Source organism: Nostoc sp. ChiQUE02, assembly GCF_034531305.2.
Classification (GTDB): domain Bacteria; phylum Cyanobacteriota; class Cyanobacteriia; order Cyanobacteriales; family Nostocaceae; genus Nostoc.
In genome coordinates this window covers 57,672-113,564 of record NZ_JAVRBN020000025.1, presented here as the reverse complement: position 1 = coordinate 113,564, position 55,893 = coordinate 57,672, and the positions used below count along the sequence as shown (strand labels likewise).

Below are 55,893 nucleotides of genomic sequence, written 5' to 3'. Positions count from 1 at the left end.
ATGTCAGTCCGTGAATGGGCGTGATCACAACGCATCTAAGAATATTCAAACCGTTGGGGCATCAATGGTTGGGTTAGGCGACGTCAGACGGTGTGAAACTGCAATCGCTGTTTGAGCCTAGAATCCCCCGAATCAAATTCGGGGGAGTATGTCAAAATCTTCCGCCTCATGTAACCTTGGCTACATGTGAGTATTAATTCCTTCTCTTTGAGACGCTACACGAACACAAAACTACATAATTCGGTAAAATTGGGTAAAGCAATTTTTGCGCTTGTTAAACAAAGGCATCAGCAAACCCATGCAACTGAAACTCAGTGCATCTCGACTTCCCTTCGCCCCCCTCCTGTTAATTGCCCCCTTTTTCCTATGGGGGACGGCAATGGTAGCCATGAAAGGAGTGATACCCCACACTACACCGCTATTCATGGCGGGTGTGCGTCTGATACCAGCAGGGATGTTAATTCTGATTGCAGCAGCATTCATGGGTAAACCCCAGCCGAAGGGTTGGGCTGCATGGCTGTGGATTGCCTTATTTGCCTTAGTAGATGGGACGCTGTTTCAAGGCTTTTTGGCAGAGGGATTAGTCAGAACCAGTGCGGGGTTAGGCTCTGTGATGATTGACTCCCAACCTTTAGCTGTTGCCTTGCTGTCGTTGTGGCTATTCCAAGAACACATTGGTTTTTGGGGATGGCTGGGACTAGGCTTGGGAGTCACAGGCATTAGTTTAATTGGCTTACCTGATGAGTGGATTCTACATTTTCTCGACTCAGGCGCAAATATCACAATTGGTAACTGGCAAGATTTGTTTGCTAGTGGTGAGTGGTTGATGCTGTTAGCAGCGCTATCAATGGCAGTGGGAACAGTGTTGATTCGGTTTGTGTGCCGACATGCTGACCCTGTAAGCGCTACGGGATGGCACATGATTTTGGGCGGATTGCCACTATGGGGAATTTCATCAGTTGTTGAATCCCAGCAGTGGGAGAATCTGGGAGGATCTGATTTCATAGCCTTGGGTTATGCTACCGTATTTGGCAGTGCGATCGCCTACGGGTTATTTTTCTACTTTGCCTCTAGTGGCAGTCTTACCAGTCTTAGTTCCCTCACCTTCCTCACACCCGTCTTTGCCCTACTATTCGGTAATCTCTTCCTCTCAGAAGTCCTCAGTCCGTTGCAATGGATAGGAGTATTTCTCACTTTAATTAGCATCTATCTAATTAACCAACGTGATACTTTAGCAGCGCAAAACGACACAGTTACTGTCGGCGAAATAGCTAATATACAGCAACCAGTTTTAGAAGTATCTGCTAAAAAATTGAACGCCATAACCCTAGCAGTCAGAGAATCTGAACCAGAAATTTTACCCTAACTCGTTAAAGGTAAAAGGAGTGGAAGGCTCGATATATAAGCTTTTTTCCCCTTTAGCCTTTTCCCTTTCCCCCTTAACTGACAAGTATTGATACCCATACCCAATGACAAATGACAGTTAACATTTAGTCATCTAGAAGGTATTGTGGTATCGAAGACTTCAAAAGCACGTTCAGGCTGAAACTTGCAATATGAGGCTATGCCGTTCCTCAATTCTGATATTTACCTGTTTTTCTTGTGTGGGTTTTTACCCAATTCGCTCAAGCACAGCCACACCTAACCTAGCACCTGAAATTTTAGAACTTGCACAAGCTAGTTCGACAGTTACCGCTAGTCCGGCTGTTTTGAGATATGGTAGTCGAAAATCAGATGTGCAGAGATTACAAACCCAATTAAAGCTGTTGGGATATTACAGTGGCGTGGTAGATGGAGAGTACAATGCCAGTACAGAAATTGCTGTAGCTAAATTCCAGAAAGCAAAGGGTTTAAAAGTAGATGGCCTTGCTGGTCTGGCGACTAGGGAGAGACTGCAAGCAGCTTTAGTTAGCAAAAATCAGATTTTCACCTCTCCAATTGTCACCTCTTCTGCTCCAAGTTCCAAACCAACTACAACACCCAAGCCAACTGAGAGAGGTTTTGTCTGGTGGTTATTATTTGCCATCGGGGTTCTAGGAAGTATTGGTGCACTTGTTTACCTGCTGAGGTGGTTTCGTCAGGTCAAACAAGTTCAAAAGTCCGAAATACCTAATATTAAAAGTTTGAGTGAAGCTAACAAATATCCGATGACATCACCCTCACCAGAGACTGTAACTAATCCACAAACAGCTACGCCACCACTAGCCACACAATTGCTGCTATCAGAAAAAACTTCCCGTCTTGCTAAACTAAATATCGTTGACGAATTAATTCAAGACTTACGCAGTCCTGACCCAATGAAGCGGCGCAAGGCTATTTGGGATTTGGGTCAGCAGGGAGATTCGCGGGCAATTCAGCCTATGGTTGACCTGATGATTGATGCTGATTCTCAAGAAAGCAGTTTAATTTTGGCAGCTTTAGCAGAAATTGGCATCCGCACACTCAAACCGATGAACCGTGGTCTAGCAATTTCACTGCAAGATGAAAGTCCACAAGTGCGGCAAAATGCGATCCGTGACCTGACGCGCGTTTATGACATGATGGGTCAAATGAGTCAGATGTTGCGCCATGCGCTGGAAGACCCAGATGCCGAAGTGCAAGCAACAGCACGATATGCTTTAACTCAGATGAATCGAATGCGTGGCTTGCCGGAACAACAGAGTCTATCGGAAGATTCACACAACAATTCACCAGAATAGATCTGAAGTCATTAGATTTTAGATTTTAGACTTCGGCTACGCTCAGTCGAACGATTTTAGATTTTTCCTTAAATCCAAAATCTAAGTTGCGCTGGAAGTGTACCAAAGGTGCGACCTAAAATCAAAAATTGGCAAGTGTACCAAGTTGAAATCTGCTGTCAGCCTAAAAATATTTCAATTGGATTTGGATATCAGTGTCCGGGCCTGCCACCAAAAATGCTGCTTCGCTAAATTTGGCCGCTCTTGCAAGAATTTCTGGGTTCCTGGAAAAACCGAAGCCTTCCCTTGGTATACCAAAAACATTGCTATTGAGAGTGCCGTCATTATTTTGATCGTGGAAGACAGCAACGGCGTAACTACCTGCTTTCAAGTTCTCAAAGGTAATGGGTAAAGGAGTGTCAGTAATTTTGGTGCACTGCTTTTGTAAGACGCGATCGCGATCGCCAGGAAATCCTTCACTGCTAGCAAATATACTGGCACAGACTTGTCCCTCTTTATTCTTCAATCCATCAATTTCTACGGTGAGTTTGCCGTTAAAATTTGCTTTGGCACCAAATGACCATGCCAGATTTCCCAGAACTGCCAATAGCAGTACACTAACTCTCAATCCTCTAACCATAAATTTTTACAATGTAAAATAAGCTTTCACTTTGATTCAGATCGCGCAGACTCATCGTGACATTATTCGGTCAATACTCGCAAGCATCCTGCCATATTTCGTCTCTAGATTTGTCTAAGTAAGTCGGCGTCAACAAAGAGACAAGGGGGCAAAAGGAGGCATATAAGTAAGATATTTCGTGAAATGGTATTAGTTTTTCTGGTGGCGATCGCTAAATTAATAAAGCACCAATCAGGCGAAAAGTAGGAGGTGTATGTGCGAGAAAGATTTTGTATTAAAAATAACGCATATTTGTAAAACATATCCTGAGATAGCGGATTGATCGGGCTATTTAGAGAAGAGTTATTACTCAGGTTAAGTGTAAACTCACAGGCGATCGCTATCTTAATTGATCGGGTGCACTAGTTGATAGCGCAAAGGCAGAGACATTCAGCCTCCTTGTGGTTAGACATCGCCTAGCTCTGCAAGGCATCAATAAGTGAGGGAAACATCTATCAAAACTCCCATACAAGCTTGTAGCCTGAGTTCAACAGAACCATAAATGTAACAAGGCTAACAAACCTAATTTAAGTGGGAGATTTACGGCTTTTTAGTTAAAGAAACCGGGTTTAGAGTACCTGTAATATGGGAGACTTGGCAATATTCCCTATAAATCAAATTCAAGATGAGTAATACAATTTCGGACATTGCAGTCAAGACTATCAATGGTGAGGATAAACAATTAAACGACTATACCGGGAAGGTGCTCTTAATTGTGAATGTGGCTTCCTACTGCGGTTATACTTCTCAATACGAGGGGCTAGAAAAGTTGAACCAGAAGTATGGGAAAGCAGGGTTACATATTTTGGGGTTCCCTTGTAACGATTTTGGAGCACAGGAACCAGGAAGTAATGAAGAGATTGTGCAATTCTGCACGAGTAAATATAGTGTTACCTTTGAACTATTCGATAAAGTTCATGCCAAAGGCTCGCAGCAGCATCCACTTTATGAGCGACTTACCAAAGCTGTTGAGCCAACGGGAACTGTTGCTTGGAACTTTGAAAAATTTTTAGTTAATAAGCAAGGTGAAGTCGTAGCTCGATTTAATAGTAGTGTCCAGCCAAATTCACCAGAGATAATTGCCATAATTGAAAAAGAATTAGCAAAATAGTCATTAGTCATTAAGTTGTACTATTGATATTGATTTTTGGCTTTGGACTTGTAAATTTCTTTAAGTCCAGTGCCTTAATTGAGAATATTGTCTCAATGAGTAGTTTAATTTATTTGTGTCTAATTTGTCATGAACGTTGCAATCATTGGTTGTGGTTATGTTGGTTATAAAGTTGCTCAATATTGGCAGCAAAAAATGAATTTTGTTGTCAGTGTAACCACAACTTCCCCTGAGCGTGTCCCAGTACTACAATCAGTATCCCAAAGAGTTGTAGTAACCTGCGGTAATAACTTAGATAGTCTAAAATCAGTTTTGCACAATCAAGATGTTGTACTTTTGAGTGTTGGGGCAAGAAATGGAGAAGTTTATGAAGAAACTTATCTACAAACTGCCCAAACTTTAGTTTCATCCTTGCAGCAGATTCCGAGTGTGAAACAATTAATATACACAGGGAGTTATTCCGTGTATGGTGACAGAAATGGTGTATGGGTAGATGAAGAAACACCGCTTGCACCTGCTAATCTAAATGCACAGATTCTCCGAAAAACAGAGGATGTATTGCTATCAGCATCTAGCGAAAATCTTCGTGTTTGTATCTTCCGCTTAGGAGGCATTTATGGGACTGGCAGGGAACTGTTGAAAATATTTAGCAGATATTCTGGTACAACCCGTCCGGGCAATGGCGAAGATATCACAAATTGGATTCATCTAGATGATATTGTTGGTGCGATAGAATTTGCCCGTCACCGTCGTTTACAAGGGATTTACAATCTAGTTGATGATGCACATCTCACCAGTCGAGACTTGCTAGATAGCTTATTTGAAAAACATAATTTACCCAAAGTTCAATGGGATACATCCATCAAGAGTACTCGCCCATATAATGCTTGGGTGTCCAATGAAAAACTCAAAGAAGCTGGATACCAATTGATTCATCCACAGATGATTTTTTAGCAAGTATTAAAAACTAGGATCATGCAACCATCTGCTGTAGCTAACACAACCAATTTGACAGCATCTCCTAGCCAGTTTTACAGTTGGCAGAATTATCGCTGCGCCTATGAAGTTCATCAACCAAGTAATACAACCTCTGAGGGCGTTCCCTTACTTTTAATTCATCCTATTGGCGTCGGATTGTCGCGACGATTTTGGCAGCGATTTTGTCGTGAATGGGATAATACAGGTCAACGTAATTCAATTTACAACCCTGATTTACTAGGATGTGGTGAAAGTGATATACCTCATCTGGCTTATACTCCTACTGATTGGGCAGAACAGTTGCAGTACTTTTTACAAACAGTAGTGCAAAAGCCTGTCATTATAGTTGTACAAGGTGCTTTATTACCAGTTGCTATCCAATTAGTCCATAAGGAATCAAATTTAATTGCCGGACTGGTACTTTCTGGCCCTCCAGCATGGGCTTTGATGACAAATAAACCACCAGAATGGCAAGGAAAATTCCTTTGGAATGTGTTAGATTCGCCTTTTGGGAGTGCTTTTTATCGCTATGCACGCACCCCAAAATTTTTGCGTTCTTTTTCGATTCGTCAACTCTTTGCTTCTGAGAATGCTGTGGATGTAGAGTGGTTGAATACATTGCTTGCAGGTGCAGAAAATCCTGCTAGTCGCCATGCAGTGTTTTCTTTTTTAGCAGGGTTTTGGCGACAGGATTATACTAGTTTAATCGCCTCTATTCAGCAACCAACATTAGTGGTTGTGGGGGAAACTGCATCGAGTATTAGCCAAGACAATAGAAAAGAAACGCCAGATGAACGCTTGGCTCACTACCTCGCCTGTTTGCCTCAAGGTCGAGGTATAAAAATAAATGGGCGTAATGTTTTACCCTATGAATCAACTACTGAGTTTGTCGCAGCGATCGCTCCATTCATTAATGAAGTCTTTTAGCTGATTGATAGTTACATTGTACCAGTCTTGCCATGATAGGTTATGACTGGAATTGATTACTAAAGGCAAGCAAAATTATGTTCCCCAATCGCCGAGGAGAAAGAGTTCCCAATGTCACTTTCCATACTCGTGTGGACAACCAATGGGTAGATGTGACAACCAATCAATTGTTTGCTAACAAGACAGTGGTTGTCTTCTCCTTACCAGGTGCTTATACACCGACTTGTTCATCAACCCATCTCCCTGGTTATAACGAATTGGCTGGGGTTTTCAAAGAAAATGGAGTTGATGACATTATCTGTATTTCTGTCAATGATGCCTTTGTGATGAACGAATGGGCAAAGGATCAAGAGGCAGAAAATATCACACTCATTCCCGATGGGAATGGTGAATTTACTGAAGGCATGGGTATGCTGGTAGATAAATCAGACTTGGGGTTTGGGAAGCGATCGTGGCGCTATTCTATGCTGGTGAGAGATGGTGTAATTAACCAGATGTTTATTGAGCCAGATGAGCCAGGAGATCCCTTTAAAGTGTCCGATGCCGAAACAATGCTCAGATACATCAACCCCCAAGCAGTGAAACCCGAAGTAGTTTCCCTGTTTGCGAAAGTTGGTTGTCCCTTCTGTGCTCGTGCTAAGGCGATGCTCAAGGAACATGGCATTAACTACGAAGAAATTACCTTGGGTAAGGATATCACCACACGGTCGTTAAAAGCAGTTACGGGTGCGACAACAGTTCCCCAAGTCTTTATCGATGGTAAATTAATTGGTGGTTCTGAGGCACTAGAAGCCTACTTTGCTGCTAAATAGATTTTTAGTAGGGGCGCACAGCCATCAACTGTGTCAACTTCAGGTGAAAATCATCATATCTTTGACCGCAGCCTGATTTAGGAAAATTGAAAGCTACAGATCCCCGATTTTTTTGAGAAGTCGGGGATCTTGTTTATCGTCAGCAATTAACAAATCTTCAGGTGAATAGATGTATTTTTGCCCAGCTACTCACTACTTATCATATAAAATTGATTCGGATTGAATTTATATTAATTTAAAAGACAATATGTTCGCCAGAATCCGCCGAATTTTAAGTCAATTTTTTAGTAAATCAAGAACAATCAACAACGAACCACTGAATAAAGTGAGTTTGGTTGTGATTATTTTAATTGATATTTTTATTTTGATTAATGTTTTTACGGGACTGGATGATATTAGCAGATGGCATCTCAGTCCCACTGAGGCTTATCCATGTTATGCAGAGTGGCAAAATTACCGGACAAAAACCACTCAGGATAAAGACTATGAAATTGTTAGACTTTCATTGCTATATAACACCAACAATCAACTCAGTTTTCAGCGAAACTATCAACAAGCTGAAGCAGGACATCTAGGTAAGGTTTCTAAAACTTGCTTGCAATATGCTGACTACAAAGATAAGATTAACAATCCCGAAAAGCAGCAAATCATCAAAAATATTGATCAAAAACAAGCAAAAATCAGTAGGCTTGAACAAGCCAATAGCACTATTAAATCCCAATATGACTCAACGCTCTTAGAAAAAATTGCAGGTCAGGGTCGTGAACAATCAATTAATCAAGTCAGTGCGGAAAAAGCTAAACAGACATTAGAACAAAATAATCGCCAAATTTCTACCCTTAAACAAGAAAGTTCTACTCTTAAAAATGAACTGCTTGCCAAACCAGAAAGCATTAATTTTATAGCTTTTCTTAAAGATGATAATCAATTTAGGGAAGTTGACAAAGGCTATCAGCAGGCGTCATTTTGGTATCCAAGTATCCAACTTGCTTTTCAGTCCCTCTTTCTTCTACCGCTGATTCTCATTGCCTTATCAGTTCATAGATTTGCCCAAGGAAGAGGATATGGACTCATCTCACTAATTAGCTGGCATTTGCTAGTTATCTTTTTTATCCCACTAATTGTTAAAATATTTGAATTTCTTCAAATAGGTGCAATTTTTAAATTTCTCTTTGAGATCATTAGCGCCATTTTTGGTGGTCTCCTTTTCCTGATTAATTATTTTTATATCTTGCTGATTCCAATTATTGGTTTTGGAATTATCCAGTTTTTCCAAAAATTTGTCTTTAATGCTAAAGTCCAAGCAGCTAGCAGAGTTCAAAAATCACGCTGTGTCAATTGTGCTAAGAAAGTTCGACATAGTGATAGTTACTGTCCGCACTGCGGTTATTATCAATATATTGAATGTCAAAACTGTCATAATCTTACTTATAAACATTTGTCGTATTGTAAACATTGTGGAACTTCTCAAAATACCAGTAATTTGTAATTAGTGAAGTCGTTTATCAGTCTTTTTAACTGAGATATGGAAAAAGTGAAAAAAGCCAATAAAGAGAGTCAGTCGCCGCTTTCTTTTCTCAAAAACCTGTTGATTGCTCGTTGGCGATCGCTCTTACTCCTCTTAATTGGAGTATATTTACCTTTGCAGGTTTTTGAAATCCTCACAGTGAAGATATGGCAGAATCAAGCTGGCTTCCCGTGGGATGTCCCTATTCTGTTAGCAGTTCATTCTACAGCAAACCCACAGCTGGATGTTTTAGCAGTGACCCTAGCTATAATTGGGTTGCCTTGGATGGCGATACCGATTTTGGGTGCGATCGCACTAATATTACTACTTAAAAAACGCTGGCGATCGCTAGCTTATTTACTCACCGCCTCATTGGGAAGTGTGATCATCAACCGCACAGCAAAGCAATTAATGCATCGAGTGCGTCCACAATTGTGGCAGTCCATTGCACCTGAGTCTAGTTTTGCATTTCCCAGTGGTCATGCCATGACGAGTATAACTCTGGTAGCAATTTTGCTATTCTTAACTTGGGCTAGCTCCTGGCGCTGGTTGGTTCTCATATTCGGCAGCTTATATATAATCGCTATTGGGTGGTGTCGTCTCTATCTGGGGGTTCACTTTCCCAGTGATATTCTCGCAGGTTGGATGGTTGCATTAGGTTGGACAATTGGCGTCAGTCTAATTATCAAACCGTATATAACTACAGCCAAATCTGTAGATGGCGAACGCCCTAAGGATGAAACTACCCTACTCCCTGAAGAAAAAAAGTTGATAACTAAGGACTGAAGTCTAGTTTGATGTCTACAGCAAAATGCTTTGGGTTTCAGCAACTCAATTAGGCGATCGCTTAATTGAGCAACAATGCTATAATTGCATAGGGAATGCGCTAAAATTTCCCAATTACTTCACGGCATTTGAATTTAGAATAAATACTCAAATGTCTGAATAAATAGCTGGAGAGGTGTCCGAGCGGTTCATGGTGACGCACTCGAAATGCGTTTTGGGGAAACTCAACGGGGGTTCGAATCCCCCCCTCTCCGTTCAAAAAGATTACTGAAGAACTAGTACACTGAGGCGGCAATTTGCCTGCCTTTAACCAGTTGCTTGGTTAATAGAGATGGTAGCTGGATTTACATCGTGCTGTACTAGACAACCTGATAGTGTTTGGCTTGAGAAATGGGATCTATGATTATTTGCCAGTCAAATGGGATTATGCTTCCGTATTTACCTAGTCAGATATTTACCAAAGGACACTAAAATATACACCGATAGCACAGGTTTTTGGGATAAACTAATGCCATCGTGTGAGGAGTGAACGATGGTAAATCGCAGCTTGGGGCGAGTATTCTCATTTAGTTTTATTAGTATCTGTTTATATCTAGGTATTAGTCTAGGAGTCATTGTCCGGCTTGGGCAATCACAGCGATTAAACGCTGCTACTACACCTACCGAGCCTGTGCTATTTCCATTAGCTATCCCTGAACTTACGCCATCAACAACAGAACAACAAACCTTTCCAGACACTATTACCATCAAAGCCGTTGGAGATATTATTCCTGGCACTAATTTCCCTAACCATAGATTACCCCGGTTTCGAGATCAATTATTACCAAAGTCAGTGAGAACTCACTTGCAAGGATCTGATATCTTATTTGGTAATTTTGAAAGTAGCCTAACTAATTATCCGTATACCACCAAAGATATTAGTCGAGGACAAGTTTTTGCCTTCCGCTCTCCACCAGCATACGCCCAGCTATTTGCTGAGGCTGGTTTTAATGTGTTCAATATGGCGAATAACCATGCAATGGACTTCGGCCCGGTAGGGTTCAAAGATACAAAGAAAAATCTTGAGGCTGTGGGCATTGCAACATTAGGTCATAAAAATCAAATTCTTTATTTGGAAGCTAATAATATCCCAGTGGCAATGGTTGGGTTTTCTCCTTATGAAATGTATAATTCCATTCATAATTTAGGAGCAGCTAAAGCACTTGTAGCAGAAGCCAAAAATAAAGCCAACATTGTAGTAGTATCGATGCACGCTGGAGCCGAAGGAACAGGAGCACTACACGTTAAGAATCAGACAGAGTTTTTTTATGGAGAAAACCGAGGTAATTCGATCAAGTTTGCTCGAAATATGATTGATGCGGGAGCAGACTTAGTACTAGGACATGGGCCTCACGTTCCGAGAGCGATGGAAATTTATAAAGGAAAAATTATTGCCTATTCTTTAGGAAACTTTTTGGGATATCGGACTTTATCTACAAATGCCCAAACAGGTGACTCAATGATTTTAGAAGTCAAACTCAATTCAGAGGGAGATTTGGTATCAAGTAAAATTATCCCTGTTCGGATGGATCGGCAAGGGATTCCTCATATTGATCAGAGTTTTCAGACTGTAAGACTTATGCGTTATTTGAATAATCATGCTTTTCCCAAGAATCCGATGAAGATTAATAAAAAGGGAGAAGTTGTTGTACAGAATAGGCTTGATCCTTCCTAACCCTCCTTAAAAAGCAGGGAATTAGAGCTAGCCTTTTTAAGAAGAGCCAGCGCCCTGCTTCGCCAAAATCCAAAATCCATAATCTAAAATTGACTAATTATTGTCATCTTGTAGCTTTTCCTCAAACTTCTGAACATTCTGGGGTTGACTATTAGTCGGTGAATTTTGCTTTTCCAGTGTTGGTACTACTACAGCAGAAGGATCTGATTGTTTGGATTCCGTTAGTGGCGCTGCTGGTATAACTACAGGGTTTGACGGATTCACAGGTTGAGGGGAAGCAGAGTTTTGACTAGAAGGGGGTAAGTTATTTTGTGGTAATGGTGCGGGGGAAGCATTACGAGATGAGCGGATGGCCCGTAGTTTCTCCACTAGCGAGGGTGTGGGTGAAACGCTAGGTGAAGGTGTGGATTGTCCGGAATTGCCGCGTTGCAATTCTCCTGTAGGGCTGCTGCTGGAAGATTCTTCTTGGGAAGAACGACGATTGCGTCGGCGCTGCTTGGAATTAGAAACAGGTGGTGATTCAGTTCTTGAGGTGCTGTTAGTTTCTTCACCTCCGGGTGAAGATGTACTATCGAAGTTAGGTACTTTCGTGCCTGTTTCTTGAGTTGGCTGTTCAAAAAGCGGCTTTGCAGTTGGCTGTTGCTGAGATTTGGGTAAAATGCTCGTGATCCCAAAACCTGCTGTAGCAGCAACTAGGGCTACACCTATACCAATAAATACCTTAGATGACCCCAGCTTTTTACCCAGTAAAGTTTCCTTATCGATGCCTGGGTTGGGCTGCGCCAACGCAGATGGTCTATGACTACGATTTTGGGCAGTTTTCCCAATTAAAGTCGCTGCCTGTTGGTCAGATAAATTGACAGTTGGCACTGCATAAGTAGGTAAAACTTGCGGTGTTACATTCATTCCATTTCCAGGTAGCAATTGCAGCCACTCAGCAACTGTCGCTGGCCGAAAACGAGACTCCACCGCCATCCCGCGCATTACTGCCTGGTTGACAGCAGCGCTCAAGTGTGGTTGCAATTCGCGGGGGGAAGGCATTTGCTCGCGATCGCGCAATAATGCTGGCATAGGAACTTGGGCTGTCAACAGCGCATACAAGGTTGCTGCTAAACCATAAACATCCGTGGCGGGTGTACGTGGCGCTTGCGTCATATACTGCTCAATGGGAGAATAACCCTCAGAAACCAGACCTGTATGAGTCTGCCTCACACCGCCATTAAATTCCCTGGCAATACCAAAATCAATCAATACTACTTCCTGCGTTCCAAGGCGAAGGATGATATTATCTGGTTTGACATCGCGGTGTAACAAACCGTTGTTGTGTACTACCTGCAACGCTGCCCCAATTTGCCGGATGTAATGAATTGCTGTGGCTTCAGGCAAAGTTATCCCTGGTAATACAAATGCGTCTCCCAAGGTTTCGCCAGGAATATATTCCATCACCATGTAAGGCAGTCCAGCTTCCACAAAAAAGTCACTGACTCGGACTATATTTGGGTGGATACACGTAGCTAATCGTCTGGCTTCATCTTGGAATTGGCGCTCGAATTTGGCAAAATCAGGATGTTGTCGCAGTCGTTCATTGATGGTTTTCATCACCACTTCCTGACCCAAGTAGTGATGTGTAGCTTTAAACGTAATGCCAAAGCCACCCCGCCCTATTTCTTGAATTAGGGTATATTTACCATCCTGCAAAATTGTGCCTGCTAACATAAAGAGTTCTGAGTCCTGAGTGAGCAGATAAGTAGCGAGTCCTGAGTCTTGAGGGATTTCCCAAAAATTTTCCCATATTTTTATAGGGCAGGATTCTTGCCTGTCTATTTTACGGGATGATTTAGTTGTTGGAATTCCTTAAGTGAGAAAAACCTCCCCACGATCGCAACAGTTTTATCTTTCTCAGATGATAACGCGGGAGTACGGCAAGCCTAAACCGGAAGACAGGCTAAGGCTGTTTTTTAGGTTTTATAAAAGTCATTTTCAGAAAGCTATATATTAACTTACCGTTCGCGCAATCGAGCATGAGTTTGATGAAATAAGGGATAGTATCCAAGCAGGCGATAGTTTTCACTACCCCATGTGCCAGGAAGAGACTTGTGTATGATGTAACAATTTGAGGGTAGGCGTGAAAAATGGCACATTTACCTCAAACAATAATCTCAGAGCGAATAGATGATGTTCTGCTACTAATCGTTATCTTCAAAAGTATCTTTTCTATTAGCGAAGAGGATGTCTATTGCTTAATTTTGGATTTTAGATGTCTCTAAAATCCAAAATCCAAAATTCTTAAAGTTGCCGCACTAATGGCTGACCATCTTTGACTTCACCAATTAAAACTAAATCGACACAGTTAACAAAAATGCCATTTTCCAGGACGCCGGGAATGTTATTCAATGTCTTTTCTAGGTTGGCTGGATCTTCAATAGAGTCAAATCTGACATCTAAGACAAAGTTTCCTTGATCGGTAATTACTGGCCCAGCTTTTTTTACACCCATGCGGAGTTCTGGTTTGCCACCGAGTTTTTTGATGGCATTGGTAACAGGAGTAATTGCCATTGGAATCACTTCTACTGGTACAGCGAAACTAGAACCTAAGCGGTCTACTAACTTGCCACTGTCTACCACGACGATGAATTGTTCTGCTAGGTAGTCAACGACTTTTTCGCGGGTATGTGCTGCACCACCGCCTTTAATCAAATTCTTCTGCGGATCGACTTCATCTGCCCCATCAATGGCAATATCGATGTGGTCAATAGCGTCCAAGGTGGCGAGAGGGACACCATACTGCTTCGCCAGCACTTCTGACTGAAACGAGGTAGGTATACCAATGATATCTTTGAGTTCACCAGACTTGAGGCGATCGCCCAAAAACTGAATCGTATATGCTGTAGTTGACCCCGTACCCAACCCCACAATGGAACCCGACTTTACCAGGGCTGCGGCGGCTTTGCCAACTTCTTGCTTCATCAACTTTACGGGATCTGCTGCTGCTGTCATTCCCAAAACTCCTGAAAAACTGACTATAGTCCATAGTAGTGGGCAGATAACGCCAAAAGATGAAAGCTAAAAAACAAGTTTTTGCTGATTTCTACTTCCTTGATTATGAAAACCAGCTAACACCCTACGTAGCTACGCAACATTGCCCAGCCTAAATTCGTCAATCGCTGAGTTACAGGTTATTAGCAACACCAAATTTTGCGTTAACCTCAGTAACGTAGTTTTTTCAATTCATTTAGCAGCTAAAAGTGGTTATCATGATGCGTCAGCTTTCAATTACTCTATCTTTAATGGCACTATTACAAAGCTTGCCAGCAATTGCTCAAGTGCCAGAAACTACTTCTGGAATACCATCTGATTCCATTCAACAGGTAACTGCTGTCAAATGGATGACAAACTTTCCCGATGGCAAGTTTTATCCAGAAAGGTTAGTGAGTCGAGCAGAATTAGCGTCGATTATGGTAAAAGCATTTCGGCTCGATAAAAGAGAAGCTGTTAACAAAGAAAATTTAGCGATTCCAGATGTTCCTCGGTCTTATTGGGCATTTAATGATATACAGACAGTCTTAAAAACTGACATCATGAAAGGCTATCGGGGCAATGAATTCTTCCCTAACCAAAAGGTGACAAGGGCAGAAGCTCTTGCTATTTTCGCCCAGGCTTATGGTGTATTTCAGTTTCCCGATGCTGCTGTGAATGAAATTCTGGCTTCACATCCAGATGAAAAGTCTATCCCAGCTTGGGCTAGAAAAGCGATCGCTACAGTAGCTACTGAGGGATTTTTGAACACAGATGCTCAAGGCAATATTTCTCCATTAAAACCCGTGACCCGTGGGGATATGGCTTATGTATTGAGTAAATATTTGCAACGACAACAGCGACAACCTGAAACACCAGAAGTTCCAGTTATTCCAAATAGCCCCCAATCACCTTAATTAGACTTTATCCAGGCAAGGTGCTGAAAATCACCTTTGCTCCGAACCTCTATACTTATCTCGAATCTGGCGAAGATATAAGGAATTAGACTGTGTTGGTTGCTGCAACACATTATTCCCATAATTAAATTGTGGTGGTTGCGTCGGTTGCTGCAACCCATAATTCCCATAAGTAGATTGTGGTAGGTAATTCGGCTGCTGCAAGCCATAATTGCCATATCCCGCAGGGTTTGTGGGTGTGACAACGCCTTGACTTGGACTCTGGCTAGAGTAGGGTGCAATATTACTTGGTGCGGCAGAGGTACCAGGGGGCGTCACTGGTGCTAAATTAGGCACTACCTGACCGTTATTTAAATTATTGTAGGGATTTTGCGGTAAGTTTGTACCTGTTGACGTATAACCTGTACCAGTCCCATTATTAGGCAATACCTGACCGTTATTTAAATTATTATAGGGATTTTGTGGTGAGTTCGTACCCGTTGAGGTGTAGCCTGTCCCAGCATTGAATCCACTACTTGGTAGAGAATTCTGACTCTGTAAGCTGTTGATGGGTGGCATTAGCGTTGTTCCTGGCTCAGAGACTCCACCCAAGGCATTTGTCTGAGTTGCAGTACCATTGAAGCTAGACAATTTCTGGTTTGTCGATTGGTTAAGCGCTGCTTGCAAAGGGGTGATAGAGAGAGAATTTTGATTCTTCTTGGTTTGATTAGTCAATCCAGTACCCAGGCTAGAGGATGTTTGTTCCCCCTCCGTTGGTTCAGACGCCGCAGTTAAGGTTTTAAGACCAAGAAACGGGTTATTACTATCAACCGTCCCAGTACGCAATAAATTTTCTGTTTGGATAACAAAGGGATTTTTTACGGCTGAGGAGGTGTCGCCATTAACGCCTAAACCAGGAGTTAATTTGGTATCACTAGCAGACTTTTGTTTGTTAATTACATCCTCTAATAAGCCTTTGCTATTTTTTGCCTCAGTCTTTTCCTTAGGGGTATTAGCCGTTAATGAGAGAGTTGCTTCATCAAAGTCATTATACAAAACAGGCAGGTTATCAATATCCGCTGCAATGGCTCTATTTTCTGCTGACAGGGAGGAATCCGCAGGCTTTGGTGAAGCGATTTGGTTTTTTTGCTTATAAACGAAAAAATCTGGGTTTGACCAGTATTCCCAGGTTACTAGCCCTACTACAGATAAAAAAATTGCAGTTCCCCAAAAACCAGGTCGCCCTAGATTCCGTAATCTGGCTCTGAGATAGCGTAAGTAGGCGGGAGGATAATGACGATTCGGCATAGGATTGTTAATTGAAATTTACTATAAATTTGTAAAATTTAACGAAGAAGCATTGCTGTTTAATGCTTTTGCTTGCCTCAGAAGAAAATATCTCAACTGAAGTTCGATTGTGATTTCATCCTAACTTCTCAAGAAATTATTAGTCATTAGTAATAGACATCTGGTAGTCAAAAATTTACTTTTTCCTCTCTTGTCAAAATTTTACACTAAACGGTTTAGTTTGAAAGAGTGAGAGCTTCGCCAGTTCTTTACCTATTATCAGTCTCAAACACCTGTAAAATGTGCAAGTATTGGTCGGCAAACTTTAATTACGGGTAATTTTAGAACATCTATGACGAAATAAAACAACTATAGGACTCTGGTTTGATTTTTGAAAATATGCTGAGACGTTTAAGCAGCCGCAAAATCTCCTCAGTGGCGATGTTTGTGCTTGTTATATGCTTTACTCTGGTAAGTGTGCGTTCATTTGGGCAATCAATTATGACATCAGCACCCCAACTGCTCACCGATCCATTTTTGCAACTGCCAACGGAAACCTCAGTGCGAGTAGTTTGGTTTACTGAGTTTGCTGGTGTTAATCATACAGTAACCTACGGTGAAAATCTCAAACTAACTGCTAAGGCTAAGGCAAATATTACCAAACTCAGCCGCACGCGTGAAGACCAAGAGTCAAGAGTTGCAAACCAAACCAAAGACGGCGAAGTTTATCAAAAACCCGTCCAGCGTGATATTTGGCGACATGAGGCTGAGGTAACTGGGTTAACTCCTGATGTGCGGGTAAATTATCGCGTCACGAGTGTACGAGAAGACGGCGAGAGTGTTGAGAGTGATGTTTTTACCCTCGCAGCTACTCCGAAAGCAGATACACCATTAAAAATTTTACTCACCTCTGACCATCAATTAAAGCCGATGACAGCAGCAAATCTGCAAAAGGTGGTAGAAACAATTGGACGAGTCGATGGAGTATGGTTTGCTGGTGATTTGGTGAATGTTAGCGATCGCGCCTCAGAATGGTTTGATGATAATAGGGGTGGTGCGTTGTTTCCCGGTTTACAAGGTCGTGCTAAATATGACATGACGCACGACGGTGTTAAGACAACCTACACTGGTGGACAAATAATTCAACATGCACCCATGTTTACTTGTATTGGCAATCATGAGGTAATGGGGCGATTTGCCAGAAGGGGAAGTTTAGATGATGAATTTGATGATACAATTCCCCGTGCCGTTGCTCAAAAAATCTATCGAGACAAATCTTTAATAGATAATTCTTTTAATACTAATACCTACGAAGAGATTTTCTCTTTACCAAAAAGTAAAGAGGGTGGAAAAAGGTATTATGCAGTCAGTTTTGGTGATGTGCGTTTGGTGGTACTTTACGCTACGAATATGTGGCGGACTCCTAGCTTAGATAGAAAGCGTAGGGGTAGATATCAAGAAGCCGAAAAGGATTTAAATAATCCGGAAAATTGGGGTTATGGACAGCTGATTTATGAGCCAATTGCTAAAGGCAGCAAGCAGTACAATTGGCTGGAGTCAGAACTTAACAGCCCTGAGTTTCAACAAGCAAAATACAAAGTTGTAATGTTTCATCATCCGCCCCATACTCTGGGTGATAATATAGTTCCTGCTTATACAGAACCAGTACAGATAATTGAACGGGATAATAATATCAAAGCAGTGCGTTATGAGTACCCCAAAGACGCAGATTATATCATCCGCGATGTTGTCCCTTTACTAGAAGCAGCTAATGTGCAATTGGTATTCTATGGGCATTCTCATTTGTGGAATCGCTTTGTTAGTTCCAGTGGAATGCACTTTCTAGAAACATCTAATGTGGGCAATACTTATGGTGCTGCTTGGGGTGACAGAAAGCGAGAAGTGCCAATTGGATATCAAGAGGATTATGTTAAGCTTGGCGATCCCAATGGGTTAGAACCGATAGTGCCAACAATTTCACCCTTGCTGGGTGAAGATGGAAAGCCGATGCCTTATATTGCGAGTAATGATATTACGGTTTTTAGTATCTTTGATACGGGGACGGGGACGATAAGTAGTTATCGTTTTGATACTCGCAAGCCTGATTCGGAAGTATTAAAGTTTGACGAATTTAAGTTGAAATAGTTGAAATAGCCAGGGCGAATGGAATTCGCGGCTACACAAACAAAGTCCGCCTCCGCGGACTAAGAAAAAATTGAGGGTTTGAACCCACGGAGGTGGGTTTTGCCTGTTTAGGTGCGGTTTCTAACTGCCGATTTCACTTAAGTTCACAGGAGTAGATTATAGACTGCTAATCGCTTCGGTAACTCGCCCAGAAACAAAGGGCAAAATAGCCTGACTCATAGCCTGTGCTTTGCCTTCAGTAAATACCACTAAGAGGTAAGGGCGCTGTTCTGGTAACTCAATATACGCGGCATCATGGCGAACTTGACTTGTCCAGCCTGCTTTTGACCAAATTTGAGCATTTTCAGGAAGTCCACCACCTAAGAAACCTGTTACCTGATTTTCTTCGGTGTCAGATGGCAAATCGTTGAGAGTCCGTTTGAGCAAAGCCATCATTGCTTGCGATCGCCCACTTGAAACCGCCACCCCACCTACAATACTATGCAGTAACCGAGCGATCGCATTTGTAGTCAACATATTGCGATTTTCCAGTAACTCTCCCACAAACGCCCGTTCCCGTCCATAAGGGCCATCACCCCAAGTTTTTTGACAGACGTTTATCGTCTCCATTTCTTCCCAACCCAAAGATTGGTAATAGCGGTTAACAATATTACGTTGATATTTCCAGGTTTCAAAGGGCCCGGTTGGTAATTCTGGTCCTGAGGTAGTACCAGTCAAAATATCCACAACCAAGCTGGTAGCATCGTTACTAGAATCAACAATCATATCCCGCAAGGCGCGTTCCAACTCCTTGGAGGTTTGACTCATGCCTTTTTCTAGCCATTCATTTACCGCCACCAGGTAAAATAGCTTGACTACACTGGCGGGATAAATCCGCTCAACACCACGATAAGTGAAACCACGAACTGGGTGATCCCAAAAAGCGTTGGGAGTCAGCGCCCCACCAGTATTTACTAGCACTGGGGGATCGTAAACAACCCAAGTCAGGGCAATTTGATTACGGGCTAAGGTCGGAAATGCTGCCCAAGTTGCATCTAAAATGCCTAACCCAAGATTTTCGAGTTGTTCGTCTTTATTAAAAAAAATCATTCTCTAATAATGTCCTTTAATCTAAAATCCAAAATCCAAAATCCAAAATCAGGGGAGTATCAGTGTTTAGCTGACCTGAATTTATATGATTCTCCTGAATGTACGCGTTTGGCAACTCAAGCCGCATCTGGGCGACATTTGTGGGTAACATCAAATCATCAAAATTCAGCGGTTGAGGTGTATTTATGTGAAGATGACTATCCAGGATGGGTATCTCTTTCAGATTTTGATTCATTACAATCTGCTACTGTACATTATCAGGCTGCAACATTTTCTGAATCTAAGATTCAAAAACTGCTAGTAGAGGTCATCGCCTTTACCCAAAAAGCAATGCAACAATCCAATTATTATCTTTGGGGTGGTACGGTTGGGCCAAATTATGACTGTTCTGGGTTGATGCAGGCGGCGTTTGCTTCAGTGGGTATTTGGTTACCTAGAGATGCCTATCAACAGGAAGGATTTACTCAACCAATTACTATTGCAGAATTAGCAGCCGGGGATCTGGTATTTTTTGGAACTAGCCAAAAAGCAACCCATGTCGGACTTTATTTGGCGGATGGTTATTACATTCATAGTTCTGGGAAAGATCAGGGACGGGATGGTATTGGGATTGATATTCTCTCGGAACAGGGAGATGCGGTTAGTCAGTCGTACTATCAACAGCTACGGGGTGCTGGTAGAGTTATCAAGAGTTACGAACCACAGAGACGCTGAGGGCGCACAGAAGTATGAGGAGTGGGTTGATCGATCAAGGGTTGAGTGAAGAGAATGGGGCGATTGCAGCTATTGTCCCAGATGTTTCAGTGGTGCTGCCAATACACGATGAGGTGGAAAGTTTGCCGCTTTTACTAGAAGCGATCGCATCTACTTTATCCTCTAGTCAGATAAATTATGAAATCATTTGTGTGGATGATGGTTCTACAGATGGTTCTGGGGAATTTCTCAAGAAGGAGGCGCAAATTCGCACTAATTTAAAGGCGGTAATTTTGCGTCGCAACTACGGACAAACTGCGGCGATGGCTGCTGGATTTTATTATGCAGTCGGTAAAGCGATCGTTACTTTAGATGCTGATCTCCAGAATGACCCGGCTGATATCCCCATGTTATTAGCAAAGCTGGATGAGGGTTACGATTTGGTGAGCGGTTGGCGGCAAAAACGCCAAGATGGTGCCGTAAATCGGTTACTCCCTTCCAAAATTGCCAATTGGCTAATTCGGCGTACCACTAGCGTGAATATTCATGATTATGGCTGTTCGCTGAAAGCCTATCGTGCAGAACTGCTGGCAGATATGAACCTCTACGGAGAATTACACCGATTTTTACCAGCGTTGGCGTACATCGAAGGAGCTAGAATTACTGAAGTACCAGTGCGTCATCACGCCCGTCGCTTTGGTCGCAGTAAATATGGAATTTGGCGGACATTCCGGGTGTTGATGGATTTGTTAACTATTCTGTTTATGAAAAAATTCCTCACCCGCCCGATGCACGTTTTTGGGCTGTTGGGCTTGATTTCAATGGTTTCGGGAACGGGGATCGGAATTTACTTGACTTTCGTCAAATTGGCTTTAGGTGAGATGATTGGCAATCGCCCTTTGCTGATTTTGGCAGTACTCCTGTTAGTAACTGGAGTACAGTTGTTTTGCTTCGGCCTTTTGGCAGAATTGCTCATGCGTACATATCATGAATCCCAAGGGCGGCCTATCTATCGCGTGCGAGAGGTGGTAACAAAAAAGGTTAACTAAGGTAACAATAGTAATGATTAGTCATTAGTCATTGGTCATTGGTCATTAGTAAATAGTTAAGAGGAAATATTGGTTGACTCTAGACAAATGACAAAGGACAAGTGACAAAGGACAAATGACAAAAAACTCATTAAATTGCATCTATCTTGAAAGCATTTAATACCTTTGACGCCGAACTGCGGCGCAACCTGCTGATTTTATTTACGGCAGGTTTATTATTCTGGTCGAGCATATCTTCGCTCTTACCAACCCTACCGCTTTACATCGATGATGTGGGCGCAAGTAAGCAAGAAATTGGGATTGTGATGGGCAGTTTTGCCATTGGGTTATTGCTATCTCGCCCGATGCTGGGACGATTAGCCGATGAACGTGGTCGAAAAATTGTCTTGTTGATTGGTACGATAGTAGCGGCGATCGCACCCTTTGGTTACTTGGCAACCCAATCAATTGGGCTGTTGATCCTGGTGCGGATTTTTCACGGGATCAGCGTTGCTGCTTTTACCACTGGTTACAGTGCCTTAATCGCAGATTTAGCTCCCGCCCAAACTCGTGGTGAAATCATTGGTTATATGACCCTAGCAACTCCCCTTGGTTTAGCAATTGGCCCTGCCTTGGGAGGGTATTTAGAAGCTACCAGTGGTTACGGGATATTATTTCTGTTATCTGCTGAATTGGGTTTTTTCGCCCTGTTGGGGATTGTACAAGTCACTAATCCGCCAGTGCATACACAGGAGCAAACGGAGGGAGAAGATCGTAACTTTTGGCAAATTTTGGCCAGTCCACGGGTGAGAGTTCCAACTATAGTTATGTTGCTGGTTGGTTTGTCCGTTGGTGCTGTACATACCTTTGTGTCGTTATTCCTCAAATCCACTCAGGTGGACTTAAATGGCGGACTGTTTTTTACAGCTGCGGCAATTTCTAGTTTTACTATCAGGGTGTTTGCTGGTAAGGCAAGCGATCGCTTTGGTCGTGGTTTATTTATTACCTTTGGTATTTTTTGCTATGTTTTAGCGTTAATACTGCTGTGGAAGGCTGACAGTGTGATCGTTTTCTTACTGGCTGCGATCGCTGAAGGTGCTGGTGGTGGTACACTGATCTCGATGATGATCACAATGATGGCAGACCGCTCACTGCCGCAAGAACGAGGGCAAATTTTTGCTATATGTGTAGCTGGACTTGATCTAGGAATTGCGATCGCTGCTCCTCTTCTGGGTACAATAGCCGAACAGGTAGGTTACCGCGATATGTTTGGTTACGGTGCTGCGATCACTTCTGTTGCACTTGTCATCTTCCTCACCCAGTCGAGCAAAGACCTATCCAACTCCCTGCGCTTTGCACTAGGTCGTGCTCCAGATGCTTATGCCTTAAACAATTTAAAAGTTAGGAGTGAAGAAATCTAATTCTCCACTCCTAACTTTTAACTCTTAGCCTTTTAAAAACGGGCGAGGAGGGATTCGAACCCCCGACACCGTGGTCCGTAGCCACGTGCTCTAGTCCACTGAGCTACACGCCCTCACCGACAATCTATATTAACACGTTCTCACTAAATGACGCAAGATAATTTATCATCTAATTTTGCCAGCTTAACCCATCTAGATCGCCAAGGGCAGGCACAGATGGTGGATGTGTCTAGCAAAGCACCGACTATCCGCCAAGCAGTAGCCGCGGCCAATGTGCGGATGCTGCCAGCCACCTTCGCCGCCATTCAAGCCGGAAATGTCCCAAAAGGGGATGTGTTGGCAACTGCAAGATTGGCTGGGATTATGGCAGCCAAGCAAACAGCCACTTTAATTCCTCTGTGTCATCCGTTGCCTTTGCAAAAAATCGCAGTCGAGATTATACCCGACCCGCAACTACCTGGTTATCAAATTCAAGCCACAGTCAAAACCAAAGCTGAAACTGGTGTAGAGATGGAAGCCTTAACTGCCGTTTCTGTGGCTGCCCTGACTTTATACGATATGGCAAAAGCTTTAGAAAAGTCGATTCAAATTGAATCAATTCGTTTAATAAGTAAGAGTGGCGGGAAATCAGGAGATTATTCCCCGCCAGAGTAATAAGCTACTCTATCCCACCTATAGCTTTGTTGAGATCGGTTGGGCTTTCAAACTCTTCATCTTCTGGCAGTTTCTCTAACAGAGATATAATCTCTTGATCTGCTCCTTGCTTTCTAGCGTGCTGAATCAAATCTTGCTTATTCGCAGGATAGTCAACACCTTTCAAGTGTTTTTGTATTTCAACTGGATTTGCCTTAGCCATTTTTATCCACCTCTAAAGGTTCTTTCCATCTTCACAAGTGGATATATTTGCTCCCTCTATCAAAAAGATGAATCATTTTTAACTGAGAAAAATTAAAAGCTCATCCACCAGGTTGATGAATTATGTATGGGGAATGGAGCATTGAAAAGAGGCAGAGGGGCACAGGAGCAGGGAGCAGAGGGGAAACAAAAGAGGCAGAGGGACAGGGAGAACGGAGCAGAGGGGAAAGAGGTAATTTTGTATTCTCTCCCCTGCTTCTTCCGGTTGTAACGGTCTAATAGCAACCGCTGCCCCAAAAACCTTAGAATAAATAGGGTGTATTTAAATCTGTAACAAATATTTATGCCTCCTCGTTGGCCTCGCAAACCCGATCGCAAAGACCCTGATTACCGCAAGATCGATGACCGGATGAATTTTGCCGTGCATGTGGCGATCGCTGCTACTATCAATTCTGGGTTGTGGTTTTTCCACATTTTGAAAGGCACTACCTGGGAGTGGCTGCCTTTGGTGACTTTAAGTTGGACAGGAATAGTTTTGGTGCATCTGATTTATATTAGTGCGATCGCTAACTACACCGAAACTCCACCCAAATCCACCTGAAGATGGACTGCTGATGCTGGGGCGATTGTAACCTCTGGTAGTAGGATTAGCCTGTTAATTGAGCGATAATGTAAAAAAGTCTGAGATTTCGCACTTTTTCTTAATGTAGGGTTATTTTTATGGCTAAGACTAACACCACAGAACTACTGGAAGCCCTAGCAGCTGAAATTGGCGAAAATGTCTACATAGACATTGCCAAATGGCATCTTTATTTATCTAATGCCAAACTGCATACCCTTGTTGCTGAACAGTTGTATCCCTTAATTACTTCCAAGGCTGTAAATGAAGACCAAGTTATAAAAGTCTTGGAATCAATTCCAGTCAAAATTGGCGGTGGGAGACGTGAAGTTCCTTTAATCGATTTACTACCGCTGCAATGCCAAGTCACGTTAGTAGATATTTTGGAGAAATATCAACGCGAAATATAATCGCTAAAACTAAGATTACTTGAATTAAACAATTATCTCGGTCAGCATTGATTGATTGATTGTATTTAAAATGCTGAATTGGGTATTTGTTCGCTATGTCAATTTTATAAAAATAAAACCCACAGATACACACAGATGAATCCCGTGCAATTTATGTGTGCATCGTTGGTAAAAAAATTCCTTTAACAATTAAGGAATCTCAGCCTTATAAATCGGCTGAGATGTGAGTGAGTTTATCTTGAGACTTACTTTCAACTTCCATGCAAACTCATTGAGGCAATTTCTATGCTTTTACAAGTCAAAGATAGTGGTGAATTGGTAAAGATAGTTGAAATTCAGGAATTAATTGACCCGAATAATGATGTTGTTCAGGCAAAAGACCAAGAAGGTCAAGAAGAACAGCAACCTGAAACTTTTAAAAAAGAAAATCTCGTTTTTCCTTCAGGTGAAGTTCTACCACGCTGTTGGTTAGATGCTGACTATAGACATGACAACGCTTAATTGATTTTAAAATTACGTAATTGATAATGGGAGTAAGCTATTACCTATTATCAATTTACCTAATCAAAGTAGGGGCGTATATCTGTGCGCCCCTACTAGGATGTGCTAGTTGATCATACTTCTTGTTCTGCTACCGTCGCCGCTTCATTCTGCTGAAATTTCGGGAAAAATGCCTTAGTAATCCAGTCAGTCAAGATGTGAGACAGTAATCCTAAAGGCCCAGCGAACAAAGATAAAGCCAGAGAGTGAATTGTCCAAATACCTGTTTTTTGCCCTTCCCAATAAATCCAGCGTCCGACGAATAAATCCATCACTAAAAAATGAATCCAACCTGTTGCAGCAGCTGTTTCATCTGCAAAAAATCGCGCAATATCAGCTAATTGGGGATTCGATAAAGCTTGGGCATTTTCTGGCGTAATGCTGTTGATAAACAAATATAAATACGCCCCTGCTAACAGTACAAAGGGTAGATATGATGACATGATCTGCCGTGTTACTTTCCAGTTTGGCAATAAAATCATCAACGCCCAAAATGGCAATACGAAAAGATTAGCAACGTTAAATAGTTGAGAAATTGTCATATTTTTGTAAAGTGAAAAATTTCCAGTTATTATTGTTTTTTGCTTTGAATTAACTACTTATTCATAACTCATAACTTTCAGGATATAGAACCCTGACTTCTCAAAGAAGTCGGGGTTCTGGGTATACTTATAAAGCTACAAGTTGTGATTCGATTTCTGAAGACTTCAAATCACGACCGATGAAAACTAAGCGCGTTTGCCTAGCCTCTTCTGGTTTCCAGGGGCGATCGTAAAATTTATCAAATCGGGTTCCCACGCCCTGCATCACTAGGCGCATGGATTTATTTGGCACTGCTACAAAGCCTTTAATCCGGTAAATTTCTTGTTGTTGTGCTAATTTCTCTAACTGCTGTTGCAGCTTTTCTGGGTCAAAGGTACGATCCAAAATTAAATTAGTCGAGGTAATTTCTTCATCGTGATTGTGATCTTCTTCGGTATCGTGATGACTAGGACGAGAATCTAAATTGTCTTCGACTGCGGCTTGGAATCCTAATAATATAGATGCATCAAGTTGAGAACGGTCGCTCTCGACAATCTTCACCACTCTGGGCAACTCTTGCTTAATTAATTCCTCAACTCTGGCTTTTGTCTCGGCATCCACCAAGTCAATTTTATTCAACACCACTAAGTCTGCACAAGCAAGTTGGTCTTCAAAGAGTTCTTGCAAGGGTGTTTCATGTTCTAGACTATCATCTGCTTGCCGTTGGGCTGCGATCGCTTCTGGATCGCTAGCAAATGTCCCCGCTGCTACCGCTGCACAATCTACCACGGTAATCACCGCATCCACAGTGGCGGCGTTGCGAATTTCTTGCCAGCGAAAAGCCTTCACTAGCGGTTTTGGCAAGGCTAAACCAGAGGTTTCAATCAAAATGCAGTCGATGCTATCTCGCCGCTTGATTAACTCTTGCATCATCGGGTAAAACTCTTCCTGCACGGTGCAGCATAAGCAGCCGTTAGTTAATTCAAAGATATTAGTGTCGCCCTCACCATCTTCCGGGCAAATTTGACAGGATTTTAACAATTCCCCATCAATACCGAGTTCGCCAAATTCATTGACTAAAACGGCAATGCGGCGTCCTTGGTTGTTTTGTAGCAGGTGGCGAATTAGGCTGGTTTTTCCACTACCTAAGAAGCCTGTGATCACTGTGACAGGAATTTTCGTAGCCATATTTTTGCCTGATTTACTCAGCATTGTAAGTTTTACGGGTTACAAACTTAAATACTGAGATTAAGCTTGGTTTGAAGATTGACTTAGTTATTTTAAGCTGAAAGTCTATGGTAAACCTGAAAATATTGCCGTTACTGTTGAGTTTGGGTTTGGCTTTGACTCCTCAAATCAGTGTGGCACAAACGGTAGAGGAGTTGGAACAAAAAGCGACATCTGCCGAAGAAGTGAAAAATTATGAAGAAGCCGCTAATATTTGGCGAAGTTTCATTCAGCGCGATGCTAAAAACAGTTACGCTTACGTCAAGCTGGCAGATGTTCTATCTAACCAAGGCAAGATTGCAGAGACGATCGCTACCTATCGCCAAGCATTGCAATTAGCTCCCGATGCGGCAATTTACCTAAAATTAGGCAATTTTCTGGTTGAAAAGGGACGAACCACAGAAGCGATCGCTGCTTTCCGTCAAGCTGTCAAACTCGATGCTGAAAGTGATACAGGCTACATCATTTTAGCGATGAATTTGATCGCAATGGGCAGTCCACAGGAAGCAGTAATGGCTTATCGTCAAGCGGTTCAAATCCAGCCTGATGCTGATAATTACAACAATTTAGCCGAGACTCTGTTCAAAATAGGCAAACGAGAAGAAGCGATCGCGGCTTACCGGGAAGCCCTGAAAATTAACCCAAAGAGTTATCAGGCTTACAACAGTCTGGGTGATATTCTCGAATATTCAGAAGCAGTCGCGATCTATCGTCAAACGAGTAAAAATGACCCAAAAAATGAGGTTTATTATGAAAAGTTAGCTGAACTCTCATTAAAACGCGGCTTTGTGAACGAAGCGATCGCAGCTTACCGTCAACTAGTTAAAATCGAGCCTGAGGCTTTAAGGTATGTAGAACTGGGCGATGTGCTGATGACACAAGAAAAACACCAAGAAGCGATGCCTGCGGCAAGCCGCTTCGCGTCTACGCTCTTTACCGCCAAGCTGTTGCCAAAGAATCTACGGATTATTATTACAGTAAATTAAGTGAAGCACTGGCTAAACAGGGAAACCTAGATGAAGCCTTGGCAAACTGCCAGAAGGTGGTAAAAACTGGTGAAGGCAGTTATGACACCTGCTCAAATATCAATTTGCCACTTTACAAGCAAAAAGGCTTTACTGCTGTCATGGCTTTTTATCAGCCGTTGGCGAATATGATTCCACGCCGCAAAATGGCTGAACTTTACATCAAACTTGGCCGAGAGATTTCCTATGGTGAATCTGGTGATGGCTCAAAACAAGAGGCCGCAGCAGTTTTTCGGGAAGCGCTGCAAATAGATCCAGAAAACAGTAATGCTAAAGACGCTCTCAAAAATTTAATCGCTAATTAAACATAATTGAGGGGCAATCTCCCCATGCTTGCTTTCATGAATCGAAAGCAGTCACAGGGCTATTGCCCCTAAATATTTTGAGCGTTGTTCGCTCTTTCTCCAGAAACACCTATGAATTATCCTTCATCAGGCTGTCTGTAATTATGACTTCACACACCATACTCCGCAATCTCAACAGAGTTACTCAGCAGTGACGAGTTCAGTACTACCGCGTGTACGACGCCGTGTGAGGCTGTTATACAGCATTACACCAATTGCCTTGATCAAATTGCCTTCCAATTCCTGGAACATCTTCATGTTCGTGCCAAAGGCGGCGTTAGCTTCATCAACGATGCGATCGGTTGTAGCATCATCAAGGGGTAATTCATCCAAATTTTGCCGATATTTGGCTTTGAATGCCTTCTCATCAGGAATTTCTGGAAACTCATAAAAGGCTGTTCCTTGCCCATCAGACAAATTCATCGCCGTTACAGCAATGTTTTTGAGAATTTGTCCCCCGGATAAGTCACCCAAGTAACGAGTATATGAATGAGCGATTAACAGTTCCGGTTCTGTAGCGGATATTTCTCGGATGCGCTGTACATAAGCTTCACCTGCGGGAGATAGCTTGATTTGCTCTTTCCAGTTAGCACCAAAGTAATAACTCAGGTCTTGCTCTAAGGTATACTTGCGGTTTAGCTGGGGAAAGTTAATTTTAGAAAGAATTGGGTGCTGACGATGCTTTTCCATTTCTTCTTCCATCGCTGAGTAGACGAAGTAGAAGTTAGCAACTAGTTTCCGGTAAGAGTTTTTCTCGACTACTCCTCTTAAAAAGCACTTGACAAAACCTACATTTTCTGCCATTGTGTGGGCTTTCTTAGTGCCTACACGTAATTTGGTTGCTAAATTGCTGCTCATGCTAAATTTCTCAACTTTAAAAAGTTAACTGCCGGAGTTTTGATTCACTAACGGCTAAAAAAGCCATTAAAACGTTACCTTAAAACTATTTGATGAGAATTTATATTAAAATTTTTTAAGCTGCGATGATTTTGTAGTTTTTTACACAGCAACAAGGCTAAGAAAATAGAAATTCACATTTTGGTGTTTTGATTTTTTGCTGTTATTGGCTAAATTTTGCTTTCATTCTCAGCTTTGCTGAAAAAACTTTGGATCATTCTAAAGTATTATTTATTACATCTCCTTTTAGATATTAGCATTATTAAGTCTAAACTAATACAGACAAAAATCAAGACTAAAGTTGATGGCATAAAAAGAATAATTAGCTAAAATGTGGAAACTTTACTGATAATGTAAAAACCAGTACTGTCTTTATGAAAGATTTACAATAAGAGAGACAATTTTTAAGTATTATTACGTAAAGATTGCCTGATCTAGAATGAATTTATAAAGAAAAAAAGCATGTCGAAATTGCTGAATAAAATCTTAAGTGCTATTTTTCAGTGTGATTGTGTGGAGTGATTAAAAATATGGTTTCATCTATAACTCGGACACCGGGCATTCCTGGGGGTTCTGCTTCTGAAGCTGATGGATTGGGTAAAGGGATTGAGAGCAGTTTTGCACTGAATTTAATCTCACTACCAGCAAATCCCTTATTTGGTACAGATGGGATTCGCGGACGAGTCGGAGAATTACTGAGTGCGCCCCTAGCATTACAAGTTGGTTTTTGGACGGGGATTGTTTTACGTAACCATGCTACTCAAGTAGGGCCAGTCATTCTCGGACAGGACTCTAGAAACTCCAGTGATATGCTGGCAATGGCTTTGAGTGCAGGGTTAACAGCAGCGGGGTTAGAGGTTTGGTATTTGGGATTATGTCCCACTCCTTGCGTTGCCTATCTTACCAGCATCAGTGATGCCATCGGCGGAGTGATGATTTCTGCCAGCCACAATCCCCCAGAAGACAATGGGATTAAGGTTTTTGGTGCTAATGGTGGAAAGTTACCGCAAATATTGCAGGCAGAAATTGAAGCCGGACTGCGTGGCAAGATATCACCGATCGCTAGAGTCAGTAATTGCGGACGGCATTACTCACGTTTCGAGTTAGTGGGGCATTATAGCGAGGCGTTGAAAAAACCCTTGAACGGTGCTCTAAATCTTCAGGGAATGAAGATTGTTTTAGACTTGGCGTGGGGAGCAGCAGTCGGGTTAGCACCATCAGTATTTACAGAAATGGGGGCAGAGGTAATCTGCTTGCATAACGAAGCAGATGGCGATCGCATTAATGTTAACTGCGGTTCCACTCATTTAGATATTCTGGCAGCAACAGTACAAGAACATAACGCCGACATCGGCTTTGCCTTTGATGGCGACGCCGATCGCGTCTTAGCAGTAGACAATACTGGAAGGCAAGTTAACGGCGATTACATTCTCTACCTGTGGGGACGCCACTTACAACAAAACCAACAACTGCCAGACAACCTGATTGTATCTACAGTCATGGCTAACTTAGGCTTTGAGAAAGCCTGGCAGCAAATTGGTGGTAAATTGATTCGTACCGCAGTTGGCGACCAATACGTGCAAGCCGAAATGCAGCGGACTGGGGGAATGTTAGGTGGCGAACAATCAGGTCATATTCTTTGCCGTCATTATGCTGTTACTGGAGATGGCTTATTAACAGCGTTACATATAGCAGCTTTGGTGAGAGAGACAAATGTTTCCCTTAGTGAATTAGTAGATCAAAGCTTCCAGACCTACCCGCAACTGTTGCGGAACGTGCGAGTCGTTGATCGCGATCGCCGTTTGGGATGGCAAGATTGCCAACCTGTACAACAAGCGATCGCTCTTGCGGAAGCTGCAATGGGTGATTCCGGCAGAATTTTGGTTCGCGCCTCTGGTACAGAACCAGTCATCAGAGTAATGGTGGAAGCAGCCAATGCCGAACTCGCCAACCACTGGACAAATGAATTAGTTTCCCAAGTCCAGCAGCATCTGATGGACTAAATTAGCCAATATCTGAGCTTTTAAAAAACGTCAAGTTTCATCACAGCTTCTACAAATTAACCAGCCTTGGTTATGTGTAGAAGCTGTGAAATTTTTGTTTGCATTGTTAAATCATGTCCGGTTAATACTTGTCAAAAAACTCACCGTTTCACCATAATTCAAAAGCCTGTAGTAAATATTAGAAGACTTGTGTGTACACCGTAGCTTTTTAAGGGGGTTGGGGGGATATTCTGGGGCAAAATATTACTAACACCAAGCGGATTGCACCATAATTAGTTCTAGCGTTAATCGGAACGTGTTATTATTTGCTTCGAGATTCTTAGCTATTGATTCCGATCAAATATAGTGCTTGTTTTTGTGATCCCACTCAAAAATGCACAAATTTACAATTCCTGGGAGCGTGTTACACAATTATTTGAAAGATACATTAAGCCAGTTTGTAATCAAAAGATATTATATAGACCATGCAAAAGTCAGAGATATTTTAAATAAAAAAGCCAAAGCCATTAAATCATTACTACTTCCTGGAGCAGTTTATATTTTGTAAACAGCAGAAAATCTTTTTGATATTTCAAAAAGAGTAAAGTTTAGTATTTTTAATCCTAAATTATTAAATCCATCAATTAAAGATGAATTCGGATTGTAAGACTTACGGCAATCCAAATAAATTTGTCAACTATAATAGATTCTCCGAGGCTGATAGGCGACAGCACCACTATGCCAAAATTCAAGTCAAAATCTCAGCAATCTAAAAACTCGAAAAAGCAGGGTAAAAAGGAAAATTCTGCCCTTAACCTCAAAGAACAGTTAGCCCAAAAGCGCAAAGCAGCCCAAGCACGTAAAGAACTCACTAGCTTACTCACCACCGCTACCTTTAGCGGTGTCTTCGTTGGCATTCTGCTTTTTTTCGTAGCTGGAATTAAAGCAGCAGTCCCTGGTGTCTTGGGGATAATAGTTATGTCCCTTTCCTACAAATACCCGCGTCAAGCACTATACGCCTTCATCATTTACGTACCTGTTGGGGGTACTATCACCTACTATTTAGGCAATAGTCCCATACTCCAATTAGCTAAAGATGCTTTTTACGTTCCAGCGCTAATAGGACTTTGGCAAACTTGCCGTAAACAGGGGCTACCGATAATTATTCCCCAAGGGATTAAAATCCCACTTTATATTGTTTTGGGTTGCAGTGTGCTAACACTGTTGTTTATCAATGGTGGACAGCAGTTTAACCCGCCTAGTGTGGGACTATTGGAAAAAGCACCCAATGAAATACCATTAGGCATGGGAATTCTGGGACTGAAAGTATTTTTAGGTTATGTCCCCCTGATTGGTTGTGCCTACTATTTAATTCGCGATAAGCGGGATTTTCTATTTTTATCACGCCTCCAGATTGTCCTCATACTGACTTGCTGTGTGCTGGGATTTATTCAATACCTGTTATTACTAACTGGTGCATGTCAAGGCACTAGAGGTCTCGAAGGAGATGCTTTATTTAGAGCAACCCTCCAAGCCAGGTGTTATTTTGGTGGAGCGCTAGTATATAGTCCCGATGAAGGGGTTATTCGCCTACCAGGGACATTTGTAGCTCCTTGGCAATGGGCATGGTTCTTAATTGCCAGCACCTTTTTTACCTTTGCCACCGGCTTCACCGATCCGTCCCCACTATGGCGGCTGGTCGGTTTAGGTTCTTTAGTGACAGTCTTTATCAATGCTGTAATCTCTGGACAGAGAATCGCCTTAGCTTTAGTACCAATCTGCTTCGGGATTTTGCTATTGCTCACCGGACAAATTGGCAATCTTAAAAGATTTATCCCCATAGGTATAGGACTTGCTTTAGTTCTGGGAATTGCGATGGTGACTAACCCTGCTGTCGTGCAAGAGAGAACCGCAAGTTTTACCAGTCGTTGGGAGGCTTCACCACCTCAAGATTTTATCGTCCAGCAATTTGAAGAGAATTGGAAAAACGTAGACGGGCCATTAGGAAGTGGCTTAGGAAGAGCAACTAACTCTGCCCGAGCGATGGGTAAAACTAAGCTTGTGGAAACCTACTACCCCAAAGTACTTTATGAAGTTGGAATTCTTGGAGTACTAGGCTTTCTAGGTTTGGTAACAAGTTTAACAATTATTAGCTATAAAACCTATCGCTCCATAAAAAACCGTAATTTCCGCAGTTACGGAGCAGCTTTGTGGGTGTTTATATTGTTTATTAGCTACAACACCTACTACTACCCTCTGGATGTTGATCCAGTTGCTGTCTATTATTGGTTTTTTGCGGGAGTTCTTTTTAAATTGCCAGAACTGGAGAAACAAGATAAAGAAGATGCCAACCCTGAGCTAAAAAACAAGAAAAAACGTCTAAAAACAATTTAAATGAAATAAAAATGGCAAAAGTGATCATAGGAGGTCAAAAACACCTCAGCATTCCAAACCTACCTCGAAATTCTCGGCATACACTCATCCGCCCTAAGCCTTTTCCCGCAGGCAGATATCCTATAGAAAAAATTTGGTATCCTTTAGCCAGCTTTATTGCATGGCAACCTGTATGGGGAAGATACCAAGCAATTCATTCTTTCAACAGAATTTTATATACAAATAAACCTTGGTTTCTCACCTTTGAGGATCATCGTATTTTATATAGAAATCCTCAAAATCAAGGTGAAGTTGCAATTTATGAACTATTAAATAATCGATTAGCATTAGAAAATTGCCAAAAAGTTATTGCTATTTCAGATTATGCCAAGTTGAGACTACTTAAGCGGATAGAAGGTTGGAAGATAGAAGAAAAGGTAAGTAAGAAAGTGGATGTAGTCCATCCCAACTTTCCAGTCAGAGTTAACCAATCGAAACTTTATCAAGAACAACAAAATCTCCAGCTTATATTTATCGGAAATCACATTGCCCGCAAAGGCGGAGTTGTTGCTTTAAGACTAGCTAAGAAAGCTGAAAAATTAGGTTTACCTATTACTGTACATATAATTTCGGGACTAGAACATGGTTCAGGAGTGCCGACGGATTTTCCCGATCGCAGTAAATATGTAGAGGATTTAAAGTTACTTAACCTCAATAACGTTGTCTTTCATAAAAATATTCTTAATGACAAAGTTATTGAGTTGTTATCGCAAAGTCATTTTCAATTAATGGCAACATTACATGATACTTATGGCTATAGTATCATCGAAGGATTTTCCGTTGCCACCCCTGCAATTACGACAAATGTATGCGCTTTACCAGAATTTGTTCGTCATGGTGAAAATGGCTATGTTTTAGAATTACCAATTGATGAAATTAGGCACTGGAGTAATTGGCTGTACGGAGAAAAAACCAAAACTAATGAATATTGGGAGATTGTAAATAGCACCTATGATTATTTGGCAGAGCAAGCATTGCAACAAATAATCCAATTTCTTGATAGAACCGACAAACGAGAACATTATGAATTTTTAAGTGCAGGAGCATTAGCTCAAGCGCAAATTGTGCATAACTCTGAAAAGCAAAATGAGTATTTCGATAATCTCTATGCAGCAGCAGTGTAAACAATTGATTGAATGTAAATTCTGACTTTTCACATCATGATTGGCTTGAATCTGGTAGGGTGCGTTAGGACTAATGTCCATAACGTACCGAAAATCTGAGATGGTGCGTTAGCCTGCGGCATAACAAACCCTACAAAACTAGTAGCTTTGTAGGGGAGAGGAATGGAAGAGAGGTTTTTTAGAACCCTTGAAAAGTCAGAATACAAATTAAAGCAATGGCAGCTTACTGAATTTTATGAAAATTAATTTTTACAAGGCTATTATAGAAGTAGTAAAATTACTTAATAAGAATCATGAATAATTGGCCATTAATTACTGTAGTTATCCCGACCTACGGACGGGAGGAAGCGCTACGAGATAGCATTGTGGATGTCTTAAAACAGGACTATCCAAATTTTGAAGTTTTAGTTGTAGACCAAACCGCAAAACACCAACCAGAAATTCAAGCCTATTTAGAGGAGATGGCGGAGGCAGGTAAAATTAAATGGTTGCGCTTAGATTGGGCGAGTTTGCCAGGGGCGCGGAATTATGCTGTCCGGCGGTCTTCTGGTGAAATAATATTATTTATTGATGATGATGTTCAGCTAACCCCTGGATTGTTAGCAGCCCATGTGAAAAATTATTTGCAAAATCCAGAGGTGGGGGCTGTCGCCGGTCGGGTATTTGACAGAATGAAATTGGGTGATTCTGGGGGAGATTTAGAGATTGAATATCTGCCTCCCCAAGCGATGGATCCAGGAATTGCTTGGTATCATATTGATTTAGTACATACCATTAAACCCCAGCAAGTACTGACAGCAAGGGGTTGCAATATGTCTTTTCGCCGCGAAATTTTTACTAAATATGGACTGAGGTTTGATGAGAGGTTTCGCGGTAGTGCAGTGCGTGAAGAGTCAGATTTTTGTTTGCGGGTGAGGCAGACAGGATATAAGATTTGGTACGACCCAGAAGCCCATTTGGTGCATTTAGGCGAAGAAACAGGGGGTTGTCATGATATTAGTATGCGATCGCTCAAATATCAACTCACCTTTTACCACAACCATTTCTTACTAGGGCTGAAAAACCTGACTGCAACTCAAGCTTTACGCTTATACGCCCGTTTATTTGATTGTCACGTCTTGGGACGCCCACCTTGTAACAAAAGCGGTTCCCCCATCAAAATTGCCACTCGCGCTATTTTCTACACTTTGGGGTTTTTCAAAGCCTTGGGTACTGTCATCCAATCAATATGGAACGATGGTCAAATTTACAGTCGATTGGATCAAAAAGTTTAGTTATTGGGCATTAGTTATAAAAAAAATGACAAATAACAAATAACAATGAAAATCTTAGTTGCTAGTCACACTTATATCGTAGACCTCAACTGTGAAAAATTGCGTGCTTTATCTCAACTAGAACCTGATATTGAAGTGACAGTTGTTGTTCCAAAGCGCTGGAAACCAGGTGGTGTACAAAACAGAATTATTGAAACTGAATACCGGGATGAAGGCAAATTTAGAATAGTTCCTGTTTCTAATTTTAGTCAAAATCATCAAGGACTTCTTACCTTTGGTGCTGATTTAATCTCTTTACTAAAACAATTTCGTCCCCAAATTATTCAGGTAGAACAAGGGTCTAGAGCATTGGCTTATACTCAAATGATTACCTTAAATAAGCTATTAGGACTCAAAGCAAAAAATCTATTTTTTACCTGGTGGAATCTTCCCTATGAACTGAAACCACCAATTGCTTTATTAGAAAAATATAACCTCAATCATAGCCACGGCATCATTTCTGGCAATCAAGATGGAGTAGAAGTTTTGCGGCAACGGGGATATAAAGGAGCAATTAAAGTCATGCCGCAACTGGGTGTAGATGAAAGTTTATTTACTCCCAAATCTCAACCAGAGTTAGCAGCTAAATTTAGTATTGAAAAAGAAGATTTTGTCGTAGGTTTTGTTGGGCGATTTGTCCAAGAAAAAGGTTTGTTAACACTTTTAGAAGCTTTAATCAGTTTGAAAAATAAACCTTGGAAGTTGCTGCTGCTGGGACGGGGAGAGTTACAAAGTGAATTAATCAAAGTAGCAGCAGAAAATAATATTAAAGAACGGTTAATTTTAGTAGAAAGTGTCCCTCATGACGAGGTTGCAAATTACATCAATTTAATGAGTACTTTGGTACTGCCTTCAGAAACAACTTACAAGTTTAAAACTTTAACTTCTGCTGGCTGGAAAGAACAATTTGGTCATGTGCTAATTGAGGCGATGGCTTGCCAAGTTCCGGTGATTGGTTCTGATTCTGGTGAAATACCCTATGTAATTGGCGATGCTGGTTTAGTATTTCCCGAAGGTGATGCTCAAGCCCTTGCTAATTGCTTAGTTCAATTAATGGATAAACCAGATTTTGCTCATACTCTCGGTGAAATGGGTTATCAAAAAGCAATGGTTCAATATACAAATAAAGCTTTGGCTAAACAGCAATTGGAGTTTTATCAAGAGTTAGTTATGAGCAAATAAAAAATGAAAATATTACAAATTGTCCCCTCAATTTCTTTAATTTACGGTGGGCCGAGTCAAATGGTACTTGGATTAGCTCCAGCGCTAGTAAAAGAGGGAGTAGAAGTTACAATTCTCACAACTGATAGTAATGGTGATAATGGTCAAACACCTCTGGATGTTCCTTTAAATCGCCCAATTAAACAAGATGGTTATGAAATAATTTACTTTCGTTGTGCCCCATTTCGTCGCTACAAATTTTCCCTCGATTTATTAAATTGGCTAAAACGTCATGCTCACGAGTTTGATATAGCACATATTCATGCTCTATTCTCCCCAATAATTAGTGCTGCTGCTATTGTGTGTCGTCAGCAAAAGCTACCTTATATTTTCCGTCCTTTGGGTACTCTCGACCCGGCTGATTTACGCAAAAAAAAGCAATTAAAACAGCTTTATGTCGCAATTCTAGAACGTCAAAATTTAGCTGGTGCAGCGGCTATTCATTTTACCACCGATCAAGAAGCTAAAATATCAGAACGATTTGGAGTATCTACGCCAGATTTGGTGATTCCCTTGGGTGTGATCCCCCCTCAATCTCCTCTTAAAAATGTATGTAGTCAGTTAGAAATACCAGAGGATGTACCTTTGGTGCTGTTTATGTCACGAATTGATCCCAAAAAAGGGTTGAATTTGTTGATTCCGGCGCTAGAAAAGCTATTAGCGGTTGGTTATAAGTTTCATTTTGTTTTAGCTGGAACAAATCCCCAAGATCCAGATTACGAACAAAAGATAATATCCCAAATTCAAAATTCCCCACTGCGATCGCACACTACAATTACCGGCTTTGTTACTGGTGAACTCAAAGTTAGTTTACTACAAGCTGCTGATTTATTTGTCTTGCCTTCCTACTACGAAAATTTTGGGATTGCTGTAGCTGAAGCGATGGTTGCAGGTGTACCTGTAGTCATTTCTGACCAAGTGCATATTTGTCAACAGATACGTGATAGTGAGTCGGGTTGGGTGGGCGCAACAGATGTCCAAGCATTGGTAGAGTTACTGCAAGAAGCTTTGCAAAATCCCGCAGAACGCCAACGAAGGGGATTAAACGCCCAAAAATATGCATTGGAAAATTTTAGCTGGGATGCGATCGCCAAGCAAACAATCCAAGCCTACAAAAAAATACTGGCAAACTAATTAATTTAACCCAACGCAGACAACAGCAGTTTTTGCCAAATAGGTGCTAGAACTGCTTTGACAACAATATCCGCAATCACAAAACCAATCCCAATTAACATATAAGTTTTTGGAAAGGGAGATTTAGGAACTTCGCCTCTGATGCGACTTACTAGATTTAAACCTAAAGCAGCTAAAGCCACCCCAGTGGCGATAAACCCGATTATCCGCAAAATTGACCACGGATACCACCCTAAAATAGCTGCTAACCAAGGTTTAGCACTAACTTTCACCAATTCTGCAACATAAAAATTCATGTAGTTCAGCATCCAAGTGCCGAATATCAATGCTGCACTACTTAAGGTGACAACGCAGAGAATACAAAAAATTCCATAGTGCAATAAATGCCCTGGTAAAAATAAACTGAGTGAACCTTCTGAACCTTCTCCCGTGCGAATCCAGTGGAACATCTCAGTAGTGTATGACTCTCCACGGAGGATGACTTTTGCGGCTGTTTCTGGCGCGATCGCTGTTGCTACAATTACAGCAATACTCTGCAAAACTCCCCACAATAACATCCACCAAAAAGCACTTTTATATTGTTGACGACGTACTTGTAAAAAGAAAATGGGATAGGGGATAGCAGCACCTAAAATCGGCATCAACCAGGGAACTCCAAAAACAAAACTTGCAGTTGTGCTGAGGATAACACCAATAACCAAAAAGATTAATATCATCATTATTTGAAAATTAAAAATTAATAAATATATTTGTGATCTTTCTTCTGACTAATTACTTTATGACAATTCAATTTGCAATAGCTTAGAAAATTCTCACAATATTACATCTATGCTAAGAAAGTTTCTTGTAATTCTGCAATAATGTGAAAATGTTGCAACTCAATAAGCCTAGATGTGCAATGGCTTTTAGTCAGCTATCGCCCTGATATTTGCAATTCTCTATGTAAAGAAAAACCTGTAGGAAAAACATATTAATTTAATACATATATGTGTAATATAGTCAATAGTTTTTCCTCTCTTTATTCCTTTAATCTGAGAGTGTTGACAACTTAAAATTTTGTTTCAAACCGCTAAACTCCGATTGGGAAATCGGGGTTTTATGGCATGATGGCATACTAGAATATATATGCCTTTCTAACTACAGGGAATCTCACATGGCTCTCCGTCTAGGTGACACAGTACCCAACTTTACGCAAGCCTCAACACACGGCGACATCGATTTTTACCAATGGGCAGGTGACAGCTGGGTTGTGCTGTTCTCTCACCCTGCTGATTTTACACCTGTTTGCACAACAGAACTTGGCACAGTTGCCAAGCTAAAACCAGAATTTGACAAGCGCAATGTCAAAGCGATCGCACTCAGCGTTGATGATGTTGAATCCCACAAAGGCTGGGTGGGAGACATTGAAGAAACTCAAAGCACCACCCTTAACTACCCAATTTTGGCGGATGCGGATCGCAAGGTTTCTGACCTTTACGACATGATCCACCCGAATGCTAATGCAGCGGTGACAGTGCGATCGGTTTTCGTGATTGACCCCAACAAGAAACTCCGTCTCACTTTCACCTACCCTCCCAGTACGGGACGCAACTTTGATGAGCTATTGCGGGTGATTGATTCTCTGCAATTGACTGATAATTACAGTGTGGCAACACCAGCTGACTGGAAAGATGGAGAGGATGTTGTAATTGTCCCCTCACTTAAAGATCCAGAAGTACTTAAAGAGAAATTCCCCAAAGGTTACGAGGAAATCAAACCCTATCTGCGGATGACTCCTCAGCCTAACAAGTAAATCTGAAAATAATTTCGGATAAAATAGTAAAGGCGCAAAGTTATATCTTGGCGTCTTTTCTTATTTGCGTAAGAATCGTTATAGCGTTTTCGCCTCTAGTTGTTTAGTTTAGGGATTTCCAGAAATTAAATTATCCAATTTTAGAGCGAAGATGATGATCGGATTCTTCCTCCCCTGCTTCCCCTGCTCCCCCTGCTTACACAACGATGGGACATTTTATTTAGTTAGAAGTCCCTTAAACCTCTACCTCTGCATTTGATTCATCTTCACTTTGAGAAACTTTTTCTGGGCCGCACTGTACCGGGGTTACTCCTGTGCCTTGAGTCAGTCCGTGCTTAGTTGTGGTGTCGTATGCGTTGTTATCAGTATTTGCTTGGGTGTAAGTATCGTTAAAAATCTTGTCAGATGCTGAGGTTGTTTTACCAAGAAGCTTTTTGTGTAAATCTTTAAAAGCCTTCTCGTCAATACTAATGTGCCCATTTTCGTGCGTATCCAGAGCGCTATAAAACCTTGCCCATTCTTTTTTAACGGGTTCGCACTGTTGGTCGAGTTCAGTCCAGACAGGCATTGCTTTAGTTTCTGTTACTAGGACATTTGCCTCGTAGACAATTTCATCAGATTGATCTTCTGCTTGATAAGTTTTGACATCTTTTTCGGGGGCACAAGTAACACTGCCTGCTTCGCCCTTTCCTTGTGATGTTAGGTTTGTAATTGCTTCGGTAATATTTTTCCCAGAAGCGGTAATTGTGGCATTCTTTTTATCAATTTTGGTTGTACCTTTTTTGGGCGGCATACCACTAGATGTCTGTTCAACAGGGACTGGTGTTGTGGCTGTATCGCTTTGTTTGTGCACCTTACCTGTCTGCTGTACCACATGGGTTAACTCATGGGCTGTCAACTCGTTATTACCCGGTGATTTCCCTAAGCCAAAGTAAACATCAGTACCATAAGTAAATGCCTGCGCTCCCAACGACTCACTCATCTGCACAGCACTAGAGTCAGTATGTACTCGTACATTGCCAAAGTTATTACCAAAGCGTGGTTCCATAAAGTCTCGCACTTCGGCAGATAATGGACTTCCTCCACCCTTACTACTATTTAACTGACTCTCAATGTTATTCTCAGTCTGGATGCTGCCATCAGTAGCGGGCTGTAGTGACAGGTTAGTTTCTACTTCCTCTTCTTGCTCACAAGCTGCACATTTTCGTTGCATTATATCTGGTGAACCTATCCCATCCAGATTTATCTTTGGCTCAGGTCTAGCCAAGAGCATAATTTGGTTGTCAACCCAGTCGTCTGACTGCTGATAATGGTCTTTTGACTGGCTAACTGCAAGTTGCGGCTGTGGACAACGTAAAGATATGCGACTAATGTCGTGAACAAGAGGCTTTTCTTTGATAGCTTCTGGTTCTAATGATTGCTCATCAGCAGACTGGGCTTCTTGAAGGTCGCCTGCTATCTCAGTGACTGTTTCGAGTGGAGTATTATTTGTTGGTAAACCAAAACCACGTGTTGGATTGGCCAATGTGGGAATATTGGATGAGACAAGCGATGGATTCGTAAAATTTGATGTATCTGCGTTGTGTCCCTGAAAGGTGCGTAGATACGTACTCCTACGTTGAATTAAGCTACGCGGAGCGTCTCGCAGAGAAGCGGCTCGTCTTTGAACATCGCTCATCTCTCTATTCCTGCATTTTCTAGATTAATTAGCAAACCCTTTATCTTTGCATTCCAGTATCTTCTATCAAAGATTTAACTATTTTATTCACATACTTATATATAGACTTTAGTCTAACTTTTGCGATCAATTGTTAAACCGCACAAAATATAGGATAACTTCAAATCCACCCTAATCAATGACTTAAGCAGCTATTGTGTTTTGTGCAGTGAGTGTATTTATGCGTTTTTGCGTCTTTCTAGCTATTTGAACTATGCAACTTAAAAGCCCATCAGCTCACCATAATTAGGCGTTGTAGAACAGTGGGGTGAATTGAGGCAAGCGGGGGGGAATTTTAGAAGTTGCCAAATCATCCCGGTTTATCTGCAACGCCCATAATTATTAACTCCTTACTCCAACTGTTTGCCGTTCTCGCCGTGCGACTTCTGCACGTACTAAAGGAATGACATCACGCCCATAAGCGATCGCATCCTCTAGGGGATCAAAGCCCCGGATCAACAAGGTAGTCACACCTGCATCGTAATAATCAACTAAGGCCTCTGCCACTTGTTCTGGTGTACCCACTAGAGCTGTGGTGTTGCCTGCGGCACCAGTAGCTGCTGCGATCGGTGTCCATAGACGCTTATCGTACACCTCATTTTTTGCTGCAAAATCTAGCAGACGTTGTGACCCTACCGCCTGGGGTCTTGCTGGAGGAGCTATTTTCGCCCCTCCTCGCAACTCTAGAATTCGCGCTAAAATACTATGTGCTTTCTCCCAAGCCTGTTGTTCTGTAGCACCAAGAATCGGTCGCAGGGAGACGCTGAAGCGAACGGAACGACCGGGTGGCAAGGCAGCACGTACCTCTGCTATTCGCTCTTTAACTGCGGCAATTGGCTCACCCCACAAGGCGTAGACATTACTGTGTTTGGCTCCTACTTGTACAGCTGGCCCAGATGCACCACCAAAGTAAAGCGGGATGTAGGGCTTTTGCAGCGGCTTGATCGCAGAGAAAGCATCTTTGAGGCGGTAAAATTCACCTTCGTAATCAAAGGGAGTGTCGCTTGTCCAGATGCGACGAAGGATTTCTAAATATTCATCGGTGCGGCGGTAGCGACTGTCATGATCCAGCCAGTCGCCATCTTTTTGCTGGTCAGCATCACTGCCACCAGTAATGATATGTATTGCTATCCGACCGTTAGTAAAATGGTCAAGGGTAGCTGCCTTACGAGCTGCCAGAGTTGGTGCCACAAAACCCGGACGATGAGCAATCAAAAAGCCCAATCGCTCGGTTGCTGAAGCAGCGAAACTAGCAACAGTCAAACCATCAGGGCTACTAGAACTATAGCCAATCAATACTTTGTCAAAGCCTCCTTCTTCATGGGCTTTGGCAAATTCACGAACATAAGCTGGATCAATGATGTCATCGCTCAGAGTACCTGGTGTACTATTTAATTCCGAAACAGGTTTTGTCCGGATCAATCCAATAAATTCAACTGGCATAATTAATTGTCCTGAAAATGTTGGGAAGTAGAGGGAGCAGAGGGAGCAGAGGGAGCGTTAGCAACAAACAAGAGCATCAAAGTTTGTCTATAGACATCGCTTCACCATTCAACTAGTGACACAACAAATGATTTATGGTTATGCCTCGTTGGCGATCGCAGTTTTAATCGCTGCAAATTATTTATTGTTCAATCATGTTCAGTGGACAACCCTACAAATAACTTTTGGCTGATAGCTGTAAATACGTTACTAATTACCTAGTTACAACAAATTTCTTAACTAGAGTGGTGATATTGTCAAATAAACTACGGTAAGTCAATCGATTTATAGTAATTTAAATTATAAATGAAGGTATCACAGTTCATTTAAATAAGCAAGCTCAATATGGAGTTCTGCTGAAAAATATACTTGAGGAGAGTGTTATCTATCTTCTATGAAAATTTTCGCGATTCGTTAAGCTGTGGAGCGATCGCTTAATCCTCTAGTTAGCTTGCTCTGTGAAAGCTTTTTGTATGATACTCAGGTCAAGTAAACAATCTACTTACTAAATTTTAGCAAGAATCATTTGGGCAGCAGCTTCATCGGTAATCAGTCCTGTAATCAACTTGCCATGCAGAGCAGCTAAAATAGCCTCCGCCTTTTTCACACCGCCTGCTACACCAATGATGAGTCGATGAGCCGATTGTTCGAGCGCTACACTGGCAACCCGACTGTTTGTCCCTTCTTGCAGCAATACTCCAAGATGGTTGTAAGCCCAACCTGCAATTTCTCCTACTGCTCCCAGTTCAATCAATTCAGCCACCTCATCGTCATTGATAAAGCCGTCTTGATGTAACGGAGCATTCCAGGCAATGTGACTAATTCCGACAAACGTTGCTTTGGCTTGCTCGGCAAGAGTTTTGACAGCGATAAACGATCGCTGAGTTTGCAATAGTTCTCGTTCTTCAATGCTAGTAGCGACAACCGGAGTCGGCACTGGGTAAGCTTGGGAACCGACGCGATCGGATAAATGCATAACTACTTCGTGACGACCTGCACGCCCAGAATGAGACATATTCCCAATAATTGAAACAATCTTATGTTGGGGTTGGTTCATTGAGGGTATCTGCTCTACCATTGCTCGCAATGTGCGACCTGACGAAAACGCCAGTATACTTGGCGTTTTAGCCATCAGGTAAGCCTCTAGGTGGGTGGCAGCACATACACCAATTCCGTATAATGTATCACCACTGCCTGCATCAGTTGGTACTACTTCACAAAGTGACAGAGCAAAGCGATCGCGTAACGACTCAGCCAAAGCAATGCATTCACTCAGGGGATGATCGAGTCGAAATTTAATCAATTTTTCACTGACCGCCAGTGCCACTAAGCGTTGTGCAGCTTGCCGAGACACATTGAGCTTGACGGCAATTTCTTCTTGCGTATTACCAGCGATGTAATAGAGCCAAGCAGCATGAGCAGCCAAGTCTAATTTGCGCGCCCGAAGGGGGGTGGCATCGCGCCGCTCTAAAAAAGGTTGTCCCATATACTACCTGCAAAAACTATGTATCTATCAAAGGTATGATTGCATTTTACCGAGTATATGCCCAAAGATATAATCTTTGCTCAATTATTTTTAAATTTCTATTCTCCCCCAGTAACCTCCAAGTTAAACCCAGTAATGTAGCTTGCCTCTTCGCTCATCAGAAACGCTACTCCATTTGCCACCTCTTCCAGGCTTCCTAAACGTCGCATTGGCACTGAATCGATCATCTGTTGCTCAACCACTTTGGGATCGGCATCAAAGTATTGCGATCCCACTGCTGCTTGTAATTCGGTTTGCCGCGTCCACATAAAACCAGGGCCAATCAACGCAGGGGAGAGCGCATTTACCCGAATGCCGTAAGGAGCCAAGTCTTTCGCTGCCGTCTGAGTAATTCCAATGACAGCAAACTTAGAAGCGGCATAAGCTAACATATTCGGCGGCCCGACTACGCCTGCATAACTCGCCATGTTGACGATCGCGCCTCCACCTGCATCGCGTAGTTGTTGTGCAGCCGCCTTGAGAATATGAAAAACGCCAACAACGTTAATGTCAATCACCTTTTGAAAGTCGTCTTCAGGATATTCGTCAGTCTTGGCAAACACTCCTTGATAACCCGCATTATTAAATACATAGTCGATCCGCCCAAGCTGCTTTACAGCACCAGTAAAAGCTTTGGCAACATCATCACTAGCTGTAACATCACAGCGAAACGTACTGACTGGAACGTTGTAATCTTTTAGTTCCCCAGCCACATCTGCCATCTTCGGTTCATTCAAATCTAGCAGCGCTACACCTGCGCCATTAGCAGCAAAACGGTGTGCAGTTGCCTTGCCAATATCTCCTGCACCGCCAGTAATCAGGATGGTCTTACCTGCAAACTGATAGGTTGCTTTTGCCGTCATATTTTTAACCTTTTATTGAAGAATTGTTGCAAATGCCCGTGATTTAAATGAGATTGGTATGATTTCTATTATTGAGCTTTTGCCCCAAATTAGAGCATAAAATCAAAAATTTATTTCGTTCGGTTTTTTACTTTAAAGGAGTCATGCGATGCGTATCCCCCGCTTCGCTAAAGTGCTGGTTGCATTTCTCGCTGGAGTGATGCTGGTGCAACTTCTACACGCTTGTTCACCACAATCGCAAGCCGCAGAGAAAACTAGACTGACGATCGCCACTGTTAATAATGGCGACATGGTGGTGATGCAAGGGCTTTCTCGCAAATTTGAGTCAGCTAATCCTGATATTCAACTCCGGTGGGTTGTACTGGAAGAAAATGTGTTGCGCCAACGCACAACTACAGATGTTGCTAGTCAAGGTGGGCAATTTGATGTCATGACCATTGGTTCTTATAAAACACCAATCTGGGCTAGACGGGATTGGTTAAGACCTTTGGATCTAGGCGCAAACTATGACGTAAATGACTTGCTTAAACCCATACGAGAAGGACTTTCCAATAACGGCAAACTCTATGCCGTGCCATTCTATGGGGAAAGTTCCATGCTGTACTACCGCAAAGACTTGTTTGAAAAAGCCGGGATTACGGTTCCTCAACAGCCAACTTATCCCCAGATGAGAGAATGGGCAAGCAAAATCCACGACCCAGCGCATGGGGTTTATGGGGTTTGCCTGCGTGGAAAACCCGGTTGGGGTGAAAACATGGCATTTGTTTCCACCTTGGTCAACACTTATGGTGGACGGTGGTTTGACATGAAGTGGCAACCGACGATCAATACTCCAGCTTGGAAAGAGGCGATCGCCTTTTATGTCGATCTGCTCAACAAATATGGGCCGCCAGGAGCCAGTTCCAATGGATTTAACGAGAATCTGGCATTATTCTCAACAGGCAAATGCGGTATGTGGGTAGATGCAACTGTTGCCGCGGGGTTGTTATCCAATCCGAAAGAATCCCAAGTTTATAACAAAGTTGGCTTTGCTCGTGCGCCAATTGAAAAATATCCCAACGGATCAAATTGGCTTTGGGCTTGGGCGCTAGCGGTTCCAAAAACCTCAAAATCACCCGAAGCCGCGCAAAAATTCGTTGCTTGGGCAACATCAAAAGAATACATTCAACTGGTTGCTAAGGAAAATGGCTGGGTTGCTGTACCACCAGGAACTCGGACTTCCACTTATGAGAATCCCAACTATCGAAAAGCTGCACCCTTTGCAGAAATCGTGCTGGCAGCAATCCAATCTGCTGATGTTACCCGTCCATCTGCACAACCAACTCCTTATAAGGGAGTTCAATACGTTGATATTCCAGAATTTCAGGCGATTGGTTCTTCAGTCGGACAAACCTTGGCGGCGGCGTTGACCAATCGAACTTCGGTAGATCAAGCGTTGCAGCAATCGCAGAAATCAACTGAACGTTTCATGAAACACACGGGTTATATCGAATGAAAAGAATTCCTTCTGTGTCTCTGTGGTTAAAAACGAACCGCATTCGCGTTAGCGTCTCCCCTTCTCCCAAAGGGAGAGGCTAACGCCAAGGGAGAAGGACACAAAGGGCACGAAGGAAAGAAAGTTTCAGAAAGATTTTGGGTAAGTGCTGTTATTTTGAATTTTGAATTGCTTATGTCTTCTTCATTAGCGGTAAAACCTCAATCCGAAACGCCACCACCCGTCAAGCAACGGACTACGCGGCAAGTGTCAACCTTACCTCTGGTTGCGCCTTCGGTCGTTCTCCTACTGCTGTGGATGATTGTGCCTCTGGTGATGACTATATGGTTTTCCTTTCAGCGTTATAACTTGCTGAATCCAGATGCACGCAAATTCATCGGGATTGAAAATTTCACTTTCATCCTCAGTGACTCAGCTTTATGGACATCGATCGCCATCACAATAGTTTTGGTTGTTTCCGTTCTAGCAATCACAATTGGTCTGGGTACATTACTAGCAGTACTATTTGACCAAGACTTTTATGGTCGTGGAGTGGCGCGGGTATTAGCAATCTCCCCATTTTTTGTTATGCCCACAGTTAGCGCCCTAATTTGGAAAAATATGCTGATGCATCCAGTGAATGGGCTGTTTGCTCAAATTACTAGAGGTTTGGGTTTAGGGGCGATCGATTGGTTTGCCAGCGTTCCATTACTTGCCATCATTATTATTGTGTCCTGGGAATGGCTGCCTTTTGCCCTGCTGATTTTGTTGACTGCAATTCAGTCACTCGATCGCGATCAGTTAGAAGCAGCGCGAATGGATGGGGCAAATGCGATCGCTCTATTTCGTTTTGTCATGCTACCGCATCTAAGCCGCGCCATTTCTGTGGTTGCCATGATTGAGACAATTTTCTTTCTGACAATCTTTGCCGAAATCTTTGTTACCACAGGCGGCGGGCCAGGACTTGCAACCACTAACCTGGCTTATTACATCTTCTTAAAAGCCTTGCTCGAATTCGATGTCGGCGGTGCTTCAGCCGGTGGATTAATTGCCGTAATTCTTGCCAACATCGTGGCAATCTTTTTGATGCGTAGTGTTGCTCGTAATTTGGATACCTAACATGGCACGTAAAACCTCAAAGATTTGGCTATGGACATTGCTTGGCTGGCTTGCCGCTTGCATCTTGTTTTTCCCAATTTTTTGGATGTTTATCACCAGTTTCAAAACGGAAGTAGCGGCAGTTTCAACTCCCCCGCAGTTATTTTTCCGCCCGACATTGGAGAACTATGTTGCGATCCAAGACCGGGCAAATTATTTCAATTATGCGTTTAACAGCGTAGCAATTTCCCTCGGAGCGACTATACTCGCGCTGCTGCTTGCCGTACCTGCCGCCTACGCAATGGCATTCTTCCCAACCAAACGCACCAAGGGCACTTTACTCTGGATGCTGTCCACCAAAATGCTGCCACCTGTGGGCGTGCTAGTGCCGATCTACATTTTGTGTCGCAACGCCGGGTTGCTGGATACTCGCATCGGTTTGATTATTATTTATACTCTGATTAATTTGCCAATTGTCGTCTGGATGATTTACAGCTTCTTCAAGGAAGTTCCCAAAGAAATACTCGAAGCCGATCGCATGGATGGAGCAACCACTCAGCAAGAACTTGTGCATGTGTTGTTGCCATTGGCAGTGCCGGGAATTGCATCCACAGCCTTGCTTTCGATTATTTTGTCATGGAACGAAGCATTTTGGAGCTTTAACTTGACAACAGCAGATGCAGCGCCGCTCACAGCCTTTATTGCTTCATTTTCCAGCCCTCAAGGATTATTCTGGGCAAAACTTTCGGCAGCATCAACATTAGCGATCGCACCCATCCTCATCTTCGGCTGGCTGAGTCAACGGCAATTAGTCCGGGGTCTAACCTTCGGTGCGGTGAAGTAGAAGGCAGGAGGCAGGAGGCAGGAGGCAGGAGGCAGGAGGCAGAAGGTATTAAAACAAACTCTTGTGTTCCTCGTTGCACCTCTACGTCTGTGCGTGAGAAAAAACTTAAACTCATTAATGGAAACAATTTATGTCAACAGTTGCTTTAAGAAATATCCATAAAACTTACGCCGACACAGAGATTATCAAAGGCATCGATCTCGATATCAGCGATCGCGAATTCGTCGTCTTCGTCGGCCCCTCCGGCTGTGGAAAATCAACCTTACTCCGGATGATTGCTGGACTAGAAGAAATTTCCTCCGGCGATTTACTCATTGATGGACAAAAAGTCAACGATGTGCCACCCGATAAGCGTGGTTTAGCAATGGTGTTTCAAACTTATGCCTTATATCCCCACATGACAGTGGCAGAAAATATGGCCTTTAGCCTCCGGCTTGCGGGTATGCAGAAAGCCCAACGTTATGAAAAAGCGCGTGAAGTCGCTCGTATTCTGCAATTAGAGCCACTTTTGAACCGGAAGCCCAAAGAACTATCAGGAGGGCAACGCCAAAGGGTAGCGATCGGTCGTGCTTTGGTACGTAATCCCAAAGTATTCTTATTTGATGAGCTACTGTCCAACCTAGATGCTTCATTGCGGGTGCAGATGCGAATTGAGCTTGCCAGTTTACACGACAGCCTGCAAGCCACCATGATTTATGTTACCCACGATCAAGTTGAGGCAATGACCCTCGCCGACAAAATTGTGGTGTTGCAGGGCGGCATCATCGAACAAATGGGTTCTCCCCTGGAACTGTACCATCATCCCCGCAATCCATTCGTTGCCGGATTTATTGGCTCACCGAAAATGAACTTTGTCTCAGTCACGGTGTCAGCCGTCAATGACTCTGGGGCAACAGTTAGACTACCTGGTGACGCAACCGTAACGATTCCGGTGAAGCCCAAAACCTTGTCAGTTGGGGATAGAGCAACATTAGGGATTCGTCCCGAACATCTGCTACTTGATCGCAATAACCCAAGCGTGAATGGCGAAGTCTTAGTCGTAGAACGATTGGGCGGAGAAACCTTTCTCTACATCAAAATTGCCGGTGGCGAAACCATAGTTGTGCAAACAGACGGAGATAATCCAGCCAAAATGCACGATTACGTTCCTATTTACATTAACGGTGAGCTTTGCCATTTGTTCGATCAGAACGGTGAAGCCATCCCCAAAGTTCATCGTCACCACCTCACCCAGAATGAATCCCATGAACAGCAATATCAGCACAGGATCAGCAATCAAGCTGAATGAAGCATCTCTATCTCAGTTAGGCAATAACGTTCGCGTACCCAATTACGATCGCCATCAAATTACTAACGGTATTGTCCATATCAGTGTGGGTGGGTTCCATCGCGCACATCAGGCATTATACCTGGACAATTACTTTCATCAAAATCCCGATAGCGAATGGGGAATCTGCGGGGTTGGGCTACTAGAATTCGACAAACGGATGCGGGATGCACTGAACTCTCAAGATTGTTTGTATACCTTAGTTGAAAGGTCACCAGAAGGCGATCGCGCTCGTGTGATTGGAGCAATTACAGAATATCTGTTTGCCCCAGATAACCGCCAAGCAGTAATTGACACCTTAGCAGATCCCAAATGCCGCATCGTCACCCTTACCATTACCGAAGGAGGCTACTACTATATTGAAGGTAGCGGTGAATTTGATGCTAATCACCCAACAATTCAGTACGATTTGCAGCATCCTGATGAACCAATTGGAGTATATGGCTTTTTGACAGCAGCCCTTAATCGCCGCCGTCAACAAGGAATAGCACCGTTCACCGTGTTGTCCTGCGACAATCTCCAAGGTAACGGAAACATTGCCCGCAAAATGTTAACCGCATTTGCCCAAATGCAGAACCCGGAATTGGGGCATTGGGTTGCCGAACAGGTAGCCTTCCCCAACTGCATGGTCGATCGCATTACTCCCGCCACAACCCCAGCAGATATCAAAATGGTGGCGGAACAGTTTAATATCGATGATGCCTTTCCAGTCGTCGCTGAACCCTTCCTTCAGTGGGTAATCGAAGACAATTTCAGCGCAGGTAGACCCGATTGGGAAGACGTTGGCGTGCAGATGACCAGCGATGTTCATCCCTACGAAATGATGAAAATCCGACTGCTCAACGCCAGTCATTTGTTGATTGGCTATCTTGGCTCCTTGGCAGGTTACACCTATGTTCATGAGGTTATGGCAGATCCATTAATCCGACAAGCTGTTGATCGTTTGATGGCAGAAGTTACGCCCACACTTCAACCTGTACCTGGAATTGATTTAGATAACTATAAAAAGACCTTAATTGAACGCTTTGCCAATCCCAAGATTCGGGATCAACTCCCGCGTCTTTGCCTCAATAGCTCCGCTAAAATGCCAAAATTTGTTCTCGGCTCAGTCCGTGACGCGCTGCGCCAAGGAGGGGCAATTGACTACATGAGCCTAACAGTTGCAGCTTGGTTCCGTTACCTCAATGGACAGGATGACCAAGGTAACGCCATTGCCATTGATGATCCAATAGCAGGTACTCTGACTCAACTAGCTCGTACCAGTGGCTCTGATGCCAAACCATTGCTTAACCTAACTGAGATTTTTGGCGATTTATCGCAGTCGTCGCCTTTTGTTGAGTCAGTCACCAAGCATTTAGGCAGATTGTATGAGTTTGGAGCAAAAAAAACATTAGTCAAAACTTAACTGGAAAGTGAAAGCTGCGACTTTTGAAGGCGGAAGTTTCATTTCCGCCTTCTGAATCTTAAGAATTTGGAGGGGCAATTGACTTTTTTTTAATTAATTTTGTGTACAAGCCCCCACCCTGACGCTCGCGGACTCGCTAACGCTACGCTATCGGGAATTAAAAATGCAAAATTAAGATTTGTTTATTCAATTTTTAATTCATAATTTTTAATTTTTAATTTTTAATTGGAGTGAAGCGACTTGACTGACATCGTAGTTGGCTTAGACTTGGGTACAGGAGGAGTACGGGCGATCGCATTTTTAATTCATAATTTTTAATTTTTAATTTTTAATTGGAGTGAAGCGACTTGACTGACATCGTAGTTGGCTTAGACTTGGGTACAGGAGGAGTACGGGCGATCGCAGTTAATCTCCAAGGGCAAATTATCGCTCAGGCAACCAGAAGCTATCCCCTGTTAACTCCACAACCTGGTTGGACGGAGCAGAACTCATCGGATTGGGTCAAAGCAAGTTTGGATGCTCTGTTTGATGTCACTCAACAGCTAAATGGACATCGTGCGATGTCTGGCGACAAGCCGCTGCGCGTCTACGCCCTCGGTTTGTCTGGACAAATGCATGGTATGGTTACTCTCGACGCGGATGGCAAAGCGATTAGACCGGCAATTTTATGGAATGATCAGCGCACAGGTAAAGCTGTTGCTGAGATTGAAGCCGCTATACCCCGGCAGGAGTTGATCCAGCGCACTGGAAATCCGGCAATTACAGGGTTTCAACTGCCGAAGCTCTTATGGTTGCGGACTGAAGAACCACAAGCTTATGCTCGGCTGTGGCAGATTCTTTTACCAAAAGATTATTTGGGATATGTGCTAACTGGCGAAGCAGTAACAGAACCGTCTGATGCCTCTGGTATTGGCTGTCTAAATCTGGCGAATCGGCAATGGGATACAAATATTCTCCATACTCTTAATATTAATCCAGCGTTGTTTCCTCCGGTAATCGAATCTACCGCGATCGCTGGACGGCTAAAATCAGAAATAGCTGCCCGTGTGGGATTACCTGTGGGATTACCTGTGGTTGCAGGTGGAGGTGATAATGCCGCAGCAGCCATCGGTTTGGGCATCTCATCAAGCAACCTGAGCCGGGGTAGTTTGAGTATTGGCACATCGGGAGTTATCTTTGCACCATGCGATCGCCCAATTCCCGATCCAGAAGGTCGGGTACATTTGTTCTGCCATGTGGATGGTGGCTATCATCTGCTGGGAGTGACGCTAGCAGCAGGTGGTTCTCTGCGTTGGTATCGAGATACATTTGCACCGCAGATATCCTACACCGATTTGATGGATATGGCAGAGCGATCGCAGCCTGGGGCGCGTGGTGTGCTATTTCTACCCCACCTCGCAGGAGAACGCAGTCCCCACCTCGATCCAGATACTCGCGGTGCTTTGGTGAATTTGTCATTAGCTCATACACAAGCAGATATAACTCGTGCAGTTCTGGAGGGGGTTGCATTTAGCTTACGCGAGGCATTGGAGGTAATTAGTGCGATCGCTCCACTAGATCAACTATTAGCAACGGGTGGAGGCGCACGCTCTCACATCTGGTTACGAATTTTGGCAGATGTTTTGCAAACAGAACTCATTGCTCCCAAAGCCGAAGAAGGAGCTGCTTACGGAGCTGCTATTTTGGCAATGGTGGGAGTTGGTGCTTACCCCGATTTAGAAACTGCACTCAAGATATTCGAGCAGGATAGTCATGTAGTACAGCCGCAGGCAAATCCTTTATATGAAGCAGGGTTTCAGCGCTACAAGCTACTTTACGATACCCTGAAAGCTGTTCGTTGACAGAACACCATTCAATACTTCTTGATTAAACTCTAGGCAGTGCTGAGAACGGAAAATTTAAGGGGTTAACTAACCCTCATGTATGGCTCATTTTGGCATTTTTGCCAAAATTTTTGTAAGCTCTCCTTTTGGCAAAGGTATTGGGTTTTACTCTTTGCTTACTAACTGGGTTTCTTCAGGTAATAGGAAAGTTTCTTCTTGAGTCTGATTGCCTACGACAGTGGGTTGAGTCAGGTTTGGTTTGATAATTATACTGACACCAATTGACCAAGCGATCGCCACCATCCAACCGGCGAGAATATCACTGGGGAAATGCACCCCCAGGTAAAGGCGAGTCCAAGCAATCACTAAGACATATAAGCTACCACCAGCGAGAATTAACCAACGCCAGGAGGTAGCCCAAATTAAAATTAGCAAGATACAGACTAGTGTCATACTCATCGTTGCATGACCGCTAGGAAAGGCAAAAGTAGACTTCTCCAGTGCAAGAGATAGCCATATTTGAGGACGTAATCGATGTAGTAATATCTTGCCCGTATGGTTAATAATAATACTTCCCACTGTAGTGGTGAGTAAGTAAGCTAGCGATCGCCAGCGTTTGCGCTGCCATAGTATGATGGCAACAATACTGAGAATAGGGATCACCATATCTAATCCCAAGTTGGTTACCGCTACAGCCATCACATCTAATTTTGGTTGTGCTGTAGAGTGAATTGTCAACAGAATTGGTAAATCCCAGGGGAAACCTGCTTCATACTGCCATAGCTTTGCTACTAGTAACTCAAATATCTGCAATGGTAAATATACACCGATGAAAAGGATAAAGAGCGATCGCCAATGGGCAATCAATAGGTTTTGAATAAAGGAAATCGGCGACTGACTTTTTTTCTTAGTCTCTTTCAAGCTGGTCATAATGATTTATTTGATGAAGTCAAATTAAACATCAACTTGGTAGGGGGAATATTTGTCAATGCGTAAGTTCTAGTCTCGTCAGATTTCTGGAAAAATGAGAGTTGGGGATTTCCGCAAGTTAAAACACTTAACCATCGCTTAAAGGTGTAATTTGGAAATCTTCGAAAACCACTTGAAAACCTTCTCGTTCAGGTGACGCACACATCGGGCCAACTTGTACAGTTTTTGCTTCAGTCAAATAAAGCAATCTAATCATTATGTAATGTTCACCATCGAGGGAATATTTTACCTCTACAGCGCCTCCTGTTCGTTCCAACCTTAACCACAAGGAAGTTGGGTTTTGAGGTAGTTGTACCACAGACCAGTCAGAATATTCCCGCGTAACTACAACACTGGCGTATTGCACATCTTCTACAAATTCAATTCCACTTTTTAACCATGTCAGATCGTTTTCGCGGATCATCAACCCTGCTTGGTCGTAAAGCACCTCATACTTGCCGATGATTTTCACGTCAGCCCTAAAATCACCTGTGACTTCTTGATAATAAAAGTGTCCGCTGTCGCGAATAAAACCGTAATGAGTTTTGCGCCAAAAATCTGTGTTAAGACCTGAAGTTACAGTCAGTGTATGCCCTTGGTGTTTCCAAGCAGGCGGTTCATTAAGCCATTTTTCCATATCAATCTTTAGATGTACTTGTACTTTTATTTTACATATAGCAATCTTAAATCATTTGTGATTTACATAATCGCTCAGACGGTTATAAATATTTTATTTTTAGTTTCAGTATTTTCTCACGTTTCACTTCAGATTGCCATATAGTTTGATATTGCATTATGTGCAAGATATCAGATATGCGAGTATGATGAACCTCTCACAATATATTAAAGTAACACATTGACTTTTTAAACCTTAGTGTGTTGTTTAGTGATTATATAATATTTGAATTCTGGGAGCTAAAAACATTAATTAACTGGTAATATAATCTCATTTTATAAAAGTTTACTTAAAATAACTTATGGGAGCTTCATTCGATTGTTTAATTAAAAAATTATATAAAATACCTTTTTCAAATAATTCAATTGCTGACTCATAAATTGGCTTAAACTCAAACACTTGGCCACTAATAGTTAAAGGTTTACTTCTGCGAAATAGCTGACCATTTTTTTCTTGCAACAAAATAATATCATGGCTATCAATAAG

Annotated in this window: 50 protein-coding genes and 2 tRNA genes (1 of these 52 cut by a window edge); 34 read left to right on the top strand and 18 right to left on the bottom strand. The window is 42.5% G+C overall.

The features are described from left to right. Positions 1–298 precede the first annotated feature (298 nt). Both RM347_RS23550 and RM347_RS23545 read left to right on the top strand, forming a co-directional pair. Positions 299–1,366 (top strand): DMT family transporter, encoded by a 1,068-nt coding sequence (locus tag RM347_RS23550; protein WP_322720936.1) that lies wholly within the window; start codon positions 299–301, stop codon positions 1,364–1,366. 190 nt (positions 1,367–1,556) lie between these two features. Beyond that, positions 1,557–2,699 (top strand): peptidoglycan-binding protein, encoded by a 1,143-nt coding sequence (locus RM347_RS23545; RefSeq protein ID WP_322720937.1) that lies wholly within the window; start codon positions 1,557–1,559, stop codon positions 2,697–2,699. A gap of 163 nt (positions 2,700–2,862) precedes the next feature. Here RM347_RS23545 and RM347_RS23540 read toward each other — a convergent pair whose 3' ends face one another. Continuing rightward, positions 2,863–3,318, bottom strand: a complete 456-nt coding sequence (locus RM347_RS23540) for a DUF2141 domain-containing protein (RefSeq protein WP_322720938.1) — start codon at positions 3,316–3,318, stop codon at positions 2,863–2,865. 664 nt (positions 3,319–3,982) lie between these two features. On the opposite strand from RM347_RS23540, the gene RM347_RS23535 reads away from it, so the two are divergent. The 8 genes from RM347_RS23535 (at position 3,983) to RM347_RS23500 (ending at position 11,192) form a co-directional block, all read left to right on the top strand. Next, positions 3,983–4,468 carry a glutathione peroxidase gene (locus RM347_RS23535; RefSeq protein WP_322720939.1) on the top strand — a complete coding sequence of 162 codons (486 nt, stop codon included), beginning with the start codon at positions 3,983–3,985 and terminating at the stop codon, positions 4,466–4,468. A gap of 129 nt (positions 4,469–4,597) precedes the next feature. After that, positions 4,598–5,422: an SDR family oxidoreductase gene (locus RM347_RS23530; protein ID WP_322720940.1), complete on the top strand. Its 825-nt coding sequence runs from the start codon at positions 4,598–4,600 to the stop codon at positions 5,420–5,422. A 21-nt stretch (positions 5,423–5,443) separates the two neighbouring features. After that, on the top strand, positions 5,444–6,373 hold the full coding sequence (locus RM347_RS23525; RefSeq protein WP_322720941.1) for an alpha/beta fold hydrolase: 930 nt from the start codon (positions 5,444–5,446) through the stop codon (positions 6,371–6,373). 77 nt (positions 6,374–6,450) lie between these two features. Continuing rightward, positions 6,451–7,185 (top strand): glutathione peroxidase, encoded by a 735-nt coding sequence (locus RM347_RS23520; RefSeq protein ID WP_322720942.1) that lies wholly within the window; start codon positions 6,451–6,453, stop codon positions 7,183–7,185. Positions 7,186–7,432: 247 nt separating this feature from the next. Continuing rightward, positions 7,433–8,674 carry a hypothetical protein gene (locus RM347_RS23515; RefSeq protein WP_322720943.1) on the top strand — a complete coding sequence of 414 codons (1,242 nt, stop codon included), beginning with the start codon at positions 7,433–7,435 and terminating at the stop codon, positions 8,672–8,674. Positions 8,675–8,710: 36 nt separating this feature from the next. Next, complete coding sequence (locus tag RM347_RS23510; protein WP_322720944.1) at positions 8,711–9,478, top strand: phosphatase PAP2 family protein; 768 nt, start codon at positions 8,711–8,713, stop codon at positions 9,476–9,478. Between the two features lie 169 nt (positions 9,479–9,647). Next, positions 9,648–9,732 (top strand) — tRNA-Ser (locus RM347_RS23505). A 278-nt stretch (positions 9,733–10,010) separates the two neighbouring features. Then, positions 10,011–11,192, top strand: coding sequence for a CapA family protein (locus RM347_RS23500; RefSeq protein ID WP_322720945.1), 1,182 nt, complete (start codon positions 10,011–10,013; stop codon positions 11,190–11,192). A gap of 93 nt (positions 11,193–11,285) precedes the next feature. Here RM347_RS23500 and RM347_RS23495 read toward each other — a convergent pair whose 3' ends face one another. Next, positions 11,286–12,908, bottom strand: coding sequence for a serine/threonine protein kinase (locus RM347_RS23495; RefSeq protein WP_322720946.1), 1,623 nt, complete (start codon positions 12,906–12,908; stop codon positions 11,286–11,288). A 570-nt stretch (positions 12,909–13,478) separates the two neighbouring features. Continuing rightward, positions 13,479–14,189 (bottom strand): ribose-5-phosphate isomerase RpiA, encoded by a 711-nt coding sequence (rpiA, locus tag RM347_RS23490; protein WP_322720947.1) that lies wholly within the window; start codon positions 14,187–14,189, stop codon positions 13,479–13,481. Positions 14,190–14,449: 260 nt separating this feature from the next. On the opposite strand from rpiA, the gene RM347_RS23485 reads away from it, so the two are divergent. Then, the gene (locus RM347_RS23485; RefSeq protein ID WP_322721028.1) at positions 14,450–15,124 is read left to right on the top strand and encodes an S-layer homology domain-containing protein; all 675 of its coding nucleotides are present in this window, start codon (positions 14,450–14,452) and stop codon (positions 15,122–15,124) included. Positions 15,125–15,154: 30 nt separating this feature from the next. Here RM347_RS23485 and RM347_RS23480 read toward each other — a convergent pair whose 3' ends face one another. Beyond that, complete coding sequence (locus tag RM347_RS23480; RefSeq protein WP_322720948.1) at positions 15,155–16,411, bottom strand: hypothetical protein; 1,257 nt, start codon at positions 16,409–16,411, stop codon at positions 15,155–15,157. 480 nt (positions 16,412–16,891) lie between these two features. Here RM347_RS23480 and RM347_RS23475 point away from each other — a divergent pair, with 480 nt between their 5' ends. Then, on the top strand, positions 16,892–18,535 hold the full coding sequence (locus RM347_RS23475; protein ID WP_322720949.1) for a metallophosphoesterase family protein: 1,644 nt from the start codon (positions 16,892–16,894) through the stop codon (positions 18,533–18,535). Positions 18,536–18,691: 156 nt separating this feature from the next. Here the strand turns inward: RM347_RS23475 and RM347_RS23470 are convergent, their stop codons facing one another. After that, positions 18,692–19,624 carry a serine hydrolase gene (locus tag RM347_RS23470; protein ID WP_322720950.1) on the bottom strand — a complete coding sequence of 311 codons (933 nt, stop codon included), beginning with the start codon at positions 19,622–19,624 and terminating at the stop codon, positions 18,692–18,694. A 9-nt stretch (positions 19,625–19,633) separates the two neighbouring features. Between RM347_RS23470 and RM347_RS23465 the strand changes: the two genes are divergently transcribed. The 3 genes from RM347_RS23465 (at position 19,634) to RM347_RS23455 (ending at position 22,766) form a co-directional block, all read left to right on the top strand. Continuing rightward, on the top strand, positions 19,634–20,338 hold the full coding sequence (locus RM347_RS23465; RefSeq protein WP_322720951.1) for a C40 family peptidase: 705 nt from the start codon (positions 19,634–19,636) through the stop codon (positions 20,336–20,338). Positions 20,339–20,352: 14 nt separating this feature from the next. Beyond that, entirely contained in the window at positions 20,353–21,366 is a 1,014-nt protein-coding gene (locus RM347_RS23460) for a glycosyltransferase family 2 protein (protein ID WP_322720952.1), read from the top strand. 146 nt (positions 21,367–21,512) lie between these two features. Then, entirely contained in the window at positions 21,513–22,766 is a 1,254-nt protein-coding gene (locus tag RM347_RS23455; RefSeq protein WP_322720953.1) for an MFS transporter, read from the top strand. Positions 22,767–22,805: 39 nt separating this feature from the next. Here the strand turns inward: RM347_RS23455 and RM347_RS23450 are convergent. Beyond that, positions 22,806–22,879 (bottom strand) — tRNA-Arg (locus RM347_RS23450). Positions 22,880–22,913: 34 nt separating this feature from the next. Here RM347_RS23450 and moaC point away from each other — a divergent pair. After that, positions 22,914–23,420 carry a cyclic pyranopterin monophosphate synthase MoaC gene (moaC, locus tag RM347_RS23445; protein ID WP_322720954.1) on the top strand — a complete coding sequence of 169 codons (507 nt, stop codon included), beginning with the start codon at positions 22,914–22,916 and terminating at the stop codon, positions 23,418–23,420. 4 nt (positions 23,421–23,424) lie between these two features. Here the strand turns inward: moaC and RM347_RS23440 are convergent, their stop codons facing one another. Continuing rightward, positions 23,425–23,622 carry a DUF2795 domain-containing protein gene (locus RM347_RS23440; RefSeq protein WP_322720955.1) on the bottom strand — a complete coding sequence of 66 codons (198 nt, stop codon included), beginning with the start codon at positions 23,620–23,622 and terminating at the stop codon, positions 23,425–23,427. 342 nt (positions 23,623–23,964) lie between these two features. Between RM347_RS23440 and RM347_RS23435 the strand changes: the two genes are divergently transcribed. The 3 genes from RM347_RS23435 to RM347_RS23425 all read left to right on the top strand — a co-directional run bounded on the left by RM347_RS23435 (position 23,965) and on the right by RM347_RS23425 (position 25,151). After that, complete coding sequence (locus tag RM347_RS23435) at positions 23,965–24,222, top strand: hypothetical protein (protein WP_118170570.1); 258 nt, start codon at positions 23,965–23,967, stop codon at positions 24,220–24,222. Between the two features lie 119 nt (positions 24,223–24,341). Next, positions 24,342–24,650 (top strand): DUF3181 family protein, encoded by a 309-nt coding sequence (locus RM347_RS23430; protein WP_322720956.1) that lies wholly within the window; start codon positions 24,342–24,344, stop codon positions 24,648–24,650. Between the two features lie 285 nt (positions 24,651–24,935). After that, positions 24,936–25,151, top strand: coding sequence for an acetyltransferase (locus RM347_RS23425; RefSeq protein ID WP_322720957.1), 216 nt, complete (start codon positions 24,936–24,938; stop codon positions 25,149–25,151). 113 nt (positions 25,152–25,264) lie between these two features. Here the strand turns inward: RM347_RS23425 and RM347_RS23420 are convergent, their stop codons facing one another. After that, entirely contained in the window at positions 25,265–25,732 is a 468-nt protein-coding gene (locus RM347_RS23420; protein WP_322720958.1) for an ABA4-like family protein, read from the bottom strand. Between the two features lie 127 nt (positions 25,733–25,859). After that, positions 25,860–26,900 carry a cobalamin biosynthesis protein CobW gene (gene cobW, locus RM347_RS23415; RefSeq protein WP_322720959.1) on the bottom strand — a complete coding sequence of 347 codons (1,041 nt, stop codon included), beginning with the start codon at positions 26,898–26,900 and terminating at the stop codon, positions 25,860–25,862. A gap of 107 nt (positions 26,901–27,007) precedes the next feature. Here cobW and RM347_RS23410 point away from each other — a divergent pair, with 107 nt between their 5' ends. Both RM347_RS23410 and RM347_RS23405 read left to right on the top strand, forming a co-directional pair. Then, the gene (locus RM347_RS23410; RefSeq protein ID WP_322720960.1) at positions 27,008–27,925 is read left to right on the top strand and encodes a tetratricopeptide repeat protein; all 918 of its coding nucleotides are present in this window, start codon (positions 27,008–27,010) and stop codon (positions 27,923–27,925) included. A 38-nt stretch (positions 27,926–27,963) separates the two neighbouring features. Beyond that, positions 27,964–28,269 (top strand): hypothetical protein, encoded by a 306-nt coding sequence (locus RM347_RS23405; protein ID WP_322720961.1) that lies wholly within the window; start codon positions 27,964–27,966, stop codon positions 28,267–28,269. A gap of 180 nt (positions 28,270–28,449) precedes the next feature. Here the strand turns inward: RM347_RS23405 and RM347_RS23400 are convergent, their stop codons facing one another. Next, a complete protein-coding gene (locus RM347_RS23400; protein WP_322720962.1) occupies positions 28,450–29,166 on the bottom strand; it encodes a heme oxygenase (biliverdin-producing) in 717 nt (238 codons plus the stop codon). Positions 29,167–29,735: 569 nt separating this feature from the next. Between RM347_RS23400 and glmM the strand changes: the two genes are divergently transcribed. From glmM to hpsP, 6 genes are all read left to right on the top strand, one after another. Beyond that, the gene (gene glmM / locus RM347_RS23395; protein ID WP_322720963.1) at positions 29,736–31,208 is read left to right on the top strand and encodes a phosphoglucosamine mutase; all 1,473 of its coding nucleotides are present in this window, start codon (positions 29,736–29,738) and stop codon (positions 31,206–31,208) included. 717 nt (positions 31,209–31,925) lie between these two features. After that, complete coding sequence (gene hpsL / locus RM347_RS23390) at positions 31,926–33,581, top strand: hormogonium polysaccharide biosynthesis protein HpsL (protein WP_322720964.1); 1,656 nt, start codon at positions 31,926–31,928, stop codon at positions 33,579–33,581. 11 nt (positions 33,582–33,592) lie between these two features. Next, a complete protein-coding gene (locus RM347_RS23385; protein WP_322720965.1) occupies positions 33,593–34,744 on the top strand; it encodes a glycosyltransferase family 4 protein in 1,152 nt (383 codons plus the stop codon). 293 nt (positions 34,745–35,037) lie between these two features. Beyond that, positions 35,038–36,018 (top strand): hormogonium polysaccharide biosynthesis glycosyltransferase HpsN, encoded by a 981-nt coding sequence (hpsN, locus tag RM347_RS23380; RefSeq protein ID WP_322720966.1) that lies wholly within the window; start codon positions 35,038–35,040, stop codon positions 36,016–36,018. A gap of 45 nt (positions 36,019–36,063) precedes the next feature. Further along, positions 36,064–37,239, top strand: coding sequence for a hormogonium polysaccharide biosynthesis glycosyltransferase HpsO (gene hpsO / locus RM347_RS23375; RefSeq protein ID WP_322720967.1), 1,176 nt, complete (start codon positions 36,064–36,066; stop codon positions 37,237–37,239). A 3-nt stretch (positions 37,240–37,242) separates the two neighbouring features. After that, positions 37,243–38,412: a hormogonium polysaccharide biosynthesis glycosyltransferase HpsP gene (gene hpsP / locus RM347_RS23370; protein ID WP_322720968.1), complete on the top strand. Its 1,170-nt coding sequence runs from the start codon at positions 37,243–37,245 to the stop codon at positions 38,410–38,412. A gap of 5 nt (positions 38,413–38,417) precedes the next feature. Here the strand turns inward: hpsP and RM347_RS23365 are convergent, their stop codons facing one another. Further along, a complete protein-coding gene (locus tag RM347_RS23365; protein WP_322720969.1) occupies positions 38,418–39,131 on the bottom strand; it encodes a hypothetical protein in 714 nt (237 codons plus the stop codon). 434 nt (positions 39,132–39,565) lie between these two features. Here RM347_RS23365 and RM347_RS23360 point away from each other — a divergent pair, with 434 nt between their 5' ends. Then, positions 39,566–40,204: a peroxiredoxin gene (locus tag RM347_RS23360; RefSeq protein ID WP_322720970.1), complete on the top strand. Its 639-nt coding sequence runs from the start codon at positions 39,566–39,568 to the stop codon at positions 40,202–40,204. 235 nt (positions 40,205–40,439) lie between these two features. Here the strand turns inward: RM347_RS23360 and RM347_RS23355 are convergent, their stop codons facing one another. From RM347_RS23355 to RM347_RS23340, 4 genes are all read right to left on the bottom strand, one after another. Then, on the bottom strand, positions 40,440–41,882 hold the full coding sequence (locus RM347_RS23355; protein WP_322720971.1) for an eCIS core domain-containing protein: 1,443 nt from the start codon (positions 41,880–41,882) through the stop codon (positions 40,440–40,442). 381 nt (positions 41,883–42,263) lie between these two features. Beyond that, entirely contained in the window at positions 42,264–43,364 is a 1,101-nt protein-coding gene (locus RM347_RS23350) for an LLM class flavin-dependent oxidoreductase (protein WP_322720972.1), read from the bottom strand. A 544-nt stretch (positions 43,365–43,908) separates the two neighbouring features. After that, a complete protein-coding gene (locus tag RM347_RS23345; protein WP_322720973.1) occupies positions 43,909–44,889 on the bottom strand; it encodes a sugar-binding transcriptional regulator in 981 nt (326 codons plus the stop codon). A gap of 98 nt (positions 44,890–44,987) precedes the next feature. Next, complete coding sequence (locus tag RM347_RS23340; protein WP_322720974.1) at positions 44,988–45,791, bottom strand: SDR family NAD(P)-dependent oxidoreductase; 804 nt, start codon at positions 45,789–45,791, stop codon at positions 44,988–44,990. Between the two features lie 148 nt (positions 45,792–45,939). Between RM347_RS23340 and RM347_RS23335 the strand changes: the two genes are divergently transcribed. The 6 genes from RM347_RS23335 to xylB all read left to right on the top strand — a co-directional run bounded on the left by RM347_RS23335 (position 45,940) and on the right by xylB (position 53,780). Next, positions 45,940–47,286 (top strand): ABC transporter substrate-binding protein, encoded by a 1,347-nt coding sequence (locus tag RM347_RS23335; protein WP_322720975.1) that lies wholly within the window; start codon positions 45,940–45,942, stop codon positions 47,284–47,286. Between the two features lie 174 nt (positions 47,287–47,460). Beyond that, entirely contained in the window at positions 47,461–48,384 is a 924-nt protein-coding gene (locus RM347_RS23330; protein WP_322720976.1) for a carbohydrate ABC transporter permease, read from the top strand. A 1-nt stretch (position 48,385) separates the two neighbouring features. After that, positions 48,386–49,207, top strand: a complete 822-nt coding sequence (locus RM347_RS23325; protein ID WP_322720977.1) for a carbohydrate ABC transporter permease — start codon at positions 48,386–48,388, stop codon at positions 49,205–49,207. Positions 49,208–49,337: 130 nt separating this feature from the next. Continuing rightward, a complete protein-coding gene (locus tag RM347_RS23320; protein ID WP_322720978.1) occupies positions 49,338–50,495 on the top strand; it encodes an ABC transporter ATP-binding protein in 1,158 nt (385 codons plus the stop codon). Beyond that, positions 50,452–51,939, top strand: a complete 1,488-nt coding sequence (locus RM347_RS23315; protein ID WP_322720979.1) for a mannitol dehydrogenase family protein — start codon at positions 50,452–50,454, stop codon at positions 51,937–51,939. Before RM347_RS23320 ends, RM347_RS23315 begins: the two co-directional genes overlap by 44 nt. Positions 51,940–52,286: 347 nt before the next feature. After that, positions 52,287–53,780, top strand: coding sequence for a xylulokinase (xylB, locus tag RM347_RS23310; RefSeq protein ID WP_322720980.1), 1,494 nt, complete (start codon positions 52,287–52,289; stop codon positions 53,778–53,780). A 147-nt stretch (positions 53,781–53,927) separates the two neighbouring features. Here xylB and RM347_RS23305 read toward each other — a convergent pair whose 3' ends face one another. From RM347_RS23305 to RM347_RS23295, 3 genes are all read right to left on the bottom strand, one after another. Further along, positions 53,928–54,692, bottom strand: coding sequence for a phosphatase PAP2 family protein (locus RM347_RS23305; RefSeq protein ID WP_322720981.1), 765 nt, complete (start codon positions 54,690–54,692; stop codon positions 53,928–53,930). Between the two features lie 127 nt (positions 54,693–54,819). Then, positions 54,820–55,368: a DUF1349 domain-containing protein gene (locus RM347_RS23300; protein WP_322720982.1), complete on the bottom strand. Its 549-nt coding sequence runs from the start codon at positions 55,366–55,368 to the stop codon at positions 54,820–54,822. Positions 55,369–55,692: 324 nt separating this feature from the next. Continuing rightward, a protein-coding gene (locus RM347_RS23295) for a hypothetical protein (protein ID WP_322720983.1) crosses the window boundary here: on the bottom strand, positions 55,693–55,893 show its 3' end. 1,560 nt of this gene lie beyond the right edge of the window; the window shows 201 of its 1,761 coding nt (coding positions 1,561–1,761); its start codon lies beyond the right edge, outside the window; it ends in the stop codon at positions 55,693–55,695.

Bases quoted from the DNA above. Each gene is read 5' to 3' on its own strand.
- RM347_RS23550 (WP_322720936.1), top strand. From the start codon at position 299: ATGCAACTGAAACTCAGTGCATCTCGACTTCCCTTCGCCCCCCTCCTG.
- RM347_RS23545 (WP_322720937.1), top strand. From the start codon at position 1,557: ATGAGGCTATGCCGTTCCTCAATTCTGATATTTACCTGTTTTTCTTGT.
- RM347_RS23540 (WP_322720938.1), bottom strand. From the start codon at position 3,318: ATGGTTAGAGGATTGAGAGTTAGTGTACTGCTATTGGCAGTTCTGGGA.
- RM347_RS23535 (WP_322720939.1), top strand. From the start codon at position 3,983: ATGAGTAATACAATTTCGGACATTGCAGTCAAGACTATCAATGGTGAG.
- RM347_RS23530 (WP_322720940.1), top strand. From the start codon at position 4,598: ATGAACGTTGCAATCATTGGTTGTGGTTATGTTGGTTATAAAGTTGCT.
- RM347_RS23525 (WP_322720941.1), top strand. From the start codon at position 5,444: ATGCAACCATCTGCTGTAGCTAACACAACCAATTTGACAGCATCTCCT.
- RM347_RS23520 (WP_322720942.1), top strand. From the start codon at position 6,451: ATGTTCCCCAATCGCCGAGGAGAAAGAGTTCCCAATGTCACTTTCCAT.
- RM347_RS23515 (WP_322720943.1), top strand. From the start codon at position 7,433: ATGTTCGCCAGAATCCGCCGAATTTTAAGTCAATTTTTTAGTAAATCA.
- RM347_RS23510 (WP_322720944.1), top strand. From the start codon at position 8,711: ATGGAAAAAGTGAAAAAAGCCAATAAAGAGAGTCAGTCGCCGCTTTCT.
- RM347_RS23500 (WP_322720945.1), top strand. From the start codon at position 10,011: ATGGTAAATCGCAGCTTGGGGCGAGTATTCTCATTTAGTTTTATTAGT.
- RM347_RS23495 (WP_322720946.1), bottom strand. From the start codon at position 12,908: ATGTTAGCAGGCACAATTTTGCAGGATGGTAAATATACCCTAATTCAA.
- rpiA (WP_322720947.1), bottom strand. From the start codon at position 14,189: ATGACAGCAGCAGCAGATCCCGTAAAGTTGATGAAGCAAGAAGTTGGC.
- RM347_RS23485 (WP_322721028.1), top strand. From the start codon at position 14,450: ATGCGTCAGCTTTCAATTACTCTATCTTTAATGGCACTATTACAAAGC.
- RM347_RS23480 (WP_322720948.1), bottom strand. From the start codon at position 16,411: ATGCCGAATCGTCATTATCCTCCCGCCTACTTACGCTATCTCAGAGCC.
- RM347_RS23475 (WP_322720949.1), top strand. From the start codon at position 16,892: ATGACATCAGCACCCCAACTGCTCACCGATCCATTTTTGCAACTGCCA.
- RM347_RS23470 (WP_322720950.1), bottom strand. From the start codon at position 19,624: ATGATTTTTTTTAATAAAGACGAACAACTCGAAAATCTTGGGTTAGGC.
- RM347_RS23465 (WP_322720951.1), top strand. From the start codon at position 19,634: ATGTCCTTTAATCTAAAATCCAAAATCCAAAATCCAAAATCAGGGGAG.
- RM347_RS23460 (WP_322720952.1), top strand. From the start codon at position 20,353: ATGAGGAGTGGGTTGATCGATCAAGGGTTGAGTGAAGAGAATGGGGCG.
- moaC (WP_322720954.1), top strand. From the start codon at position 22,914: ATGACGCAAGATAATTTATCATCTAATTTTGCCAGCTTAACCCATCTA.
- RM347_RS23440 (WP_322720955.1), bottom strand. From the start codon at position 23,622: ATGGCTAAGGCAAATCCAGTTGAAATACAAAAACACTTGAAAGGTGTT.
- RM347_RS23435 (WP_118170570.1), top strand. From the start codon at position 23,965: ATGCCTCCTCGTTGGCCTCGCAAACCCGATCGCAAAGACCCTGATTAC.
- RM347_RS23430 (WP_322720956.1), top strand. From the start codon at position 24,342: ATGGCTAAGACTAACACCACAGAACTACTGGAAGCCCTAGCAGCTGAA.
- RM347_RS23425 (WP_322720957.1), top strand. From the start codon at position 24,936: ATGCTTTTACAAGTCAAAGATAGTGGTGAATTGGTAAAGATAGTTGAA.
- RM347_RS23420 (WP_322720958.1), bottom strand. From the start codon at position 25,732: ATGACAATTTCTCAACTATTTAACGTTGCTAATCTTTTCGTATTGCCA.
- cobW (WP_322720959.1), bottom strand. From the start codon at position 26,900: ATGGCTACGAAAATTCCTGTCACAGTGATCACAGGCTTCTTAGGTAGT.
- RM347_RS23410 (WP_322720960.1), top strand. From the start codon at position 27,008: ATGGTAAACCTGAAAATATTGCCGTTACTGTTGAGTTTGGGTTTGGCT.
- RM347_RS23400 (WP_322720962.1), bottom strand. From the start codon at position 29,166: ATGAGCAGCAATTTAGCAACCAAATTACGTGTAGGCACTAAGAAAGCC.
- glmM (WP_322720963.1), top strand. From the start codon at position 29,736: ATGGTTTCATCTATAACTCGGACACCGGGCATTCCTGGGGGTTCTGCT.
- hpsL (WP_322720964.1), top strand. From the start codon at position 31,926: ATGCCAAAATTCAAGTCAAAATCTCAGCAATCTAAAAACTCGAAAAAG.
- RM347_RS23385 (WP_322720965.1), top strand. From the start codon at position 33,593: ATGGCAAAAGTGATCATAGGAGGTCAAAAACACCTCAGCATTCCAAAC.
- hpsN (WP_322720966.1), top strand. From the start codon at position 35,038: ATGAATAATTGGCCATTAATTACTGTAGTTATCCCGACCTACGGACGG.
- hpsO (WP_322720967.1), top strand. From the start codon at position 36,064: ATGAAAATCTTAGTTGCTAGTCACACTTATATCGTAGACCTCAACTGT.
- hpsP (WP_322720968.1), top strand. From the start codon at position 37,243: ATGAAAATATTACAAATTGTCCCCTCAATTTCTTTAATTTACGGTGGG.
- RM347_RS23365 (WP_322720969.1), bottom strand. From the start codon at position 39,131: ATGATGATATTAATCTTTTTGGTTATTGGTGTTATCCTCAGCACAACT.
- RM347_RS23360 (WP_322720970.1), top strand. From the start codon at position 39,566: ATGGCTCTCCGTCTAGGTGACACAGTACCCAACTTTACGCAAGCCTCA.
- RM347_RS23355 (WP_322720971.1), bottom strand. From the start codon at position 41,882: ATGAGCGATGTTCAAAGACGAGCCGCTTCTCTGCGAGACGCTCCGCGT.
- RM347_RS23350 (WP_322720972.1), bottom strand. From the start codon at position 43,364: ATGCCAGTTGAATTTATTGGATTGATCCGGACAAAACCTGTTTCGGAA.
- RM347_RS23345 (WP_322720973.1), bottom strand. From the start codon at position 44,889: ATGGGACAACCTTTTTTAGAGCGGCGCGATGCCACCCCCCTTCGGGCG.
- RM347_RS23340 (WP_322720974.1), bottom strand. From the start codon at position 45,791: ATGACGGCAAAAGCAACCTATCAGTTTGCAGGTAAGACCATCCTGATT.
- RM347_RS23335 (WP_322720975.1), top strand. From the start codon at position 45,940: ATGCGTATCCCCCGCTTCGCTAAAGTGCTGGTTGCATTTCTCGCTGGA.
- RM347_RS23330 (WP_322720976.1), top strand. From the start codon at position 47,461: ATGTCTTCTTCATTAGCGGTAAAACCTCAATCCGAAACGCCACCACCC.
- RM347_RS23325 (WP_322720977.1), top strand. From the start codon at position 48,386: ATGGCACGTAAAACCTCAAAGATTTGGCTATGGACATTGCTTGGCTGG.
- RM347_RS23320 (WP_322720978.1), top strand. From the start codon at position 49,338: ATGTCAACAGTTGCTTTAAGAAATATCCATAAAACTTACGCCGACACA.
- RM347_RS23315 (WP_322720979.1), top strand. From the start codon at position 50,452: ATGAACAGCAATATCAGCACAGGATCAGCAATCAAGCTGAATGAAGCA.
- RM347_RS23305 (WP_322720981.1), bottom strand. From the start codon at position 54,692: ATGACCAGCTTGAAAGAGACTAAGAAAAAAAGTCAGTCGCCGATTTCC.
- RM347_RS23300 (WP_322720982.1), bottom strand. From the start codon at position 55,368: ATGGAAAAATGGCTTAATGAACCGCCTGCTTGGAAACACCAAGGGCAT.